We start from the raw sequence: 48,512 nt of genomic DNA, 5'->3' as shown, positions 1-48,512 counted from the left end.
AACTACCCCGCATCAGCCCAGCCATCGGATGATCGCCCAGCGCCTTGACCACGCCTGCGCGGTCGGCCTCGCTCTTGTCCTGCGACAGCTTGAAGGTCCCCTCCAACCGCTCGACGCTCAGCCGGCAACCGATGATCCCCCGCATCATTGCCTCGAAGCGGCCGGGGCTCATCTTGGCGCGGGTCCAGGGTTTCTTGGGTGAAAGCCGCGCCTCTTCCTGGGCGGAGAGGTCGTCGAGCAGGGCCACGAACTCGGCGTCGCTGAGCGGCGCGACCAGGCCCTCGGCCTCGGCCGAGACATAGTTCCAGGTCGGCACCTGGTCGGCGCTCCCGTACCAGTCGGGGCTGACATAGGCGTCCGGGCCGGTCGCCAGGGCGACGGCGCGGAAGCCCTGGACCACGTACGGCGCCAGGGCGTTGCCGCGCGACAGGTGGAAGTCCAGCGCCACCTCGCCGAAGTCGAGCTCGCGGACCACCACCGGCGCCTGGGCGACGAACGGCCGGCCGCCAACCGCCGCGGCGATGGTCACGAACGGATGGGCGCGGACGAAGGCCAGCAAGGTCTGGCGATCCTCGATCCGGAACGACTTGGCCGGATGCATCAGCCCGCCGCCCGCAGCAGGGCCACCAGCCGCGCCCGGGTCTCGCCGTCGGCGACGCCGTCGAAGCGGGCCTGCCGCCAGTGGCGCTGGAAGGCGGCGACCACCGTCTCGGTCCACTCGTCGTACCGGCCCGAGGGCGCGCAGTTGTAGCCCAGGCGGGTCAGGCCGGCCTGCAGGGCGAAGACGCCGGTCCCCTCCTCGCCCCGGCCCAGCGGCGCGCCGGGCGAGGGCGGCGGCTCGACCCACAGGCCGTGGCCGGCCTCGGCCAGCCGCTTCCAGGGGAACAGCTCGCCGGGGTCGATCTTGCGGCCAGGGGCGATGTCGGAATGGCCGATGATCCGGTCGTCGTCGATGGTCCAGCGCGAGCGGATGTCGGCCAGCAGATTGATCACCGCGGCGACCTGGGCGTCGGGGAATGGGCGGTAGCCGAACTCGTGGCCGGGATTGACGATCTCGATGCCGATCGAGGCCGAGTTGATGTCCTTGACGCCCTTCCAGAAGGCGGCCCCGGCGTGCCAGGCGCGGCGCTCCTCGGGCACCAGGCGGAAGACCCGGCCATCCTCCTCGACCATGTAGTGGGCCGAGACCTTGGCTTCCGGATCGCACAGCCGCGCCAGGGCGGCCTCGCCTGTCTCCATGCCGGTATAGTGCAGGACCACGCAGTCGGGCACGGCCTTGCGGGCGTCGAAGTTCGGCGATGGAGCGTCAATGAACGTCATTGAGAACGGTTCCTCGTCAGCATCAGCAGCGGCATCACCTGGTTCCCACGCAAGGCGATGATCAGCACCCCCACTAGCGCGAGCAGCGTGCCGAGTCCCATCCGGACGTCGAAATGATCGTGCGTGACCAGCACGCCCAGGCCAATGGTCATCAGCGGGGTCATCAGGGTGAGCGGCGCCACCAGGTTGGCGTCGTGTCGCTGGATCAGGCCGTAATAGGCGGTGTGGGCCAGGACCGAGACGATCAGGGCCGAGAACAGCAGCGCCGCCAGGAACGGCCAGCCGGCCTTCAGCGCCAGGCCCGGGCCGCCGGGCTCGGTGGCCAGGCTCAGCAGGCCCAGGGGCAGGATCGAGGTGGCGCCGACCCAGGCCTGGAACTGCAGCGGCTTGACCCCCTCGATCTGCTTCATCATCACCGCCCCCAGCGAGCCGGTGAAGGCCGAGGCGACGATGAACCACAGGCCCGGCGACAGGCTCAGGCCGTGCGGGTTCCACATCACCACGACCGCGCCGGTCAGGGTCAGGGCGATGCCCAGGCCGCGTTTCCAGCGCACCTTCTCGCCCAGCATCAGCATCGACAGGATCGTGGTGAACGGCACGCCCAGTTGGATCACCACCGCCGAGGCCGAGGGCGAGGCGGTCTTGAAGCCCATGAACAGCAGGGCGAAATTGCCCGCCCCCATCAGCAGGCCGACCACGACGATCCGCCAGGCCGGGCGGGGCGCGGGCAGCAGCCACGGCAGGGTCACGGCCGCGACGATGGCGAAGCGCACCGCCGCATAGAACAGCGGCGGCACGCCCCAGTGGGCGACCACGATCTTGGAGATGATGTTGTTGCAGGCCCAGACCAGGCAGACCAGGACCAGCACGCCGAAGTCGCGCAGGGACATGGGAGGACCGATACGCGCGGCCGGTGAAGGTTTGCAATCAAAACTGAGGAACCCCGTGCCGGGGACATGCACTTGTGCGTGTCCCCAGAAGCGGTCCCCAGAGGCGGCGTCGACGTCCGCCGGTCATGATCGCCGTGCGACGGCTGGGGACACGCACAAGTGCATGTCCCCGACGCCGCGGTTGACGTCCGGCCTAAACGGTCGTTTGCTGGTGAACAATGTTCACATACGCGAGCATCCGGACCACCGGACCGGGTGAACCTCAGGGCGGAAGCACGATGGCTATCGAGCACTTCGACGTACTGATCGTGGGCGCGGGCCTGTCGGGTGTCGGCGCGGCCTACCACCTGCAGCACGACTGCCCGAAGAAGACCTATGCCATCTTCGAGGCCCGGGACGCGATCGGCGGCACCTGGGACCTGTTCCGCTATCCCGGCATCCGCTCGGACAGCGACATGTACACCCTGGGCTACGCGTTCAAGCCGTGGCGCGAGGCGAAAGCCATCGCCGACGGCCCGTCGATCCTGCGCTATGTCCGCGAGACCGCCGACGAGAACGGCATCACCCCGCACATCCGCTTCGGCTGCAAGGTCAGGCGGGCCAGCTGGTCGTCGGAAACCGCCGCCTGGACGGTCGAGGTCGAGCACGACGGCGCGGTCCTGAAGGTCAGCTGCGGCTTCCTGTCGATGTGCAGCGGCTACTACAACTACGACGCCGGCTACACGCCCGACTTCCCGGGGACCGAGCGGTTCCAGGGCCGGATCGTCCATCCCCAGCACTGGCCGCAGGACCTGGACTACGCCGGCAAGCAGGTCGTGGTGATCGGCAGCGGCGCCACGGCCGTGACCCTGGTGCCGGAAATGGCCAAGGCCGCCGGCCACGTGATCATGCTGCAGCGCTCGCCGACCTATGTGGTCTCGCGGCCGGCCGAGGACGGGCTGGCCAACTGGCTGCGGGCCAGGCTGCCGGCCATGACCGCCTACGGGATCACCCGCTGGAAGAACGTGCTGATGCAGATGCTGTTCTTCCGGATCGCCCGCCGCAAGCCGGAGAAGACCAAGCAGCAGCTGCTGGGCCTGGTGCGTCAGCACCTGGGGCCCGACTACGACATCCAGACCCACTTCACGCCGCGCTACAACCCGTGGGACCAGCGGCTGTGCCTGGTGCCGGACGCCGACCTGTTCGACTCGATCAAGGCCGGGACCTCGTCGGTGGTCACCGACCAGATCGAGACCTTCACCGAAACTGGCCTGCTGCTGAAGTCGGGCAAGACCCTGGACGCCGACGTCATCGTCACCGCCACCGGCCTGCGCATGCAGTTGCTGGGCGAGATGGAGGTGGTGGTGGACGGCCGGAAGGTCGCCCCGCACGAGACCACCAGCTACAAGGGCATGATGTTCAGCGACGTGCCGAACCTGGCCTCGACCTTCGGCTACACCAACGCCAGCTGGACCCTGAAGGCCGACCTGACGGCGGAATATGTCTGCCGGCTGCTCAATCACATGGACCGCACGGGAACCCGGATCTGCACCCCGCGCCTGCCGCAGGGCGAGATGGAGATCGAGCCGTGGCTGGACTTCTCGTCGGGCTACGTCCAGCGCGCCCTGGCCGTCCTGCCCCGGCAGGGGGCCAAGGTCCCGTGGAAGGTGCACCAGAACTACGCCCTGGACCTGGTGGCTCTGCGCTACGGCAAGGTCGACGACGGGACGATGGAGTTCGCGAAGGCCCGGGCGCCGGCCAAGACGAAGGCCGCGGCCTAGGCTCCGCCCCCTATGGGGGCGGACAGACCGCGAAGCGGTCAGGTGGGGGCAAGTGTTCGCGGGCACAGTCTCTCGTCCTCACGCGGACAGCCGCTGAGCTGAAGGAAAGGGACACGGAGCGCCGGACATCGTCCGGAGTGTTCAAGCCGGGGACGTGCTCTCACGGCAAGGCGTCGCGGATCGATCCACGGGCTCAGGGTGAGTGCATGTCCCCAACCGCATCCACGGCGTCATGGGGCTTCGACACCGGACTCAGCGGGTCCGTTGGGGACACGCACTCACAGCCGGCGCCCTGCAACCTAGCCGGCGCCCTGCCGTGAGAGCGCGTCCCCGGCCGCGACCGCCAACCGCCGCCCCATCCGGGGGCGAATGCGAGCTCGAGCCAAGCGGACGTTCAGACGTCCGAGTTAGCGACCTGCGACCAGCCAGAAGATGCAGCTCATAATCGTCGCCGTCACCAAGGCACCCGCTGCCAAGGAGAGACTTAGCGTCGGCGAAATTGCCGCCGCCGCGGCGACTCCCCCGCTGAGCACAACAGTGGCCAATCGTTTCGCCTCAGGCCATTTCCTCGACCTTGTTATCAAAAGCGCGGGCAGAGCGCCGATGAACACCCCCGCAAACGCAGCCGATGACCAGATCAGCGCTGCAATGATCGCCCATCCAGGTGATTCAAAGGAGTCGGCCACAGCTCTGCCGAAGGCGGGCGAGGTCATCGCCAGGTCGACGAAATAGCCGGTCAGAACCACCACAAGCGCGCCGCAGAGCGCGCTGGCAACCATGCCAAGGACGACCCGTGCTGCCGGCATCATTGATAAGCCCCTAGTGCCGTCATTCGCTCGCATCCTCGCAAGGTGGCACGTCTGCGAAGCTTCAGCATCCGGTCGAAAGCCCGCCTGCCAAACACTTCCGACGCCTACGCCTCGTCCTCGAACCCCTCGTCGTCCTCCACCGGCGCGGCCTTGACCGGTGGCCCGCCCTTGCGCGCCACGAACCGCAGGGCGGTATGAGTCTTGGAGAACGCGCAGACCTTGGTGTCGACCAGACCCCGTTCGCGGGCGGCGGCCAGGATCTCGGCGTCCTTCAGCGGCGCGCCCTTGCCCTTCTGGGCGACGATCCAGATCGCGCCCTTGGCCGCGAGCCCGCCGGCCAGGTCTTCGAGCTGATCGAAGTCGGCGAGATCCTCGACGCCCAGGAACAGCAGGTCGATGTCCTCGTAGGCCTCGACGGGTTCGACCCGCGTCGACAGCTCGTCCAGAAATTCGGCGTCGTCGATCGCCTCGACCACCACCGTCTGGCCGGGCTTGACGCCCAGCTTGTCCAGCCGGCCGGGCGGGTTCTGGATGGCGTGCAGCCACTTGTCGGCCTGGCCCGGCTCCAGGGTGAAGCGGGTGCCGTCGCTGAGCACCAGGTCGTCGCCCTCGACCCGCAGGTCGCGCAGGGCGTGACCCTGGAAGATGCCGCGCACCGCGCCGCGGAAGATCAGCTTGGGCGGCTCCCACAGCAGCTTGCCGTCGCTCTCGCCGTCCGCCAGCTGGCCCCAGACGCCCTTGGCCTCCTTGCCCATCACGACCCCCGGAAGTTGGGTTGGCGCTTCTCGAGGATGGCGTCGACGCCCTCCATGTGGTCGTCGGTGTGGTGGGCGATGGCCTGGGCCGTGGCGCTCATCTCCATCAGGGTGTCGTAGCTGGCGGTCTGGCCGTGCTTGAGCAGGCTCTTGGCCATCCGCAGGGCGTGGGGCGGCTGCTGGGCGATCCGCGTGGCCAGGGCCAGGGCCTCGTCCATCAGGGTTTCGGCGGGCACGGCCTTGCTGACCAGCCCCCACTCGGCCGCCTTGGCCGCGTCGATGACGTCGCCGGTGAACAAGAGCTCGGCGGCGCGGCTCATGCCGATCGTGCGCGGCATCAGCCAGGCCCCGCCGTCGCCGGGGATCAGGCCCAGCTTCAGGAAGGTCACCCCGAACTTCGCCGTATCGGCGGCGATGCGGATGTCGGTCATGCAGGCCACGTCGCAGCCCAGGCCGATGGCCGCGCCGTTCACCGCCGCGATCGACGGGACCTCCAGGCCGTAGATGGCCCGCACGATGCGGTGGATGTTCTTGCGGTAGCCGTCGCGGACCTTGACGCCATTGCCGCCGAACGCCCCTTCCCGCGCCTTCATCGCCTTGACGTCGCCGCCGGCCGAAAAGGCCCGGCCCGCGCCAGTCAGGATCACGCAGCGGATGTCCTGGTCGTCGTTGATCGCCTCGCACGCGGCCGTCACCTGGTCGCCGTCGCCGGGCGCGCCCAGGGCGTTCATCGCGTCCGGCCGGTTGAGGGTGAGGATCGCGACGTGGCCGCGCTTCTCGGTCAGGATCAGGGGGTCTTGCGACATGCGGGCGGCTCCTGTGTTTGGCTCTGCATAGCGCAAATCCCGCAGGGAGAGGCAAGAGACCAACGCTCGTCGGACGATGTTCTGCAAATCAAGGTTAATCCCTGACTTCGTTCAGAACCGACAAGACTCGGCGCTTCTTTTCGTGATCACACACAACACCTGGAAGATCTTGCGGGGTGAGAACAAGACGCAACAGCAGGCCTGCGACATTTTAGACAAGCTGAGCCGTAAAAACCGTTAGCGTGGAAGAGAATCATAGGTTTCTACTAAGCCCAGGGACGATTTTGAAAAGCGGTGGCGTGCAGTGCTCATGTCCCACAGACATGCTTTGATCATCGAGGACGAAATCCTCATCGCGATGGAGGTCGAGGCCTTGCTTGGCGAGCAGGGATTCGACAGCTTCGATATCGCGGAAAGCCCGCAGGAGGCGCTGGATTGCGCCTTGCGGCGTCCGCCTGACCTGATCACGGCCGACTATCGCATCGTCGGGGGCACGGGCGTGGAGGCGGTCACCGCGATCCTGGCCCGGCTGGGGCCGATCCCCGTCGTCTATGTGACCGGCAACGCCGACCAGCTGGGCGCGCGCACCCGAGCCGTCGTCGACAAGCCGATCTCGCCCCACCGCCTGGCCGAGGCCTGCGCCATGGTCCAGAGCGCGGCCTAGGCGTCCTCGCGACAGACGCTATGCTGGCGGCCCGCAGGGAGCCGCCCATGATCGTCGACACGCTCGAAGCGCTCGAAGCGCTGTACACGCCGGCCCCCGCCCCGGCCTCGACCGTCAAGGTCGCCGACCGCATCACCCCGCACTATCGGGCCCTGATCGAGGCCTCGCCGTTCCTGGCCCTAGCCACCGCCGGCCCCGAGGGCCTGGACTGCAGCCCGCGCGGCGACCGGCCGGGCTTCGTCCGCATCGCCGACGACCGCACGCTGATCCTGCCCGACCGGCGCGGCAACAACCGCATCGACAGCCTGCGCAACGTGGTGCGCGACCCGCGGGTGGCGCTGATGTTCCTGATCCCCGGCTCGGGCACGACGTTCCGGGTCAACGGCCGGGCGGCGGTCAGCGCCGATCCCGACCTGCTGGCCAGCTTCGCGGTCGATGGCAAGGCGCCGCGCACCTGCCTGGTGGTCACCGTGGTCGAGGCCTATTTCCAGTGCGCCCGGGCCATCGTCCGCTCGGGCCTGTGGGCGGCCGAGCGGCAGGTCGATCCTGACGCCCTGCCCTCGCCCGGCTCGATGTTGGCGGCGATCAGCGAGGACACGGTCGGCGGCGCGGAGTACGACCGGGCCTGGCCCGAGCGCGCGGCGGCCAGCCTGTGGTGACACGGGCCGCAGGAGGCCGCGCCGGATTGCACACAGCCATCGACCGACGATCCCAGGAGTTCAAGCATGACCGTTTCGCGCCGCGCCGGGCTCCTGTCGGCCTTCCTTCTGCCGAGCGTCTTGACGGCCACGACGGCGACTGGCGCGGCCTTGGCCCAGGAGGGAAAGCCGCGCGAGGTCGTCAGCACCATCAGCAGCGGGTATTTCGACGACTATCTGATGCTGGCGGTCGATGGGAAGGCAAAGACCCTGTCGGGCTACTACAACGACGGAAAATGCCGGTTCATCTTCCGCGACGCGCTGTCTCCCACGGAATTGTACCAGCGCAGCGAACTGGGCGAGGCCTATGTCGTGGACTCATGGGACCCGGACCATCCGGACCGTCACTTCACCACCACGCTCTATTCAAAGACGCCGAACGGCTATCGCAACCAGCTTACGCTGGAGCCCGGGTCGAGGGACGAGAACCGCCCGAAGGCTTGCCGCAACCGGATCTCGCTCGACCGTTCAAGCTGGGTAAGCGAGTCCTTCTACGACGTGGCCGTGGTGCGAAAGCGCGGCGCCCGGGTTTTCACGATCGCGCGCGCGGGTGAGAAGCCGACGCCGGCGCCGCGCAAGGACCGACTTCCGCCTCCGGGCACAGGCGTCTGGATAGACAGGACCTATTCCGCGGCGTTTTCGCCCAAGGGCTTTGTCCGCCTCAACTGGTACGATCCGCCCGGAACGCCCCATGGCGGCTATGTCCGCCAGGAGGATCTCTACCCTTCGCAGCCCCTTCCCCAACGCGACGGCGGGGACGAGGCCGTCCAATAACGAAAGCGGCCTCGCCCGGGTGGGGCGAGGCCGCTTGAAACACATCGAGTCGGGTCGGGTCGAAAGACCCTCAGTCGTCGCGGTGAACCCGTTCCCGGCGTTCGTGGCGTTCCTGGGCTTCCAGGCTGAGCGTCGCGGTGGGCCGCGCGTCCAGTCTCGCCAAACCGATCGGCTCGCCGGTCTCTTCGCAATAGCCGTAGGAACCGTCCTCGACCCGCCGCAACGCCTGGTCGATCTTGGAGATGAGTTTTCTCTGACGATCCCGGGTCCGAAGTTCCAGCGCCCGGTCAGTTTCCGACGACGCGCGATCGGCGAGGTCGGCATGGTTTTCAGTTTCAGCTTGCAGATGGGAGACCGTCTCGCGAGATTCGCGGAGGATCTCTTCTTTCCATGCCAGGAGCTTCTGCTTGAAATACTCAAGCTGACGCTCGTTCATGAAAGGCTCGTCGTCCGAAGGACGATACGAGTCTGGTACCTTAAGAACAGTGGCCGTTTGCATTAACGCCTCACGCCCCGATGAACTCCGCCCTGGTCAGGCCGGGTGCTTATACCAAAACGATAGCCCGGTTCAATGAACGTCGCATGAGCGCGACATTCAGCGCCGTGCATGGATGACACGATTCTGGGGATACTCGGTGAACCACGTTCTTCAACATGCGGTTTCATAAGCCTTCTCAACCCAGCCGCGCCTGCTCGAGCTTGGCCGCCTCGACCGCCGCGCGGGTCTCGATCTCGTTGAGGATCGCCTCCAGCGTGGGATCGTCGGTGGCCTCGCGATGCTCGCGCACGGCGCTCTTCAGTCGCGACAGCGTGCCGGTCGAGACCTCGCCGTCCAGGGTGGCCAGCTTCAGGGCGTCCAGCAGGTCCAGCAGGCCGCCGGCCCGCTTGACCGCCCGGCGCTTGCGCTCCGTCGGATCCAGGTCGGCCTGCAGGGCCAACAAAGCGTCCAGCGAGCCGATCCCGGCCACGCCGCCCGCCTGGGCCACGCCGCTGGCGGCGCTGGCGCCCCCGACCGAAGGCAGGGAAAAGCCCGATCCGCCGCCCGCCGGTTTGGCCCGCGATGCGCCAATCGCGCCTGCGCCTCCCGTGCTGGAAACCTTCATGACGAAACGCTGCTCCGAGGACGAAACGAGGGAGTCACCCCTCTCCGTTAACCACATCTTGCGGAGCGGCGCTTGCGGTATGGTTAATGCCGGGCAGAATCTGCCGAAGCGGAATGTCGCAGGCGGGAAATCACCGCCCGCCGACTGATTTCATTGAGCTTTTTCGAGGTCCGGAGCTGGCCCGGTTCTGGCATGGGACGGCGCGGGGATGCCACCCCGCCGCAGGATCGCCATGTCTCGTTCATTCTTTGCTTCCCTCGTGGGCCTCGCCCTCGCCGCCGTCGCCCTGGTCGCCCCCCTGGCCGTCGCCTCCTCGGCCGACGCCAAGTCGCGGATCAAGGACATCGTCTCCTTCGAGGGCGTGCGCGACAACCAGCTGGTCGGCTACGGCATCGTCGTGGGCCTGAACGGCTCGGGCGACAGCCTGCGCAACGCGCCGATGACCAAGCAGAGCCTGGAGGCCATGCTCGAGCGCCAGGGCGTCAACGTCCGCGACGGCAACCTCAACACCAAGAACACCGCCGCCGTCATGGTCACCGCCAACCTGCCGCCGTTCTCGGCGGCCGGCGCGCGCATGGACGTGACGGTCTCGACCCTCGGCGACGCCAAGAGCCTACTGGGCGGCACCCTGCTGGTCACCTCGCTGCAGGGCGCCGACGGTCAGACCTATGCGGTGGCGCAGGGCTCGGTGCAGACCGGCTCGGTCTCGGCCGGCGGGGCTTCGGGCAGCTCGGTCACCAAGGGCGTCCCGACCGCGGGCCGGATCGCCGCCGGCGGCATCATCGAAAAGGAGACCGGCTTCCAGATGGTGAACATGGACGTGCTGCGCATGACCCTGCGCAACCCGGACTTCACCACCTCGCGCCGCATCGCCGACGCCATCAACCAGCGCTTCGCCAACTGCGCCCAGGCCCAGAACCCGACCATCGTCGCGGTCCGTCCGCCGGCCGGCATGGACATGATCAGCTTCGTCACCGCCATCGAGAACCTGGAGGTCGAGCCCGACGCCCCGGCCAAGGTGATCATCGACGAGGTGGCCGGCGTGATCGTCATGGGCGACGACGTCCGCATCAGCCAGGTGGCGATCGCCCAGGGCAACCTGACCATCTCGGTCCAGGAGACCCCGGCCGTCAGCCAGCCAGCCCCGTTCAGCCAGGGCCGCACCGCCGTGGTTCCGCAATCGACCGTCAGCGTCAACGAGGAGACCGGCAAGAAGCTGCTGACCCTGGGCGGCGGCGCTTCGCTCAAGAGCCTGGTGGGCGGCCTCAACGCCCTGGGCGTCACGCCGCGCGACATGATCTCGATCCTGCAGGCCATCAAGGCCTCGGGCGCCCTGCAAGCCGACATCGAGGTGATGTGATGAGCTTCTCCGCGATCGCCACGCCCGCCCTCGACACGGTCGGCCCCACCGCCGCCTCGACCGCCGAACTGCTCAAGCGCGGCAAGATCCGCGAGACGGCCCAGAAGTTCGAGGCCTCTTTCCTGTCGGTGATGATGCAGTCGATGACCGCCGGCATGAAGACGCCGGAGGTCGGCGGCGGCGGGACCGGCGAGGACATGTTCAAGTCCCTTCTGGCCGAGGAGATGGCCAAGCAGGTCTCCAGGGCCGGCGGCGTCGGCGTGGCCGCCGCCGTCCAGAAGGAAATGCTGAAGATGCAAGGTCTGAAGGAGTAGCCCGCATGGCCCTCACCGCCACCGATTGCGACGACCGCGTCGAACAGCTGATCATCCTGACCGAGCGTCTGACCGACCTGATCGCCAGGCAGTCGTCCGCCTTCGAGGCCCGCCGGCCGCACGAGGCGGCGCAGCATGTCGACGAGGTGGCCAAGCTGGCCAATCTCTACCGCCACGAGTCGACCCGGGTGCGGGGCAATGTCGCCCTGGTGGCCGGCGCCAGTCTCCAGCGTCGCCAGCGCCTGGTGCGCGCCACCGAGGCTTTCGACGCCGTCCTGGCCCGCCAGGGCCGCGCGGTCACCGCCGCCAAGACCGTCACCGAGGGCCTGGTCCGCGCCATCGCCGCGGAAGTCGCCGAACAGCGGCCCACTGCGTCCGGGTACGGCCCCGGGGCGCAGGGCGCGGCCTATCGGCAGAACGGCACCGCGATCACGCTGAACCAGCGGGCCTAGCGACCTCCCCGACAATGGACGCCAGTGAATAGCTGGTGCTGCGTCCGCCACCCCCGTCCTTCACGAGCGCGCCGCGCTCTACGAGATCGCGAAGATCACGCAGCGCGGTGTCCGGCGAGGACTTGGTCAGCGCGACCCATTTGGCGTTGGTCAGCTTGCCTTCGAAGCCATCCAGAAGCCGGTTCAGGACCTTGCGCTGGCGTTCGTTGAACGCCTGGCCTTCCATCGCCTTCCAGAAGCGCGCCTTGCGGAGCACGTCGGCCAGAATGCGCTCCGCGCCTTCGAATGCACGGTCGAGACAGGCTAGAAACCAGAGCAGCCAAGACGTGATATCCTGGCCTCCCTTCTGCGTGTCTTCCAAGATGTCGTAATAGGCGGTTCGCTCGGCGCGGATCTGGGCGGACATGCTGTAGAAGCGCTGAGCGCCGCCCTCCGACCGGGTGAGCGCCATGTCGGCGATCGCGCGCGCGATCCGTCCGTTGCCGTCATCGAAGGGGTGAAGGGTGACGAACCAGAGATGGGCGAGTGCGGCTTTCAGAACCGGGTCGATCGGGGCGGCGCCGTTAAACCAGTCCAGGAATGTCGCCATCTCGTCGTCCAGGCGATCAGCGGCTGGAGCTTCGTAGTGGACGCGCTCGCGACCATAAGGTCCGGAGACGACTTGCATCGGTCCCGACGCATCGTCTCGCCAGGCGCCGACGATGATCCGAGCCATTCCGCTGCGCCCTGTGGGGAAGAGAGCGGCGTGCCAGGCAAACAATCGCTCGGCGGTTAACGGGGCTTGGAAATTCCGCGTGGCGTCGAGCATCATCTCGACGACGCCTTCGACATCGCGATCGGCTGGCGTCAAGGCGCCAACCTCGATCCCCAGGCGTCGCGCGATGGACGATCGCACCTGCTCTCGATCCAGGATCTCGCCCTCGATCTCGCTGGATTTCAGAACGTCCTGGGTCAGGGTTTCAAGCGTGGCTTCGGCCTGCAGTTTGAAGCCCAGGCCTTCCATGCGAGCGGCGAACCGTCCCTGGCGACGGCTTACCGCGGCCAAACGGTCCGCGACGCGCTTGCCGTCCCATTCGAGCAGGGGCCAGTCGTCCAGTTCGTGAATATATCCGGGCATTCACCGCACCTCGTGCGGTGAATGTGCGCCTTGCGGGCTGCGTAAGCAAGTTCAATCGCCGCACGATATGCGGCGATTGAGAATCTATTCGCCGCATCGCGACTTGGCGACGAAGGCCTCAGGCCTCGACCGCGATCGGCGCAACCCTCGCCGCCCGCTTCCGCCGCTTCAGGCTCCCCGTCGGGTTGCCCCAGAAGGTCACCACCGCCAGCGTGCCCAGCAGGGTCAGGGTCAGGCCCGACACCGTCATCACCAGCCGGTAGGGCAGGCCGCCCACCTTGGCCGCGTGCAGCGGGTAGTCGAGGTTGGCGATCCGCGAGCCCCGCGGCAGGCCCTGGGCGTCGCGGTCGGCGACCATCCGGCCGGTCGCCGGGTCGAACCAGGCCATGGTGCGGCCGTTGGGCAGCCATTCGGCCTGCTGGCGCAGGCGCACGCTGATCAGCCCGCCCGGCTTGACCGGCAGGCCGAGGGTGCGGACCTCGGCGCCGGGATAGCGGGCCTGGGCCTGGGCGATCACCGCGGTCCAGTCCAGGTCCCTGGCCAGCTTGCCGCCCTTGATCTTCGGCGGGGCCGAGGCGGCCTTCATCGTCGCCGCCGACGAGAACGGCGCCCGGATCGCGTCGGAGAACCATTTCAGGTTCATCGCCGCCCCGGTGGTCAGGGACAGGACCAGCAGCGGCGCCACCAGCGCGCCCAGGTCGCGATGGTGATGGACGATGGCCGCCCGCTTCATCATCCGCGGCCAGGGCCGAACGTGGAACATCCGCCGGGTCGGCCACCACAGCCACAGGCCCGTGCCCACGAAGCCCAGTCCGGCCAGGCCGGCGATCCCGCCGACGATCTCGCCCGCGTCGCCGTTGAACAGGTGGTGGTGGAAGTCGAACAGCCAGATCTCCGGCCGGGCCCAGTTGGAGGTCCAGCTCTGGACGATCGCGCCGTCCTGGTCGGCATAGGCCCCCCTCTCGTTCTTGTTGGGTTCGCCTTTGTAGGCCAGCTTGTGCAGGCCCAGGCGCTGGCTGGCCAGCACGATCGAGCGCGGGCGGTCCTTGGCCGCGAAGATCCGCGTCACGGCCGCGCCCAGGGCAGCGGCGTCCTGGCGCTGGATGTCGGCGGCGTGCGGCACGGTGGCGCGCAGGAAGGCGTCCTCGTGCACCAGCAGCGCGCCGGACAGGCCCAGCAGGGCCAGCAGCAGGCCGATCAGCCCGCCGGTCCACCGATGGATGAGGCGGACGATCTTCATCAGAAGCGCGCTTCCCAGCCCAGCGTCGCCGTCCGGCCGCGCCCGGCGAAATAGCGGTCCACCGCCGGCGCCGTGGTGTCGGAATTGTACGAGATGTACTGGCTGTCGAAGAGGTTCTGGACGCCCAGCGACAGCGCGCCCATCGGCAGCTTGTAGCGGACGAAGGCGTCGGCCAGGGTGTAGCCGGCGAAGTTATCCTTCACCAAGGCGTCCTGCATGTCGCGCCTGATGTAGGACTGGATCTGGACGCGCAGGCCCCATTTGTCGCCCTGGTAGTCGGCGGCCAGGTTCAGGCGGTCGGGCGAGATGTTGGCGCCGTCCAGGTCGGTGTCGACCTTGTTGTCCTTGTCGGTGTCGGTCCGGCCCTTCAGGTGGGCGTAGCCGGCCGAGACGACCAGACCGGGCACCGGCGTGCGGGCCTTGACGTTGGCCTCGAGGCCCTCGATCTCGATCCGCTGGCGCTGGACGTCGTAGACGGCCCCAGCGTTCCTGACCAGCAGTTGGCCCAGCTTCGAAGTCGACCAGAAATAGCTGAGGCTGGCGTCGAACGGACCGCGCTTCAGTTCGGCGCCGACCTCGCGGTTGTTCGACACGATCGGCGCGATATTCACATAGGTGTCGACGTCCTTGCCCGCCTCGGTGATGCCGCGCAGAATCCGACCGACATCCGGCACGGTGTAGCCCTCGGCATAGCTGCCGTAGAAACGCAGGCCCTTCTGAGGCTCGACCACGATCCCCCCATTGACCAGGGTCGCCTTGAAGTCGGGATTGCCGCCGGCGACCTTGCGCGAACCGTAGAAGGCCAGGGTGGTGAAGTCGTCGACCTTCAGCTCGACGTTCTCGAAGCGCACGCCGCCGGCGAAGTGCACCTTGTCGTCCAGCAGCGAGAGGTTGCCCTGCACGAACGGCGCGACGCTCTGGAACTTGGTCGGCGGCACCCAGGCGCGACCGGTCTCGATCAGCAGCTGTTCGGTGCGGTCGTTGATGGCGTCCACGCCCACCGTTCCGGTCAGGCCCTCGATCCCCGGAACCGCCCGCTCGTAGCTGACCCGCGCGCCCAGCTTGCGCGAGCGGTTCGACGACTGGTCGAACAACGTGCCCTTGGGCGCGATGGCCACGTCCTGGAAGGCGTCGTTGACGTCGCCGCCGAAGGTGTCGCGCGAGCGGTTGAAGAACAGCTGGGCGATCAGGTTGCCGCCCGCCAGGTCGGTGTTGGTCAGCGAGGCCGACACCGTCTCGACCCGGTTGGCCGCCGGCTCGCCCGGCTGGACGCCGCGGAAGCTGGTGGTCGGCAGGTGCGCGACGCGGTTGCCGTTGGTCGGCGGATTGGGCCGCGTGTCCTTGATGATCGTGGTGGTGACGAAGTCGCCGTCGCCCTTCAGCTCGAAGCGGTTGGCCACCACGTCCAGGCGGGTATTGTCGCCCAGCTGCCAGCCCAGGCGGGTGAAGAACGACAGGGCCTTGGAATCTTGGACGTCGCCCTGGGTGTTGTCCATGCCCAGGCGCCGGCCCTCGGCGTCGTAATAGGCGCCGCGCGCGTCGTAGGCGACGCCGGCCGTGGCGTCGAACGCGCCGCCGCGCCAGGCCACTAGGCCCGCCACCTTGCCGCCGACGCTGTCGCCCAGGTCGTGGCCGGCCGTGACCTGGGCCAGGACCTTGCCGCTGACGCCGTCCGCGCGGGGCGGGCCGACCGTAACCTGGTTGACCACGCCGCCGGTGGCGCCGATGCCCTGCAGGGCGTTCGAGCCGTAGATCACCTCGACGCGGTCGATGAAGAACGAATCGATCGTATAGCCGTCGCGCGAGCCGTCGCGGATCGGGGTCGATTGCGGGATGCCGTTGATGGCGTACAGCGGCGAGCGGCCGCGCAGGGTCTCGCCGGCCCCCGACAGCTTCTGGCGGGTGGGCGAGAACGACGGCGACAGGGTCGAGACGGCGTCGACGATCGAGCCGCCGATGCCGACCTGCTGCGACAGGGCCTCGGAATCGATGACGTCGACGGTCAGCGGCAGGGCGCTGGCCGGCAGGATGGTGCGGGCGGCGGTGACCACCAGTTGATCCACGTCCGTCGCCTCGGCCTTGTCCTCGGCATGGACGGCGGTGGCGGCGGCCAGGGCCAGCAGGCTGAGGCCCGCCAGGGCGGCGGCGCGAGAGCCCTTGGTTGAGATGGTCCGCATGATGATCGACGCCCGACAGTTCAAACTGAGGCGCCGTATAGCTGCTGTTGAGAGTGATTAGCAATAACTCAGGACGCGTACGTCATCCGGGCCGCAGCGTGATCCGCCGTTCCACGCCCACCGCGTCGAGGAAGTCCTCGTCATGGCTGGCGATCAGCAGGGCGCCGTCATAGCCGGCCAGGGCGTTTTCCACCGCCTCGACGGAGTCGAGGTCCAGGTGGTTGGTCGGCTCGTCCAGGATCAGCAGCTGCGGCGGGTCGGCCGCCATCAGCACGCAGGCCAGGGCCGCGCGCAGGCGCTCGCCGCCGCTGAGGGTGGCCACCGCCTGATGGGCCGCGACGTTGCGGAACAGGAACCGGGCCAGGGCGGCGTGGGCCTCGTTGGCGCCGGCGGCCGGGTTCAGGCGGCGGAAGTTCTCCAGGATGGTCTGGGTCTCGTCCAGCACCGCGACCCGCTGGTCCAGCAAGGCCGCCCGCACGCCGCGGGTCACCGTCCCCGCCGTCGGCTCCAGGCCGCCGGCCGCCAGCCGGATCAGGGTCGACTTGCCCGCCCCGTTGCCGCCGACCAGGGCCACCCGCTCGGGTCCCGCCAGGCGGAAGCTCAGGTCCGTCAGCACCGGCGGTCCGTCCGGGTAAGCGAAGCCGACGGCGTCGAAGTCCAGCACGATCCGCCCGGCGGGCAGGCCGCAGGACGGCAGGTCGAAGGCCAGGCGGCGCAGGCGCTCGACCCGGGCGTCGGCGGCCTCGCGGGCCTGGGCGGCGTCCTGGGCGGCGCGGTCGGCCAGCCTTCCATCGCACGCGCCGGTGTTCTCGGCCCGCTCGGCCTGGGCCCCCAGCAGGATCTTCGGCTCGCTGCCCTTGGCCGCGAACCGGCGGCCGGCGGCGTCGCGGCGCGCCTTGCGCTCGCGGGCGACCTGGGCCTCGCGGGCCGCCTGGCGCACCTGGCGCTCGGCCGCCTCCAGGTCGTGCTCGGCGGCGGCCACGGCCTGGGCCTTGCGCTCGGCATAGAGGTCGTAGCCGCCGCCGTAGCTGGTGGAGCCCAGGCTGGACAGCTCGACGATCCGGTCCATGCCGCGCAGCAGGGCGCGATCGTGGCTGACCACCACCGCCCCGCCCTTCCAGCGCCGCAGCACGTCGGCCAGCAGGCTGCGGGCGGCGGCGTCGAGGTTGTTGGTCGGCTCGTCCAGCAGGATGACGTCCGGCGCGGCGACCAGCAGGCCGGCCAGGGCCGCGCGGGTCATCTGGCCGCCGCTGAGGGTGGCGGCGGGCGCGGACGCGTCCCGGCGCGACAGCCCGACCTCGCCCAGGGCGGCGGCGACCCGGCCCGGCAGGGTCCAGTCGGCCTCGATGAGATCCTCCTCAAGGGTCTCCGGGCTCCCCTCCTCCGCCTCGATGCGGCACAGCCGGTCCCAGGCGGGTCCGACGCCCAGCAGGTCGGCCAGGCGCGCGCCCGGCGGCGGGGCGTGCAGCTGGGGCAGGACCCCGACCACGCCGGCGCGGCTGACCGTTCCCGAAGCGGGCGCGGCGATCCCGGCGATCAGCGACAGCAGCGTGGACTTGCCCACGCCGTTGCGGCCGACCAGGCCGATGCGCTCGGCCCCGATCGTCAGGTTCAGATTGTCGAAGAGAACGCGGCCGTCAGGCGTGTCGGCGCGAACGGAATCCAGGGTGATGAAGGCGGGCATGGGAAACCATGGTCAGGGCAGCGGAAAGGGCGAAACGGTCGTCCATCGCAATGTCCATGGCAGCCTCCATCGGTCGGCCCGGGCTTTCGGGCACGGACCTTCTAGGCGATCGACCGGCGTTCGGCAAGTTTCGATGCAACCGAGGATCGGGCGCAAGGATCGGGTGTCGGCCTCCCGGAGAAGGGGTCACAACAGGCTCCTGAACAGGAGAGTCCCATGTCCTTCACCGTTTCCAGCCTGCCGATCGAACCCTTCGCGCCGCTGTTCGCCCTCGACGACGCGGCCCTGGCCAAGCGCGGCATGCTTCGCGTGGTCGCCGACGCGCCGTTCGCCTTCCCCTGCCGCGTCACCCTGGACGACGCCGCGACGGGCGAGACCCTGATCCTGCTGAACCACGAGCACCAGACGGCCGACACCCCGTTCCGCTCGCGCTACGCCATCTATGTGCGCGAGGCCGCGCAGGCGCCGACCTCGACCACCGACGTCCTGCCTCCGGCCCTGCGCCGCCGGCTGCTGTCGCTGCGGGCGTTCGACGCGGCCGGCATGTTGCGCGACGCCGACGTCGTCGAGGGCGCGGCGGCCGAGCCGGTGATCGAACGGATGCTGGCCGATCCTGGCGTGGCCTATCTGCACGCCCACTACGCCAAGCCCGGCTGCTATGCCGCGCGGATCGACCGCGCCGCCTAAAAGCTGAGCACGCCCAGGTCGACGATGATCTTGAAGGCCCAGATGGTGCAGGCGACGCAGACCGCCAGGGTGATGACGTCGTCGATCTCGGAACGCTGGCGCGCGACCTTGCCGGCGCCCTTGCCGGCCTTGCCCTTGGCGGGCGTCTTCGCCTCGTTTTTCGCCGCCGCCTTGGCCACGTCCGTCGTCCCCCGTCCGGCGCGCCCGACGCGCGATCCCGTCCGGCCATAGACATCGCGGGTGCTGAAGGCCGCGCTTCCAAAGGCGGTTTATTGTTGGTGAACGGCGTAACCTTCGCCCGTTTCGCCGCGAACTGATCCTCGACCACCAACGAGGACGCCGCCATGACCGGAACGACGATGCGCAAGACAGCCTGGGCCAGCCTGACGGCCGGCGCGGCTCTGGCGGTCGCCGTGGGGGCCTGGACCAGCGCGGGCGCGGGGGGCACGGCCCAGCGTCCGGTGGTGCTGGAGCTGTTCCAGAGCCAGGGCTGCTCGTCCTGCCCGCCGGCCAACGCCAACCTCAACGCCATCGCCGACCGGCCGGACGTGCTGGCCCTGAGCTTCGGCGTCACCTACTGGGACCAGCTCGGTTGGAAGGATACCTTCGCCAAGCCGGCCTACACTGACCGCCAGAGGGCCTATGCCCGCGGCCTGGGCGCCCAGCTGGGCACGCCGCAGATGGTGGTCGAGGGCCGCGAGGACCTGATCGGCGTCGACGCCCGCGAGGTGGACCTGGCCCTGCGCCGCGCCCGTCCGGCCATGGACGCGACGGTGACCCTGTCGCCCGGCCGGGTCGAGATCGGGGCCGGCCGCGCGCCCAGGGCCGGGGCCGACGTCTGGCTGGTGCGCTACGATCCGCGCGTCCGGCAGGTGGCGATCCAGCGCGGCGAAAACAACGGCAAGACCCTGCCCCACCGCGACGTGGTGGTGGAGCTGACCCGCCTGGGCGGTTGGAGCGGCGCCCCGGTCGGCTTCGCCGCCAAGCCGCCGGCCGACCCGGCCCTGCGTACGGCGGTGCTGGTCCAGGCCAGGAACGGCGGCCCGATCCTGGCCGCGGCGCGGCTCTGAAGCGTTGCTGAGCTCCTACTGACACCTGATGTCAGCAGTCTGCCGCCACCTGGCGCCATCGCGGCATTTGTTCGCACCTTGTTCTTGTGTTAATCGGCGTTCCGAGCCCTACATATAGCCGTCTCGCCGTGACTCCCCTCACGGCCTCACGCGTTCCGGAAAACATGGCTGAACAACTGAACTTCATCCGCGTGCGCGGCGCGCGGGAGCACAATCTCAAGGACGTCAGCGTCGACATCCCGCGGGGCGAGCTCGTCGTGCTGACCGGCCTGTCGGGCTCGGGCAAGAGCTCGCTGGCGTTCGACACCATCTACGCCGAGGGCCAGCGCCGCTACGTCGAGAGCCTGTCGGCCTACGCCCGCCAGTTCCTGGAACTGATGAGCAAGCCGGACGTCGACCTGATCGAGGGCCTGTCCCCGGCCATTTCGATCGAGCAGAAGACCACCTCGCGCAACCCGCGCTCGACGGTGGGCACGGTCACCGAGATCCACGACTACATGCGCCTGCTGTGGGCCCGGGTCGGGGTGCCCTACAGCCCCGCCACCGGCCTGCCAATCGAGAGCCAGACCATCAGCCAGATGGTCGACAAGATCACCGCCCTGCCCGAAGGCACGCGCCTCTACCTGCTGGCTCCCGTGGTCCGCGACCGCAAGGGCGAGTACCGCAAGGAGATCGCCGAGTGGCAGAAGGCCGGCTTCCAGCGGCTGAAGATCGACGGCGAGTTCTATCCGATCGAGGACGCCCCGGTCCTGGACAAGAAGTTCAAGCACGACATCGACGTGGTCGTGGACCGCATCGTCACCAAGGCCGGCATGGAACAGCGCCTGGCCGACTCGATCGAGCAGGCGCTGCGTCTGGCCGATGGCCTCGCGGTCGCCGAATGGGCGAATGTCGAGGAAGGCGAGAAGGAGCCGCGCCGGCTGCTGTTCTCCGAACGCTTCGCCTGCCCGGTCAGCGGCTTCACGATCGCCGAGATCGAGCCGCGACTGTTCTCGTTCAACAATCCGGCGGGCGCCTGTCCGGCCTGCGACGGCCTGGGCGCCAAGCTGGCCTTCGACGCCGACCTAGTCATTCCGGACAAGGACAAGAGCCTGCACAAGGGGGCGGTGGCCCCGTGGTCGCGCGGCCCTTCGCCGCTCTACACCCAGACCCTGCAGGCCCTGGCCCGCCACTACGGCTTCTCGATGGACGAGCCCTGGCACAAGCTGCCGGAGAGCGCCCGCCAGGTGGTGCTGCAAGGCTCCAAGGGCGAGAAGATCAAGTTCACCTACGACGACAACGCCCGCAAGTACGAGGTGGCCAAGCCCTTCGAGGGCGTGCTGCCGAACCTTGAGCGCCGCTGGCGCGAGACGGACTCCTCGTGGGTCCGCGAGGAGCTGGGCCGCTACCAGTCCAACACCCCCTGCGAGGTCTGCCACGGCAAGCGCCTGAAGCCCGAGGCCCTGGCGGTCAAGATCCACGGCCAGGACATCGCCGCCGTCTCGAACCTGGCCATCCGCCCGGCCCGCGACTGGTTCACGGCGCTGGAAGGCCACCTCTCCGACAAGCAGATGGAGATCGCCCGGCGGATCCTGAAGGAGATCAACGACCGCCTGCGGTTCCTGGTCGACGTCGGGCTCGATTACCTGAACCTGTCGCGCGGTTCGGGCACCCTGTCGGGCGGCGAGAGCCAGCGCATCCGCCTGGCCAGCCAGATCGGCTCGGGCCTGACCGGCGTGCTCTACGTGCTGGACGAGCCGTCGATCGGCCTGCACCAGCGCGACAACACCCGGCTGCTGCAGTCGCTGCAGGGCCTGCGCGACCTGGGCAATTCGGTGCTGGTGGTCGAGCACGACGAGGAGGCCATCCTCACCGCCGACTATGTGATCGACATGGGTCCGGCGGCGGGCGTGCACGGCGGCGAGATCGTGGCCGAGGGCAAGCCGGCCGACATCATGGCCAATCCCAGGAGCATCACCGGCCAGTACCTGACCGGCGTCCGCGAGATCGAGGTGCCCGAACAGCGCCGCCCGATCAGCAAGAAGAAGATGCTCCGCGTCGTCGGCGCCTCCGGCAACAACCTGAAGGGCGTGACCGGCGAGATCCCGGTCGGCACCTTCACCTGCATCACCGGCGTGTCGGGCGGCGGCAAGTCGACCTTCACGATCGAGACCCTGTACAAGGCCGCCGCGCGCCGCCTGAACAACGCCAGCGACGCCCCGGCTTCGCACGAGCGGATCGAGGGGCTGGAGAACTTCGACAAGGTCATCGACATCGACCAGAGCCCGATCGGCCGCACCCCGCGCTCGAACCCGGCCACCTATACCGGCGCCTTCGGGCCGATCCGCGACTGGTTCGCCCAACTGCCGGAGAGCAAGGCGCGCGGCTACGGCCCCGGCCGCTTCAGCTTCAACGTCAAGGGCGGCCGCTGCGAGGCCTGCCAGGGCGACGGCCTGATCAAGATCGAGATGCACTTCCTGCCCGACGTCTACGTCACCTGCGACGTCTGCAAGGGCCAACGCTACAACCGCGAGACCCTGGACATCCTGTTCAAGGGCAAGACCATCGCCGACGTGCTGGACATGACGGTCGAGGAGGCCGCCGACTTCTTCAAGGCGGTGCCGCCGATCCGCGACAAGATGGAGACCCTCAAGCGCGTGGGCCTCAGCTACATCAAGGTCGGCCAGCAGGCCACGACCCTGTCCGGTGGCGAAGCGCAACGGGTAAAGCTGTCCAAGGAGCTCAGCAAGCGCGCCACCGGCCGCACGCTGTACATCCTCGACGAGCCGACCACCGGCCTGCACTTCGAGGACACCAAGAAGCTGCTGGAAGTGCTGCACGAGCTGGTCGACCAGGGCAACACCGTGGTGGTCATCGAGCACAATCTCGACGTGGTGAAGACCGCCGACTGGCTGCTGGACTTCGGCCCCGAGGGCGGCGACGGCGGCGGCGAGATCGTCGCCGTGGGCTCGCCCCAGGACGTGGCCCAGGTCGAGGCCAGCTGGACCGGCCGCTACCTCAAGGACGTCCTGGCCCGCCACGAGGACCGGCGGCTGGAGCGGGTGGCGGCGCTGAAGGCGGCCAAGCGGGCCTGAGCCCGGCGGGGCGAGGCGGCGAACCGCTTCGCCCCGGCTTTGGCTAGCTGAACACCTCGGCCTGGTTTTCGGGCCGGGTGTCGACGATCTGGCGGTAGACGGCGGCGGCGGGCGCGTACATCACCGCGTTCAGCACCCCGCCCATCGCGCCGGCCAGCACCAGATAGACGATGCGCGCCGGGCTGAGATAGGCCGCCAGCGACGTCATCTCGGGCTGGGCGATCTCGCTCATCGCCCGGCCGACATCGCCGCCGGAGAAGGCGAAGGTGATGGCGAAGTACAGCGTCATCATCACCATGTAGATCGGCAGCATCAGCACCACGGTCAGGCCGTAGCAGCCCAGCAGCCGCCAGAAGCGCCCCTTGGTCAGCCGCCAGGACTCGAACACCCGCAGGCGGCGCTCGGCGAAGGTCATGACGCCGGCCAGCGACAGCCGGACGGCGAAGAACACCAGACCGGCGATGACCAGCAGATAGCCGAGCAGCACCACCAGGACGATGCCGGCCATGGCTCCGGCGTTGGGCTCGGCCCCGGCTTGCCCCAGGTTGGCGCCGACGCCGATCGCCACGCCCAATAGGCCCACGGGGATCATCAAGGCGACTGTCAGGACCGTGAACACCACCCCCATGATCACCGACAACAGGACCAGCCTCAACTCGTCGCCGCCCAGCCGCAGCCGGGTCAACGGCGACTCGGCCGGCCGCAGGATCGCGCGGTAGACGGCCGCGCCCATGATCGAGGCGATCAGGATCGCGCCGCCGATCGCAATGAGTTCGCCGACGAGGAAGCCCGTCAGCGCCTCGGGCGTCATGGTGGCGCCCTTGGCCGCCCCGCCCATGAAACGGCCGAACCCGGAGGCGATCATCGCCGCCACCAGCGCCACGCTGGCGACCAGGCTGAAGACCGCCCAGATCGCGATCGTCCTGGGCTCGCGGCGAACCAGGCGAAAGCCCTCGAACGCGGCTTCCGTCACCTTGAATTGCATTGCAGCCCCCTTGAAACCAGACCGCATCCTCGCGTTGCGGTCACGGGATGGCAAGGGGCCGGGGCGCGACCGCCTAGTCGAACACGGCGGCCTGGTCGGCGACGGGATCGCCGACCAATTGTCGGTGGATATAGGCCGACGGCGCGATCTGGAGCACCAGGGCCAACCCCGTCAGCAGGCCCTGGAAGAGGACGTTCACCAGCACGGCGGGCTTGACCACCGCCTTCAGCGCGACGGCCAGGGAAGGATCGTACATCATGGAGATGTCCAGCTTCAGCGCGTTGATGGTCATGGTCAGCAGATAGCCGCCCACGCCTGCGACCACCGCGGCCATCAGCAGCGCGACGAGGAAGACGCCGAAGATCTTCCACGACCGTTCCCGGGTCAGCCGCCATGAGGCCATGAACCGCATCCGCCCGTCCCGAACCGTCATCGGCCCAGCCAAGGAGAGGCGGCTCGTCAAGGCGAGACCCAGGATCACGCCCGGAATCACGACGGTGAATAGGACGCCGTTCTTCCAGCCTCCCTCCAGGCGAGCGGTCGAGGTGATCACCCCCGCGACGCCGGCCGCCAGGATGGCGACGAGCAACGGCACGAAGACGACCAGGGACAGGACGAACAGCCGCAGTTCGTCGCCGCCGATCCTGATCCGGCCGCCGCGCGAGACGGCGGCCGCTATGATCGAAATCACCAACAAGGACACCAGCAGATTGACCATGGTGGTCGTCGTGTTGATCACCGACACCGAGCCCGACTGCGTGAAGGCCGGGACCATGAAGTGGCTGCCCACCACTGTGGTCACCCGGCCCGCGAAGGCGGCCACCGCGCCGAGCAGCGCCACGGCCAGCGTCGCCAACGGACGATGTCGCAGCAGGTCCACGCCCGCCACGACGGCCCGGCCGAACGCGAAGTCCCTCATGGAACAGCCCCTAGACGAACGCGTCCGAAACGTCGCGGCCCTTCAGCTGGGCGTAGATGGTGGGGGCCGGGGCGAAGACGATCAGCGAGACCAGCACCGACATCAGGCCTGACAGCAGCGCGCGGATGACGCCCGACACCGAGAACAGCTCCTGCAGGGTGGTGGCCTCGCCGCGCAGGGTGTCGCCGGCCGCGGCCAGGCCGCCGCCCATGGCCATGCTGCCGATGGTGGTGACGGCGTAAATCATTACGAGCAGCAGCAGATAGACGACCACCGCCAGGACCGTGGCGATCAGATAGGTCCCGAACAGCTGCCAGAACCGGCCCTTGGTCATGTCCCAGGAGGCTCGCAGGTCGATCCGCCTGGTGTCGAACGCCAGGGTGCTGACGAACGACAGGCGCACCGACAGCAGCACCAGGCCGGCCAGCAGGGCCAGGCCGGCCAGCAGGCCCAGCAGCACGCCCAGGCCCGCGCCGCCGATCGCCCCGCCGATCGTTCCCAGCAACGCCACGATCACCACCCCGACGAAATAGGCGCCGAACAGCACCAGATAGAGCAGCACCTGCACCGCGGCCTGGCGCAGTTCGTCGGCGCCGAGCCGCAGATAGGCCCCCGCCCCGTCGCCCGGCCGCAGGATCACGCGGTTGACCGCGGCCAGCAGCACCGAATTGGTGATCAGCACATAGACCATCGAGCCCAGGAACAACGGCCACAGGCCGCTCATCGCCGCCAGGGTGGTCTTCGGGTCGGGATCGCCTTCGACGGCCGCGGTCAAGGCGGTCAGCTTGTCGCCGAAGGTCGAGACCGCGACGATGGCGACGGCGAACGACAGGACGGCCATGATCGCGGCCCAGACCGCCACCGCCCCGGGCTTCTCGCGCGCCGCCCGAAAGCCGGCCAGCGCCGCGTCCGTGGCCGAAAACTGATCCATCGCCCTGCCCCGTTCCATCTGGCCCCGTTCTATCCGGCCCACGCCTAACAAGGTTCGCGGCCGCGCGACAGCCCCGCCAGACGTTTCCGCCTATCCAAACGCCCCGGCCAATTCTAACGTTCGTTTGAAGCGGTCGGAACAGGCCGTGCCGGGAGAACGTCGTGAAGCTGTACGGTGAAGCCAATCCCGCGCCCAACCCGCGCCGAGTGCGCATCTTCGCGGCGGAGAAGGGGCTGGACCTGCCCGAGATCCGCATCGGCATGCGCCAGGGCGGTCACAAATCGCCCGAGCACAGGGCGCGCAACAGCCTGGGCCAGGTTCCGGTTCTGGAGCTGGACGACGGCCAGATGATCAGCGAGAGCGTCGCCATCTGCCGCTACCTGGAGGCCCTGCACCCGGCGCCGCCGCTGTTCGGGACCTGCGCCCTGAGCCAGGCGCGCACCGACATGTGGGTCCGCCGCGTCGAGTTCCAGCTGATGATCCCGGTCGCCATGTACTGGCGCCACGCCCATCCGCTGACCGCTTCGCTGCTGGTCCAGAACCGGGAGTTTGGCGAATCCAACCGGCCGCTGGCGGCCAAGGCCATGGGCTGGCTGGACCGCGAACTGGCCGACGACCGCGACTGGATCGCCGGCGACGTCTACGGCATGGCCGACATCGTCGCCCTGACCACGATCGACTTCGCCGCCTTCATCGGCCTGGACGTCCCGGAAGGGGCCGAGCGGCTGAGGGCCTGGCGGGAAAGGGCGTCGGCGAGACCCAGCGCCGGCGCCTAGACGGCGGCGGGCGCCAGCTCGCTTTCGTGCAGGTCGTAATAGGCCCGGGCCGGGGCGGCGGTCAGGATCACCATCTGGACGGTGAAGAAGAACGGCGCCAGCAGCATGGTGGCCAGGCCGGACAAGGCCAGCATGATCGGGTTGGTGACGCCGCCGGAGAAGGTCAGGATCAGCCCCGAAACCACGGTCTGGGCCACGCTGACCAGGATCGTCAGCACCACCGCCAGGAAATACATGACCAGCAGGCGCCAGAAGTGGTGGTCGGTCAGGGCCCAGGTCCGCCGCAGCGACAGCTTGCCCTCGGCGAAGGTGGTGATCGACAGCAGCGACAGCCGGATGCCGAACCAGATCGACAGGCCGGCCACGGCGATGGCCCCCAGCACCTCGACCCAGCGGTTGGTCTCGACCGCGCCCAGGCTGATCAGGCCCGCGCCGATCAGCACCAGCACCGCGCTGGGCAGGGCGGTGACGACCAGGGCCACGACCCAGCCGACCAGGGCGACGACGAATTGCCGCGCCTCCTCGGGCCCCACCCGCAGATAGGCCAGGCGTCGCTCCTGGGGCCGCACCACCGCCCGCATGATCGCCACGCTGATCACCGACTGCAGGGCCACGGCGAAGGCGATCAGCGGCAGCAGCGTGCCCTTGCGGCGGGCGACGATGTCGATCAGCTCGCGCAGGTCGTTGGTCCGGGCCAGCAGCGCCAGGTCGGTCCGCACCGTGCCGCCGAACGCGAAGGCCACCACCAGCCCCAGCACGACCAGCATGGCGAAGTAGCAGGCGGCCCAGGCCAGCACGACCAGCGGCTTGCGCCGGGTCATGCGGACGCCCTCGAGCGCGGCTTGGACGGGCGAGAAGGTGGTCATGTCCGGAGGGTTCCAGGTGTCGGGGCGGGTTGAAGGCGATAGACGTCGACCAGGGCCGCGGTCCAGACCGGGATGAGATAGAAGAACACCAGGGCGACGCTGACCAGCTCGGGAACCAGCGTGCCCTCGGCGAAGCCGGCAATCGCCCGCAGATAGCCGATCAGCACCACCAGGATGATGGCCGGCGCGGCCAACACGGCCCCGGCCGCGGCCAGGACCAGCACCACGCCGCGCGTGCGCCCGAAAGCGCTGAGCACCTGGATGCGTCCCAGGTCGACCGTGGCGGCGGGGGCCAGGGACAAGCGCAGGAACAGCCAGAGCATGATCGCCATCGACAGCAGCGGCGGCAGGCTGGCGGCCAGGGCGCCGGGGCCGCCGAGCGCGGCGCGCCAGGCGTCGACCGAGGTGATGTCCAGGCCCGGCGCGTTGCTCTTGGCAACACCCACGACCACCGCGCCGACCAGCACCGCCAGCACGGCCATGACGACGGTCAGGATCACGGTGACCAGGACCTGGACCGCCAGCAGCCGCCATTCCTGCACGCCCCAGCGCAGGCCCCTGAAGCCGGCGGGCCCGCCGAACGCTACGCGGTACAGGCCGCCATAGGCCAGGGTGGTGGCGGCCAGCTCCAGCGGCAGGCCCAGGAAGCCCAGCGCCGGCGGCAGGGCGCGGGGCAGCAGGCCCAGAACCGCGCCGGCGACCAGCGCCGCCCAGCAGGTCCGCAGACCCGGCGCCCATCCCGCCATGCCGGCGCGAACGGTCCGCCCGATCGCCGCCGATCCCTCAGCCATGAAGCCCTCTCCCGTCCGCGACCGCGAACCCCTATCCCAGGAGTCATAAGCGGTTCGCCCCCGGCTTGGCGACGAGTCGCGGCGGGTGTCACGCTGAATTTCGCCGGCCGTGGCCTTGGCGCCGCGTGGACAGGCGCCGCGCCGTGTCAGGCCTTGCCCGCGCCGGAAGCGGCCAGTTCCTGATAGGCCTTGGCCCACGGCGCGTAGACCAGGGTCATGGCGAAGGCGCCCAGGAACGACAGCACGACGGTCCCGATCGCCGCGATCTTCCAGAACGCATGCAGCCAGGCGCGCGGCGGCTGGCCCTGCAAGGCCTCGACCATGGCCTTGATTCCCGCCCACGATCCGAAGGCCGCCAGGCCGAGCACCGCGTAGAGCACCAGCTCCAGGCCGATCAGGATCAGCACCAGCAGCGCCGCCATGCCCAGCAGCCGGCCGCTCTGGCCGCGGGTGAAGCTCCAGGATTCGAACAGCAGGAACTTGCTCTCGGCGAAGCTCATCGGCCCGGCCATCGACAGGCGCAGCACGCCCCAGATCAGGGCCCCTATCGCCGCCAGGACCACCAGAGCGATCAGCAGCCCGGCCACCAGCTTGCCGGCCTCGCCCGCCGCCGAGCCGACCAGGAAGACGATCAGGCCCACGATGAGGCCGACGAACAGCACGGCGAGATAGGCCATCATGAACAGCACGGTCTGGACCAGGGTCACCAGCCCCAGCCACAGCTCCGGCATGCCCAGGCGCAGATAGGCCCAGCGCTTCTGGTCCGGCTGGAGCACGGCCCGGAACACCGCCCCGGCCACCACCGCCTTGACCAGCGCGCCGCCGACCCAGCTGATCACGTTCACGCCCATCATGCTGCCCTGCAGCTGCATCATCCGCGCCATCATCGCGGAGTCGGCGGCGGGCGAAGACGCCGACGACGGATCCGGCATGGTCTTGATCATCTCGATGAACTGCGGCGCCAGGGTCCACATCAGGGCGACCATCGGCCCGACCAGCGTCACCAGGATCACCAGTCCCCAGGCCAGCACCGCCAGGGGCGCCCGCCCGATCACCCCGAACCCGGCCGTCGCCGCGCCTGTCGCCGAAAATCTCGCCATGCCCCGCCCCCGCAACCTTGAGTCTTCACCCAACCTATACGCAGGTTTCGCCGGCTGGCCAGCGGAGGTATGAGGGCGGCCATGAGCACCTCCCCGTCTTCTTCTCCGTCTTCTTCCCCGTCTTCCGGCGCCCCCATCCATGTCGTCGGCGGCGGCCTGGCCGGGTCCGAGGCCGCCTGGCAGATCGCCCAGGCCGGCGTGCCCGTGGTCCTGCATGAAATGCGGCGCGACCTGCCCGACCCGTCCTCAAGCAGCGAAGCGGTAGGACAAGTAAAAATCCGCACCGACGCCCACCAGACCGACGGCCTGGCCGAGATGGTGTGCTCCAACTCGTTCCGCTCCGACGACTGGCAGTTCAACGCCGTGGGCCTGCTGCACGCCGAGATGCGCCGGCTGGACTCGCTGATCCTGTCGGCCGCCGACCAGCACCAGGTGCCGGCCGGCGGGGCCCTGGCCGTCGACCGCGACGGCTTCTCGGCCGAGGTCACCCGCCGCATCGAGACCCACCCGCTGATCACCATCGTCCGCGAAGAGGTCGCCGGCCTGCCGCCGGAGGACTGGGACAGCGTCGTGGTGGCCACCGGCCCCCTCACCTCGCCCGCCCTGGCCGACGCCATCCTGCAGCTCAGCGGCGAAGGCCAGCTGAGCTTCTTCGACGCCATCGCGCCGATCATCCACGTCGAGTCGATCGACATGGACATCGCCTGGCGCCAGTCGCGCTACGACAAGGAAGGCCCCGGCGGCGACGCGGCCGCCTATATCAACTGCCCGATGGACAAGGCTCAGTATGAGGCCTTCATCGACGCCCTGCTCGAAGGCCCCAAGGCCGAGTTCAAGGACTGGGAGCACGTGCCCTATTTCGACGGCTGCCTGCCGATCGAGGTGATGGCCGAACGCGGCCGCGAGACGCTGCGCCACGGGCCGATGAAGCCGGTCGGCCTGACCAACCCGCGCGACCCGACCGTCAAGGCCTACGCCATCGTCCAGCTGCGCCAGGACAACGCCCTGGGCACGCTGTGGAACATGGTCGGCTTCCAGACCAAGCTGAAGCACGGAGCCCAGGCCGAGGTGTTCCGGATGATCCCAGGCCTTGCCAACGCCCAGTTCGCGAGGCTCGGCGGCCTGCACCGCAACACCTTCATCAACAGCCCGCGCCTGCTGGACCGCAGCCTGCGGATGAAGGTCGCCCCGCGCCTGCGGTTCGCTGGCCAGATGACCGGGGTCGAGGGCTATGTCGAAAGCGCCGCCACCGGCCTGCTGGCCGGCCGCTTCGCCGCCGCCGAGCGCCTGGGCCGGACCCTGGACGCCCCGCCGCCAACCACCGCCCTTGGGGCCCTGGTCGACCACGTGACCGGCGGCCACCTGGAAGGCGGCCCCGAGGGCAAGAGCACCTTCCAGCCGATGAACATCAACTACGGCCTGCTGCCGCCGATGGAGACCCCCAAGGTCGGCGACAACGGCGTCAAGATCCCGCTGAAGGAACGCGGCCGCGCCAAGAAGCGGCTGATGAGCGTGCGGGCGCTGGCGGATCTGGAAGCGTGGCTGGGCTAAACGGGAGGCTCTAAACGGGTAAACGGGGACACGCACTCGCCCAACGACCTGGGTCGTTCCGGCGCGGCCTCGCCGCGAGTGTGTGTCCCCGTTTAGAGCAGGACCCGCCGGCCGCTTCACGCGTTCAAAGCCCCATGTCCGCCCCACCCTGGCTCACCGACCTCGTGCTGCGCGTGGCCTGGGCGCCGCCGTGGGCGGTCAGCCTGGTGCTGATCCTGGTCGCGGTGCTGGTCGCCCTGGCCGTCCACTGGGCGATCGTGCGGGTGGTGCGGCGATCCCTGGCCCAGGACGCCTTCTGGTCAGCCCTGGCGGTGCGCACCCGGCGGCCGACGCGGCTGGCCTTCATCACCGCCGCCCTCAGCCTGGCCGTCGCCGCCGCGCCCCTGACCCCCGGCCAGGCGGCCACGGCCAAGACCGGCCTGCTGGTGCTGTTCATCCTGCTGGTCGGCTGGATCGTGATGACCGCCCTCGACATCGCCGCGGCCCTGCACCTGCGGCGCTTCAAGGTCGACGTCGAGGACAACCTGCTGGCCCGCAAGCACCTGACTCAGGTCAAGATCCTGCGTCGGGCCCTGTCGGTGGTGGTCGGGGTGGTGACGGCGGGCTTCGCCCTAATGGCCATTCCCGGTGTCAAGCAGTGGGGCGTCAGCCTGCTGGCGGCCGGCGGCGCGGCCAGCCTGATCGTCGGCCTGGCCCTGCAGCCGCTGCTGACCAACCTGATCGCCGGCATCCAGATCGCCGTCACTCAGCCGATCCGCCTCGACGACGCCGTGATCGTCGAGAAGGAGTGGGGCAATATCGAGGAGATCAACGCCACCTATGTGGTGGTGCGGCTGTGGGACTGGCGGCGGATGGTGCTGCCGCTCAGCTACTTCATCCAGACGCCGTTCCAGAACTGGACCCGCGAGAGCGCCGCCCTGATCGGCACGGCCATGCTCTATGTCGACCACGCCGCGCCGATCGACCGCCTGCGCGCCAAGCTGCAGGAGATCGCCAGGGACTCCAAGCTGTGGGACGGCAAGGTGGTCGCCCTGCAGGTTACGGACGTCACCGCCCAGGTGCTGGAGGTGCGCTGCCTGGTCAGCGCCCGCAGCGCCCCGACGGTCTTCGACCTGCGCTGCGACGTCCGCGAGCAGATGATGGCCTTCCTGCGCGACGAGGTCCCCGAGGCCCTGCCCCGGCGGCGGCTTTCGCTGGCCGACGAGGCGTCCGCGACGGCGGAAGCCTAGGCGGCTGGGGCGTTGTTGCGCGTCTTGTCACGGCCAAGATGTCCACTATAGTGGACGAATGGACACCGCAGTTGATATCGACGCCGCCCTCGCCAAACGCCTGCGCCTGGAGCGTGAGGCGCGCGGCTGGTCGCTGGCCGATGTCGCCCAGCGCTCGGGCGTGTCCAAGGCGATGCTCAGCAAGATCGAGCGCGGCGAGACCAGTCCCACCGCGGCCTTGCTGGTGCGGCTGTCCACCGCCTTCGGCCTCACCCTGGCCGGCCTGCTGGTCCGCGCCGAGCAGCCGGCGGGCCGGGTGTCGCGCGCCGCCAGCCAGCCGCGATGGACCGATCCCGAGACGGGCTACGTCCGCCGCCAGGTGCTGGCCATGCCGGACCATCCGGTGGAGCTGGCGGAAATTGATCTGCCGGCCGGCAAGCGCGTGGGCTTTCCGGCCTCGGCCTACGCGATGATCCGCCAGGCGATCTGGGTGCGCGACGGCGTCCTGACCGTCATCGAAGGCGACGAGCGGCACGTCCTCGAGGCCGGTGACTGCCTGGCGTTCGGAGCGCCCGCCGACGTGGTCCTGGCCAACGAGACGGACCGATCCTGCCGGTACGTGGTCGTCATCGACCGACGCTGAAATCCCCTTCGGAGACCCGACGATGCAAAGCGCGCCAAGCGTCCAGCGCCTGGATGTTCGACAAGACGATCTTTCCAGCCCGCAGACCCGGGCCCTGCTGCGGCTGCATCTGGAGGGCATGCACGAAACCTCGCCGCCCGGCCACGTCTTCGCCCTGGACCTGTCGGGCCTGAAGGCGCCCGGCGTCACCGTCTGGAGCGCCTGGTCGGGCCCGGACCTCTGCGGGATCGGGGCCTTGAAGCAGCTCGACGGCCGGACGGGCGAGGTCAAGTCCATGCGCACCCACCCCGACCACCTGCGGCGCGGCGTGGCCGCCCTGCTCCTCGACACCGTCATCGCCCAGGCCCGCGCGCTGGGCCTGACGCGGCTGAGCCTGGAAACCGGACGCGGCCCGGCGTTCGAACCGGCCTTGGCGCTCTATCGCCGACGCGGCTTCGTCGACGGCGGGCCGTTCTCGGACTACGAGCACAGCGGTTTCAGCCAGTTCCTGCACCTCGACCTGTCCGCCTAAGCGTCGTCTGCGCAGGATCGCCCTTCACATCGCCCTTCACTAAGTAAGTGATTTATGACTTAGCTTCAGGCGCCGGCCACGGGGTCTGGCGCTTGTCGAGGCATCCGCGCCGATCGGCCGGAGCGAGCCGCGATCGTCGTGGGCTTTGCCGCCCGCGATGCTAGGCAGGATGTCACGAATGGCGTGGAACGGCAAAGGGGAGCCCGGCAGGGTGGCGGAGGCCTTCGAGATCGGCGAGTTCGAGCCTGGAGCGCGGGCCAAGACCCGTTGCGACCTGATGGGCGTGGAGCCCTTCAGCGAGGCCGAGGGCATGCTGGTGCGGCGCTTCCTGACGCCGGCCCACGACGAAGCGCTCAAGACCCTGGCCTTCTGGATGGAGCAGGCCGGCATGACCGCCCGTCGCGACCCGGCCGGCAACCTGGTCGGCCGCTACGAGGGCGAGACGCCGGAGGCTCCGGCCCTGCTGATCGGCTCGCACATCGACAGCGTCCGCAACGGCGGCCGCTATGACGGCGCGCTGGGCGTGATGCTGGGGATCGACATGGTCGAGGTCCTGGCCCGCGCCGGCCGTCGCCTGCCGTTCGCGGTCGAGGTGATCGCGTTCGGCGACGAGGAGGGCTCGCGCTTCCCCGCCTCGATGACCTGCAGCCGCGCGGTGGCGGGGACCGTCAGTCCCAGCGTGATGGAGATGACCGACGCCGACGGCGTCAGCCTGGCCGAGGCCTTCGCGGCCTTCGGGCTGGACCCCACCCGCCTGGAGGAGGCGGCGCGCAAGCCCGGCGAGATCTTCGCCTTCCTGGAAGCTCACATCGAACAAGGCCCGGTGCTGGAGGCCGAGGGCCTGGCCCTGGGCGTGGTCACCGCCATCGCCGCCCAGAAGCGGCTGATGGTGCGGTTCACCGGCATGGCCGGCCACGCCGGCACCACGCCGATGAATTTGCGCAAGGACCCCGGCCCCGCCGCCGCCGAGGCGATCCTGGCGCTGGAGCGGATCTGTTCCGGTGGTCGAGACGGCCTGGTCGGCACCGTCGGCCGGATCGCCGCCCTGCCCGGCGCCTTCAATGTCATCCCCGGCGCGGTCGAATATTCGATGGACGTCCGGGCCGAGGTCGCCGCCACCCGCGACGCCGCGGTCGAGGCGGTCACCGCCGAGATCCAGGCCATCGCCGCCCGGCGGGGGTTGGAGGCGTCGGTCACCCTGATGCAGGACCTGGCCGCCAGCCCCTGCGATCCCGGACTGACCGCCCTGCTCGAAGACGCCGTCGCCGCCACCGGCCAGGCGCCGCGCCGCCTGCCCAGCGGGGCCGGCCACGACGCCATGGTCATCGCCGACCTCTGCCCCACCGCCATGCTGTTCATCCGCTGCGAGGGCGGCATCAGCCACAACCCGCGCGAGGCCGTGACCGAGGCCGACTGCGCCCTGGCGGCGCGGGCCATGCTGGAGTTCGTGGAGCGGCTGGCCGACGATTTCGACGCAATGCGTCCTTCGAGGCCGCTCCGCGGCGCCTCAGGATGAGGAGCATTGTTGCTGATTTCCTCTTCCTGAGGTGCGAGCCGCAGGCGAGCCTCGAAGGACGCACCGCGTCCCCGAACAACGAATTGAAGCGCTTCAGATGACCACCACCTTCGGCGAACTCGACCACCCCGCCCGCCTGCTGATGGGGCCTGGCCCGATCAACGTGCATCCGCGCGTGCTGCGGGCCATGTCGGTGCAGCTTCTCGGCCAGTTCGACCCGGAATTCACCGGCTACATGAACGAGACCATGGCGCTGTACCGCCAGGTGTTCCAGACGCAGAACCGCTGGACCTTCCTGATCGACGGCACCTCGCGCGCGGCGATCGAGGCGGCCCTGGTCTCGGTGCTGGCGTCGGGCGACGACGTGGTGGTGGTCAACGCCGGGCGCTTTGGCCTGCTGCTGTCGGAGATCGCCCAGCGCTGCGACGCCAAGGTCACCCTGGTCGAGGGCGAATGGGGCAAGGTCGTCGACCCGCAGGCGGTCGAGGACGCGGTCAAGCGCGTGCGGCCGCGGCTGGTGGCCTGCGTGCACGGCGACACCTCCACCACCATGGCCCAGCCGATCGCGGCCATCGGCGAGATCTGCCAACGCTACGACACCCTGCTCTATGTCGACGCCACCGCCACGATCGGCGGCATGGGCACGCCCGTCGACGCCTGGCGGGCCGACGTCGTCACCGGCGGCCTGCAGAAATGTCTGGGCGGTCCGTCCGGCTCGGGGCCGATCACGATCTCCGACCGCGCCGCCGAGCACATCAACGGCCGCAAGCACGTCGAGGCCGGCATCGCCACGGCGGGGAGCGTCGCCGGCAACGGCCGCCGCATCGCCTCCAACTATTTCGACCTGGCGATGATCATGGACTACTGGTCCGACAAGCGCCTGAACCACCACACCGAGGCCGCCTCGATGCTATACGCGGCCCGCGAATGCGCCCGGGTGGTGCTGGAGGAAGGGCTGGAGGCCCGCTTCGCCCGCCATGCCCAGGCCGGGGCGGCGGTGGTCGCCGGAGTCGAGGCCATGGGCCTGACCGTCTACGGCGACAAGGCTCACAAGATGACCAATGTCACCGCCGTGGTCATCCCGCCCGGGGTCGACGGCGACCGGGTGCGGACGCGCATGCGCACCGACTTCGAGATCGAGATCGGCACGGCCTTCGGGCCGCTGGCGGGCAAGGTCTGGCGGATCGGGGCGATGGGGGTGAACGCACGCAAGCACGCGGTTCTGACGACCTTGGCCGCCCTTGAGGCGGTGCTGCGCGGCGAGGGTTATGGGTTCACGGCCGGGGCTGGGGTGGACGCGGCGTTGGGGGTGTTCTCGTGACACTCCCCCCTCAGTCGCTCCGCGACAGCTCCCCCACAGGGGGAGCATCTAGAAAGGTCCTCCCCCTGTGGGGGAGGCGGCCCGAAGGGCCGGTGGGGGGAGTGGCATGACCTATCCAAGAGACCTCGTCGGCTACGGCGAAACCCCGCCCCACGCCCAATGGCCGAACGGCGCCCGGATCGCCGTGCAGTTCGTCCTCAACTATGAGGAAGGCGCCGAGCGCTCGATCCTGCATGGCGACCCGCAGGCCGAGCACTTCCTGTCGGAGATGGTTGGCGCCCAGCCGGTCCCCGACGCCCGGCACATGGCGATGGAAAGCCTGTACGAATTCGGCGCGCGGGCCGGTTTCTGGCGCATCCGGCGGCTGTTCGAGGACTTCGGCCTGCCGCTGACCGTCTTCGGCGTGGCCCAGGCCATGGCGCGCAACCCTGACGCCGTCGAGGCCATGCTGAAGTCCGGCTGGGAGGTCGCCAGTCACGGCTATCGCTGGATCGACTACCAGCATTTTCCCGAAGCTCTGGAACGCGAGCACATCGCCCAGGCCATCGAGATCCACGAGGCCCTGACCGGCGAGCGGCCGCTGGGCTGGTACCAGGGCCGCACCAGCCCCAACACCGCCCGGCTGGTCGCCCAGGAAGGCGGCTTCGTCTACGACGCCGACAGCTACGCCGACGACCTGCCCTATTGGGACGACCAGCATGGCCGGCCGCAGCTGATCACGCCCTACACCCTGGACGCCAACGACATGCGCTTCGCCGCGCCCCAGGGCTTCAACAGCGGCGACCAGTTCTTCGCCTATCTGCGCGACACGTTCGACGCGCTGTACCTGGAAGGCGAGACCGCGCCGAAGATGATGAGCGTGGGCCTGCACTGCCGGATCGTCGGCAAGCCCGGCCGGATCATGGCCCTGCGCCGCTTCCTCGAGCATGTGACCGCCCACGACAAGGTCTGGGTCGCACGGCGCATCGACATCGCGAGGCACTGGATCGCGACCCACCCCTACAAGGCATTCGCCAAATGAGCGCCCCGCCCCTGACCCTGGCCGATCTGAACCGGATGAACCGCACCGGCTTCGCCACCACGCTCGGCTTCGCCTTCGAGCTGTCGCCGTGGGTCGTCAAGCGCGCCTATGACGCCGCGCCGTTCGACAGCGTCGAGGCCCTGCACGCCGCCACCATGGCGGTGCTGGAAGCCGCGCCCGAGGACGAGCGCCTGGCCCTGATCCGCGCCCACCCGGAACTGGCCGGCAAGACGGCGATCGCCAAGACCCTGACCGCCGAGAGCAACGCCGAACAGGCCAGCGCCGGCCTGGACCGGCTGACCCCGGAAGAGTTCGAGCGTTTCCACGCCCTGAACGCCGCCTATCGCCAGCGCTTCGGGTTTCCGTTCATCATCGCCGTGCGGCTGAACGACAAGACCGCGATCCTGGCCGCCATGCAGGCGCGCCTGGACAACGACAGGGCCGCCGAGATCGCCGAGGCGATCGCGCAGATCGGCCTGATCTCCAAGCTTCGGCTGCAAGACGCGGTGACGGCCTAGGATGGATTACGACGTCACGACCTGGCTGAACCTGTCCCTGCGCTGGCTGCACGTGATCGCCGGCGTCGCCTGGATCGGCGCCTCGTTCTACTTCGTCTGGCTGGACAACAACCTGCGCGCCCCCGAGCCGCCGAAGGACGGGGTGAAAGGGGAGCTGTGGGCCGTGCACGGCGGCGGCTTCTACCATTCGCAGAAGTACATGACGGCCCCGGCCCACATGCCCGACCACCTGCACTGGTTCAAATGGGAGGCCTACACCACCTGGCTGTCGGGCTTCGCCCTGCTGATCGTGCTCTATTACGTCGGCGCGCCCGTCTATCTGATCGACGCCAGCAAGCACGCTTTCAGCCAGGCTGGCGCCATCGCCACGGGCCTGGCCTTCATCTTCGGCGGGCTGCTGGTCTACGAGGGCCTGTGCCGCTCGCCGCTGGGCGGGAAGCCGCGCCTGTTCGGCGTGGTCTGGTTCCTGTGCCTGACCGGAGCGACCTACGTCCTGACCAAGTTGTTCACCGATCGCGGAGCCTTCATCCACGTCGGCGCGATCATCGGCACGTGCATGGTCGGCAACGTGTTCCTGATCATCATCCCCAACCAGCGCAGGATCGTCGCCGACATGCTGGCCGGCCGCCCGGTCGACCCTCGCCTGGGCGCCATGGGCAAGCAGCGCTCGGTGCACAACACCCACATGACCCTGCCGGTCATCTTCATCATGATCAGCAACCACTATCCGGCGGTCACGGGCCATCACCTGGCCTGGCTGCTGCTGGCCCTGATCAGCGCCGGCGGCGTGTCGATCCGCTACTTCTTCATCCTGCGCCACCACGGCGTCATCAAGCCCGACTACCTGATCCTGGGCGCGTTCCTGATCTTCAGCGTCAGCATGATCGCCAGCCTCAAGCCCAAGGCCGCCGAAACGATGGCCGACGTGCCCTTCCCGGTGGCCCAGGCCATCGTCCAGAAGCACTGCGTGGCGTGCCACTCGGCCGTCCCGACCCACAAGGGCTTCACCGCCCCGCCCAACGGCGCGGCCTTCGACACGCCAGCCGGCATGGCGCGCTATGCGGGCAAGATCCGCGAGCGCGCGGTCGAGACGACCAGCATGCCGCTCGGAAACGAGACTCACATTACCGATCAGGAACGCGCCCAGCTGGGCGCCTGGATCGAGGCGGGAGCAAAGACGCAGTGACCACCGTGCCAACGACTCCCGCTCCCGGGACGCCTTCGGCCGAACCGACCGACGACGCCGCCCCGGCGCCGCGCAAGCGCAACGCCGAGCGGACGCGCAAGGCGATCCTGACCGCGGCGCTGCGCGAATTCTCCCAGGCGGGCTACGCCGGCGCGAGGATCGAGAAGATCGTCAAGGCCGCCAAGTGCAACATCCGCATGCTCTATCACTACTTCGGCGACAAGAAGGGCCTGTACCTGGCGGTGCTGGAGGCCGCCTACGAGGACTTGCGCGGCCGCGAAGCCGAGCTGGAGATCGACTTCGACCGGCCGCTGGAAGGCTTCCTGGCCCTGCAGCGCTTCACGTCGGACTATTTCGAAAAGAACCCGCGCATCGACGGCCTGCTGCGCAACGAGAACCTGTTGCAGGGCAAGTTCGTCTCGCAATCGCGCAAGGTCACCGAGACGGCGTTTCCGCTGCGCCGGACCATCGAGCGGCTGATCGAAAGCGGCCAGAAGCAGGGGATCTTCCGCGACAACCTCGACTGGGCCCAGATCTACGTGACCATCGCGGCCATGAGCCGGTTCCACCTGGCCAACGGCTACTCGCTGTCGGTGACCCTGGACACCGACATGAGCAAGCCGGAATGGCGCCGGGCCCGGTTGGCGCATGCGCTAGAACTGCTGGAGGGGTATCTGCGGAAGTAGGGGCGTGGAAAACCCCCTCAGTCGCTCCGCGACAGCTCCCCCAGAGGGGGAGCATCTGTTTAGATCCTCCCCCTCTGGGGGAGGTGGCCCGAAGGGCCGGAGGGGGTCTGCCCTCCCTTAGAACAACACCCCCTTCTCCAGCATCCCATGCACGCCCTTCTCGCCGTTGACCGTCTGGGTCACGCGGAAGTCCACGGCCAGCGAGCAGAACTGATAGGCCTGCACGCGCGTCAGCGAAGACCGCGCGACGATCAGCTCGATCATGCCCCGCAGCGCCTGCTTCATGGCCAGGTCCAGGTCTTCGTTGAAGCCGAACGTCAGATGGTGGGTCGGGCTCTGGGCGCTGGGCCAGGTCCGGACGCCGACGTCGGCGGCCTTGTGCAGGACGAAGGTGAAGGTCCCTGTCAGGCCCATCTCCAGCGCATTGACGCAGACCTCGCCGTCGCCCTGGCGGCCGTGGCCGTCCCCGGCCGAGAAGTTGGCGCCCGGAACCCAGACCGGCAGGAACAGGGTCGAGCCGGCGACCAGCTCCTTGCAGTCCATGTTGCCGCCGTGCTCGCGCGGCTCGCGGCTGGACAGGCGTCCGTAGCGGGGTGGCGGGGCGACCCCCGTGGTGCCGAAGAACGGGCGCAGCGGCAGGGTCGGGCCCCAGCTGGGCTTGCAGGTCCCCGCCGCCGCGTCGACCGCGATGTGGCTGACATAGCGCTCGGGAAACTCGTCCGGCAGGGTCCCGGCCAGCGGCCGGACGGCACAGTAGCCCCAGACGTTGTTCGGCTCGATGGCTTCGATCCGCACCTCCAGCGTATCGCCCGGCTCGGCCCCCGTGATCGCCACTGGCCCTGTCAGGATGTGCGGCCCGATGCGCTCCAGCCTGGCGTCGTGGATCGCCTGCAGGGCGGGCGGGATCGCCAGGCCGGAGTCCGGCGCCGGCATCACCTCGGGTCCTCCGGACACGCAGTCGATCACCACCGTGTCGCCCGGCGCGACCGTCAGCACCGGAGCGAAGGCGGCGTCGAATATCCCGAAGCGCACGGTTTCCGGGGTCGAGGCCAAGTGATGGCGCATGAAGTAAGTCCTCTATTACCAGGACTCAGTTGGCGCGCGCCCGGTCCGCCGCCCTAGTCTCGACCACCGCGCAGCCAGGCGAAGCGCGCCGGCGCCCATCTGGCGGGCAGAGCGGCCGCCGGCATGGCGCGGACATGGGCGTCGGCGCGTTCCAGGGCCCATGCCGCTGGCGGCGACCGCTCATCCCCGCTATGAAGATTTTTCTTACTTGTGGAGCTCGTCCCGCATGGCGACCGATCCGGCGCTCGCAGCGTTCCTGGCCCTCGACGACGAGGCGGTCGCCGCCTATGCGGACGCCCAGGCCGAGGCGCTTGGCCTGGCCCTGCCGCCGGAGACCCGCGCCGGCGCGGTCGACAACCTGGCCCTGCTGCGCCGCCAGGCCGCGACGTTCATCGTCGACGCCTACTCGGACGACACCGCCCCTCCCGAGCCGTTCGAGCCATGAGCGCCGCCGACTTCCGCCCCGCCCAGGCCGTCGCCGCCGACGTCCGCGAGGGCCGGACCACCGCCCGCGCCGAGATCGAGGCCGCCCTGGCCCGCGCGCGGGATGACCGGTTCAACGCCTACACCGCCGTCTTCGCCGAGCGCGCCCTGGCCCAGGCCGAGGCCATCGACGCCGACCTCGCCGCCGGCCGCCCGGTCGGCCCGCTGGCCGGCGCGCCGTTCGCGGTCAAGAACCTGTTCGACGTCGAAGGCGCGACCACGATCGCCGGCTCGAAGATCCGCCGGGATGCGCCGCCCGCCGCCCGGGACGCCACCGCCGTCCAGCGCCTGACCGCCGCCGGGGCGGTGCTGGTCGGCGCGCTGAACATGGACGAGTTCGCCTACGGCTTCGTCACCGAGAACGCCCACGACGGCCCGACCCGCAACCCGCACGACCTGGCCCGCATCGCCGGCGGCTCGTCCGGCGGTTCGGCCGCGGCGGTCGGCGGCGGCCTCGTGCCCCTGACCCTGGGCTCGGACACCAACGGCTCGATCCGCATCCCCGCCAGCCTCTGCGGAGTGTTCGGCCTCAAGCCCACCCTGGGCCGGCTGTCCCGGCAGGGCGCCTTTCCCTTTGTCGAGAGCCTGGACCATGTCGGGCCGTTCGCCCGCTCGGTCGCCGACCTGGCCCTCGCCTACGACCTGATGCAGGGCCCCGATCCGCTGGATCCGCTCTGCCGTCGGCCCGCCGAACCGGTCGCCCTCCGCCTGCAAGCCATAGCCGACGCGCCCCTTCGCGTCGGCGTGCTGGGCGGCTGGTTCGCGCAGGGCGCCTTTCCGCAGGTGCTGGAGGCGCTGGAGATCGTCGCCGACGCTCTTCAAGCCAAGCGCGGCGTCGCACTTCCGGACGCCGAACTGGCCCGCGCCGCCGCCTTCTGCCTGACGCCGATCGAGGCCGCGCACCTGCATCTGCCTGATCTGAAAACTCGGCCGCTCGACTACGACCCCGCCGTCCGCGACCGCCTGCTGGCCGGGGCCCTGGCCCCCGAGGCTGTCGCCGAGGCCGCGCGCCGCTATCGCCCGGTGTTCCGCGACGCGGTGCGCCGCGTGTTCGAGGATTTCGACGTCCTGCTGGCCCCCGCCTCGGTCTGCCCCGCGCCCGGCATCGGCCAGGCGACCATGGAGATGGACGGCCAACAGGTCTCGGTCCGCAAGAACCTGGGCGCCTACACCCAGCCGATCAGCTATGTCGGCCTGCCGGTGGTGGCCGCCCCCGTGAACCGCCCCGGCAAGCTGCCGATCGGGGTGCAGATCATCGCCCCGGCCTGGCGCGAGGACCTGGCCCTGGCCGCCGCCCTGCGCCTGGAGCAGGCCGGCGTCGTGGCCGCCCATCGCCCCCCTTCTCCCCTGGCGGAGCCTTCCCGATGACCGTCAACGAGCCCGACGTCCTGGCCGAGGTGACGGTCGCCGTCGACGCCTACGAGACGGCGCTGATGACCAACGACGTCGAAGCGCTGGACGGTTTCTTCCGTGATGCGCCCGAGACGGTGCGCTACGGCGTGGCCGAGAACCTCTACGGCTTCGAGGCCATCGCGGCCTTTCGAATCGGCCGCTCAGGCGGCTCGCCGCAAAGGTCGCGCCTGAGGACGGAAATCGCCACGTTTGGGCGAGACTTCGCCATCGCCAACGTCGAATTCCTGCGCGAGGGGGCAAAACGTACCGGACGCCAGAGCCAGGCCTGGATCCGTACCGAAACTGGCTGGAAAATCGTCTCGGCCCACGTTTCGCTTCTCCAGGACGGCATCGATCAACGCCTTGCTCCGTAAGCGGTCGAGCGCCGAACCCCATGGCCATAAGTAATAAGTCTATGACTTGTGATCTGCTTTTGGGCAGTCCTGTCGCGGCGTGGTCAAATAGTAACATCCAGGACAAAAACTTCACCGAACCACATCCAGGACGTCATCAAAGCTTTGGATTCGCCTCCGGCATTGTGCATTGCACCCTCAAGCGTCGGGCCGCCGACGCATGAAGGGGATACTTCAATGACCACCGCCAACACGCTGCGCAGCCGCCTCCACCGCGGCGCCGCCCTCACCGCCCTGGTCCTGGCCGTCGGCGCCGCCGCGCCGGCCTTCGCCCAGGACACCGGCTCCGTCACCCTGGACGACGTGATCGTCACCGCCCAGAAGCGCTCGGAAAACATCCAGGAAGTGCCGGTCTCGGTGGCCACCATGGGCGGCGAGAAGCTGGACGCCCTGTTCGCCGGCGGCGAGGACGTGCTGGCCCTGTCCAGCCGCGTGCCCGGCCTGTTCGTCGAAAGCTCCAACGGCCGCGCCGCCCCGCGCTTCTACATCCGCGGCCTGGGCAACACCGACTTCGACTTGGCCGCCTCGCAGCCGGTCTCGGTGATCATGGACGACGTGGTCATGGAGAACGTCGTGCTGAAGAGCACGCCGATCTTCGACGTCGAGCAGGTTGAAGTGCTGCGCGGCCCGCAAGGCACGCTGTTCGGCCGCAACACCACCGCCGGCATCGTCAAGTTCGACAGCGTCAAGCCGAGCCAGGTCTTCAAGGCCAACGGCACGGTGACCTACGGCTCGCACGGCTCGTGGACGGCCGAAGGCGGCGTCGGCGGCCCGCTGGTCGAAGGCAAGCTGGCCGGCCGCATCGCCGTCCTGGGCCAGCACCGCGACGACTATATCGACAACACCTTCACCCACGTGAAAGATGCGCTGGGCGGCTATGACGAATACGCCATCCGCGGCCAGTTGCTGTGGACCCCGACCGAGAACCTCAGCGTCCTGCTGAACGCCCACAACCGCACCCTGGACGGCACCGCCGCGATCTTCCGCGCCAACATCCTCACCAAGGGCAGCAACAAGATCAACGGCAACTTCGACCGCGATTCGGTCTTCTACAACGGCGGCGCCAACAACCCGCAGAAGTACGACGGCAACGGCGAGTCGATTAAGGTCGACTACGACTTCGGCGGCGCGACCCTGACCTCGATCAGCGCCTACGAGACCACCAACGGCTACAGCCGCGGCGACATCGACGGCGGCGTGGCCGGCACGGGCCCAGGCTTCATCCCGTTCGACTCCGACACCCGGGACGGCATCGACGACCTGGACCAGTACACCCAGGAACTGCGCCTGGCCTCGGACACCGAAGGCCCGCTCAGCTGGCAGGTCGGCGGCTACTACTTCAAGTCCGACTTCCTGGTCACCACCGACGCCGGCTTCAACAAGGCGACGCTGAACCACAAGAACACCGCCTGGGCCGGCTTCGGCCAGGTCGCCTACCAGGTCAACGACAAGCTGAAGCTGACCGGCGGCGCCCGTTACACCGACGACAAGAAGACCATGACCGTCGTCGGTTCGACCGCGCCGGAAGTGTCGGTGTCGGACAGCAAGGTCTCGTGGGACCTGTCGGCCTTCTACGACGTGACCGACGACGTCAGCCTGTACGCCCGAGCCGCCCACGGCTTCCGCGGCCCGACCATCCAGGGCCGCGACATCGTCTTCTTCAGCCCCGCCTCGGTGGCCAAGTCGGAAACGATCCAGTCGTACGAAGTCGGCTTCAAGAGCGAACTGCTGGACCGCCGCATCCGCTTCAACGGCGCGGCCTTCACCTACGAGGAAAAGAACCCGCAGTTCAGCGCCATCGGCGGCGCCACCAACGGCACCCTGCTGATCAACGCCGACAAGGGCCAAGCCTACGGCGTCGAGTTCGACGGCGAGTTCAAGGTCACCGAGAACCTGCTGCTGACCGCCGGCTACAGCTACAACCACACCAAGATCAAGGACAAGGACCTGGCCGTGGCGGTCTGCGCCCAGTGCACGGTCACCGACCCGCTGAACGCCTCGGGCCAGGCCCTGGTCGACGGCAACCCGTTCCCGAACGCGCCGAAGTACGTGCTGAACTTCACGGCCCGCTACAGCTATCCGGTCGGCGACGGCGAACTGTTCGCCTACACCGACTGGTTCCGCCAGGGCTACACGAACATCTTCCTCTACCAGAGCAAGGAGTTCTACTCGAAGGGCGACTTCGAGGGCGGCCTGAAGCTCGGCTACGCCAAGCGCGACGGCGCCTACGAGATCGCCGCGTTCGCCCGCAACATCACCAACGAGGTGAACCTGCGCGGCGGCATCGACTTCAACAACCTGACCGGTTTCGTCAACGAGCCTCGGATCGTCGGCATCTCGATCAGCGCCAAGCGGTAGTCCTGGAGGACCCGACCGGCGCTCGCGCCGGGCGGAAAGCCCGAAGGATTGCCATCGTCCCGCCATGCTCTCGGTTCGCGCCGGGAGCATGGTTCGTTTCGGAGGGTCTCCCCCTCCATTCCGCGATGAGATAAGTCCTTCGGATGACGACCCAGAACTCTGTCCAGAAGATCATCTTCGACACCGATCCCGGCATCGACGACGCCATGGCGCTGCTGTTCATCGAGGCCAGCCCAGCGCTCGACCTGGTGGCGGTGACCACGGTGTTCGGCAACGCCGACATCGACACCACCACCCGCAACGCCCTCTATCTGAAGGACCGCTTCGGCCTTAAGGCCCCGGTCTTCCAGGGGACCGACAAGCCGCTGGTCCGGCCGCGCAGTCCCTCGCCCACCTTCGTGCACGGCGAGAACGGCCTGGGCGACGTGGAACTGACCGGCCTGAAGCCCGCCCGGCCGGAGCCCAAGCCCGCCTACCAGGCGATCATCGACCTGGCCCGCGAGAACCCCGGCGAGATCACCCTGGTCGCGGTGGGTCCGCTGACCAACCTGGCCCTGGCGCTCGACGCCGATCCGCAGGTCGCCACCTTGCTGAAGGCCGTGGTGATCATGGGCGGCGCGTTCGGCGTGGCCGGCAAGCCCGGCAACGTCACGCCCGTGGCCGAGGCCAATATCTGGAACGACCCGGAGGCCGCCGACCAGGTGTTCACCGCGCCCTGGCCCGTGACCGCCATCAGCCTGGACGTGACCAGCCAGGTGGTGATGACCCCCGCCTACATGGACGCGCTGGAAGCCGGCGCCGGCCCAGCCGGCGCGTTCCTCAACGCCATCTCCAAGCCCTATGCGGCGTTCTACGGCGGCCGCGACGGCATCGTCGGCTGCTGCGTGCACGACGCCGCGGCCGTGGCGTTCGTGATCGACCCGTCGCTGTTCGAGGTGCGCCGCGGTTCGATCCGGGTGATCACCGACGGCATCGCCCTGGGCCAGACCTGCCAGAAGGTCGAGGGCGAACTGTTCGGGCCGTCGGCCTGGGACGACCAGCCGATCCAGGCGATCACGGTGGGGGTGAAGGCGGAGGGGCTGCTGAAGCTCTATGCGGAGACGATGGGGGTCTGAGCCCCCTCAGTCGCTTCGCGACAGCTCCCCCAGAGGGGGAGCATCTAGGCCGATCAGATCCTCCCCCTCTGGGGGAGGTGGCCCGGAGGGCCGGAGGGGGTTCACCCCCGCCGATGCCGCTCCACCCCGGCCACATAGGTCCGCTCCACCACCCGATCATCCCCCAGCACCGTCAGCGCGAACAGCCGGTCTTCCAGACTCCGCGCTGCCGGCATCCGTCGGGCCAGCAGCGGCGTCGCGGCCAGGTCCAGCACCAGGAAGTCGGCGATCTTGCCGCGTTCCAGGCTGCCGATCTCGTCCTCAAGCCCCAGGGCCCGCGCCCCGCCCAGGGTGGCCAGGTACAGCGCGTGGAACGGGTCCAGCGCCTCGCCGCGCAGTTGGCCCACCTTGTAGGCCTCGCCCAGCGTGTGGAGGATCGAGAAGGTCGTCCCCGCCCCGACGTCCGTGCCGATCCCGACCTTCACCCCGTGGGCGCAGGCGGTCTCCAGCGGGAACAGGCCCGAGCCCAGGAACAGGTTCGAGGTCGGGCAGAAGGCAACTGACGCCCCTGCCTGCGCGAGACGCTGGAAAGCGTCTCCCTGAAGATGGACGCAGTGGGCGAACACCGAGCGCTTGCCGACCAGGCCGAAGCGGTCATAGACGTCCAGATAGTCCGTGGCCTCCGGGAACAGCTTGGCCGTGTCGACGATCTCGCGGATGTTCTCCGACAGGTGGGTCTGCATCCACACGGTCGGGTGCTCGGCCAGCACCTCGCCGGCCATGGCCAGCTGTTCGTCGCTGCAGCTGATCGCGAAGCGCGGGGTCACGGCGTAGCCCAGCCGGCCCTTGCCGTGCCAGTCGGCGATCAGGCTTTCCATGTCGGCCCGGCTGCCCTCGACCGTGTCGGTCAGGCCGGGCGGGGCGTTGCGGTCCATCAGCGACTTGCCGGCGATCAGCCGCATGTCGCGCTTCAGGGCGGCGACGAACAGCGCCTCGACCGAGGCCCTGTGCACCGAGCCGAACACCAGGGCGCTGGTGGTGCCGTTGCGCAGCAGCTCCTCGACGAAGAACTCGGCGGCCTCCTCGGCGTGGCCCTGGTCGGCGAAGGCGGCCTCGGCCGGAAAGGTGTGGCGCTCCAGCCAGTCCAGAAGTTGCTCGCCATGGGCGGCGATAATGTCGACCTGCGGGAAGTGGATGTGGGTGTCGACCAAACCGGGGACGATCAGTTTGCCGCGCAGATCCTCCACGGGCGTATCGCCCAGCTCGTCGGCCAGCTTGGCGTAGTCGCCGCAGGCCACGACGCGGCCGTCCGCGACCAGCAGCAGGCCGTCCTCGTGGAAGGCGTGCGCCTCGCCATCGGTGGTGTTCGGGTCGGCCTCCAGGTGGAGGATCGACGCCCTATAGGCTTGCAAGCTGGAGATCCTTCAAACGTTCGCGGCGGGCGGCCTCGAGCCGCATCAAGAGATCGGCGGCCACCGAGACGGCGATCACCTCGGGGGCCTTGTTCTTCAGGTGCGGCAGGCCGATCGGGCAGGTGACGCGCGCCACCGTCCCGTCGCCGAAGCCGTCCTTGCGCAGCCGGCTCAGGAACCGCGCCTTCTTGGTGTCCGACCCGATCAGGCCCAGATAGCCGAACGCCCCGCCGGCCAGGGCCGCCGAGGTCAGGGCGTAGTCCAGATTATGGTCGTGGGTCATGACCAGGATATAGGCGTCCGGCCCCGCGCCCATGGCGGCGGCGGCCAGCTCGGCCGGCGCCCCCACCGTGACACCGGGGATCCGGGATGTCTCGGGGCGGGTGTCGTACCAGGCCAGGCGGAACGGCAGCGGTTCCAGGGCCCGGGCCACGGCCTGGCCCACATGGCCTGCCCCGAACAGCAGCACTGGCGGGCGCGGCAGGTCCTGCGGCTCGACCAGCACGTCGCCCAGCGTCGGCCGGGCGCCGCGCGCCGTCGCCGGTTCGCCCCCCAGGGTGATCGTCGCCCCCTCGGGGCTGGACGCCGCGACCGGCGCGATGGTCTTGGCCAGGGCGCCGGGGTTGAAGCGGGTGCGGACCTCGAACGGCTGGTCGGCGTCCAGCCGCCGCGCGGCGTCGGTCAGCCAGTCGACGGCGGTCCTGTCCAGGCGCTCGATCAGCAGCCGCACGCGGCCGCCGCAGCACTGGGCCAGCAGCGGGCCCAACGGATAGTCCTGGAGCGCGAAGTGCACCGAGGTCAGCAGCATCTTGCGCGCCTGCTCGGCGACCTGGTGTTCCAGATTGCCGCCGCCGATCGTGCCGGCCTGGCCGTCGGCCCAGACCACCATCTTGGTCCCGGCGTCGCGCGGCGCCGAGCCTTCGGTGGCCAGGATGGTGACCAGGGCGAGGGACTGCCCCTCGGCCAGTCGCGCCAAAGATTGCCGAGCCCAATTGCTCATGGACCCTCTCCC

The 48,512-nt window shown here is 69.2% G+C and carries 47 protein-coding genes and 1 pseudogene; 26 read left to right on the top strand and 22 right to left on the bottom strand.

What is annotated here, in order from left to right; translation table 11 throughout:
• The 3 genes from ACSQ2G_RS23125 to ACSQ2G_RS23115 all read right to left on the bottom strand — a co-directional run.
• Positions 1–601, bottom strand: a 601-nt coding sequence (locus tag ACSQ2G_RS23125; RefSeq protein ID WP_436034715.1) for an FMN-binding negative transcriptional regulator, incomplete at its 3' end; no start/stop codon positions are given.
• The gene (locus ACSQ2G_RS23120) at positions 601–1,320 is read right to left on the bottom strand and encodes an N-acetylmuramoyl-L-alanine amidase (RefSeq protein ID WP_436034714.1); all 720 of its coding nucleotides are present in this window, start codon (positions 1,318–1,320) and stop codon (positions 601–603) included. The genes ACSQ2G_RS23125 and ACSQ2G_RS23120, both read right to left, overlap by 1 nt.
• Entirely contained in the window at positions 1,317–2,210 is an 894-nt protein-coding gene (locus ACSQ2G_RS23115; protein WP_436034713.1) for a DMT family transporter, read from the bottom strand. Before ACSQ2G_RS23115 ends, ACSQ2G_RS23120 begins: the two co-directional genes overlap by 4 nt.
• Before the next feature lie 278 nt (positions 2,211–2,488).
• Between ACSQ2G_RS23115 and ACSQ2G_RS23110 the strand changes: the two are divergent.
• Positions 2,489–3,983 (top strand): annotated as a pseudogene (locus ACSQ2G_RS23110) (flavin-containing monooxygenase); the annotation flags it as partial.
• Positions 3,984–4,377: 394 nt separating this feature from the next.
• Here the strand turns inward: ACSQ2G_RS23110 and ACSQ2G_RS23105 are convergent.
• The 3 genes from ACSQ2G_RS23105 to ACSQ2G_RS23095 form a co-directional block, all read right to left on the bottom strand.
• The gene (locus ACSQ2G_RS23105) at positions 4,378–4,779 is read right to left on the bottom strand and encodes a hypothetical protein (protein ID WP_436034712.1); all 402 of its coding nucleotides are present in this window, start codon (positions 4,777–4,779) and stop codon (positions 4,378–4,380) included.
• A gap of 104 nt (positions 4,780–4,883) precedes the next feature.
• The gene (locus ACSQ2G_RS23100) at positions 4,884–5,534 is read right to left on the bottom strand and encodes a DUF3052 domain-containing protein (protein ID WP_436034711.1); all 651 of its coding nucleotides are present in this window, start codon (positions 5,532–5,534) and stop codon (positions 4,884–4,886) included.
• Positions 5,534–6,340 (bottom strand): crotonase/enoyl-CoA hydratase family protein, encoded by an 807-nt coding sequence (locus ACSQ2G_RS23095; RefSeq protein ID WP_436034710.1) that lies wholly within the window; start codon positions 6,338–6,340, stop codon positions 5,534–5,536. Before ACSQ2G_RS23095 ends, ACSQ2G_RS23100 begins: the two co-directional genes overlap by 1 nt.
• 310 nt (positions 6,341–6,650) lie before the next feature.
• On the opposite strand from ACSQ2G_RS23095, the gene ACSQ2G_RS23090 reads away from it, so the two are divergent.
• From ACSQ2G_RS23090 to ACSQ2G_RS23080, 3 genes are all read left to right on the top strand, one after another.
• Positions 6,651–7,004, top strand: a complete 354-nt coding sequence (locus tag ACSQ2G_RS23090; protein ID WP_035078630.1) for a response regulator — start codon at positions 6,651–6,653, stop codon at positions 7,002–7,004.
• A gap of 47 nt (positions 7,005–7,051) precedes the next feature.
• Positions 7,052–7,663, top strand: a complete 612-nt coding sequence (locus tag ACSQ2G_RS23085; protein WP_436034709.1) for a pyridoxamine 5'-phosphate oxidase family protein — start codon at positions 7,052–7,054, stop codon at positions 7,661–7,663.
• A 66-nt stretch (positions 7,664–7,729) separates the two neighbouring features.
• Positions 7,730–8,476 (top strand): hypothetical protein, encoded by a 747-nt coding sequence (locus ACSQ2G_RS23080; RefSeq protein WP_436034708.1) that lies wholly within the window; start codon positions 7,730–7,732, stop codon positions 8,474–8,476.
• A gap of 70 nt (positions 8,477–8,546) precedes the next feature.
• On the opposite strand, the gene dksA is transcribed toward ACSQ2G_RS23080, so the two are convergent.
• Together dksA and fliX are read right to left on the bottom strand one after the other, a co-directional pair.
• On the bottom strand, positions 8,547–8,975 hold the full coding sequence (gene dksA, locus ACSQ2G_RS23075) for an RNA polymerase-binding protein DksA (RefSeq protein WP_012287706.1): 429 nt from the start codon (positions 8,973–8,975) through the stop codon (positions 8,547–8,549).
• Between the two features lie 175 nt (positions 8,976–9,150).
• Entirely contained in the window at positions 9,151–9,579 is a 429-nt protein-coding gene (fliX, locus tag ACSQ2G_RS23070) for a flagellar assembly regulator FliX (RefSeq protein ID WP_436034707.1), read from the bottom strand.
• Positions 9,580–9,811: 232 nt separating this feature from the next.
• On the opposite strand from fliX, the gene ACSQ2G_RS23065 reads away from it, so the two are divergent.
• From ACSQ2G_RS23065 to ACSQ2G_RS23055, 3 genes are read left to right on the top strand one after another with little or no spacing between them, the layout of a single operon-like run.
• Positions 9,812–10,939: a flagellar basal body P-ring protein FlgI gene (locus tag ACSQ2G_RS23065; RefSeq protein WP_436034706.1), complete on the top strand. Its 1,128-nt coding sequence runs from the start codon at positions 9,812–9,814 to the stop codon at positions 10,937–10,939.
• Positions 10,939–11,253: a rod-binding protein gene (locus tag ACSQ2G_RS23060; protein WP_436034705.1), complete on the top strand. Its 315-nt coding sequence runs from the start codon at positions 10,939–10,941 to the stop codon at positions 11,251–11,253. The genes ACSQ2G_RS23065 and ACSQ2G_RS23060 overlap by 1 nt, the downstream gene beginning before the upstream one ends.
• Before the next feature lie 5 nt (positions 11,254–11,258).
• On the top strand, positions 11,259–11,705 hold the full coding sequence (locus ACSQ2G_RS23055; RefSeq protein WP_436034704.1) for a flagellar basal body protein: 447 nt from the start codon (positions 11,259–11,261) through the stop codon (positions 11,703–11,705).
• Here the strand turns inward: ACSQ2G_RS23055 and ACSQ2G_RS23050 are convergent.
• The 4 genes from ACSQ2G_RS23050 to ACSQ2G_RS23035 form a co-directional block, all read right to left on the bottom strand.
• A complete protein-coding gene (locus ACSQ2G_RS23050; protein ID WP_436034703.1) occupies positions 11,683–12,822 on the bottom strand; it encodes a Fic family protein in 1,140 nt (379 codons plus the stop codon). The genes ACSQ2G_RS23055 and ACSQ2G_RS23050 overlap by 23 nt on opposite strands.
• Positions 12,823–12,940: 118 nt before the next feature.
• Entirely contained in the window at positions 12,941–14,062 is a 1,122-nt protein-coding gene (locus ACSQ2G_RS23045) for a PepSY-associated TM helix domain-containing protein (protein WP_436034702.1), read from the bottom strand.
• Positions 14,062–16,239, bottom strand: a complete 2,178-nt coding sequence (locus ACSQ2G_RS23040; RefSeq protein WP_436034701.1) for a TonB-dependent receptor — start codon at positions 16,237–16,239, stop codon at positions 14,062–14,064. Before ACSQ2G_RS23040 ends, ACSQ2G_RS23045 begins: the two co-directional genes overlap by 1 nt.
• An 82-nt stretch (positions 16,240–16,321) precedes the next feature.
• Positions 16,322–17,923 carry an ABC-F family ATP-binding cassette domain-containing protein gene (locus ACSQ2G_RS23035; RefSeq protein ID WP_436034700.1) on the bottom strand — a complete coding sequence of 534 codons (1,602 nt, stop codon included), beginning with the start codon at positions 17,921–17,923 and terminating at the stop codon, positions 16,322–16,324.
• 216 nt (positions 17,924–18,139) lie between these two features.
• Between ACSQ2G_RS23035 and ACSQ2G_RS23030 the strand changes: the two genes are divergently transcribed.
• Positions 18,140–18,610 (top strand): DUF1203 domain-containing protein, encoded by a 471-nt coding sequence (locus tag ACSQ2G_RS23030; protein WP_436034699.1) that lies wholly within the window; start codon positions 18,140–18,142, stop codon positions 18,608–18,610.
• On the opposite strand, the gene ACSQ2G_RS23025 is transcribed toward ACSQ2G_RS23030, so the two are convergent.
• Complete coding sequence (locus ACSQ2G_RS23025) at positions 18,607–18,789, bottom strand: hypothetical protein (RefSeq protein WP_436034698.1); 183 nt, start codon at positions 18,787–18,789, stop codon at positions 18,607–18,609. The genes ACSQ2G_RS23030 and ACSQ2G_RS23025 overlap by 4 nt on opposite strands.
• 165 nt (positions 18,790–18,954) lie before the next feature.
• Here ACSQ2G_RS23025 and ACSQ2G_RS23020 point away from each other — a divergent pair, with 165 nt between their 5' ends.
• Together ACSQ2G_RS23020 and uvrA are read left to right on the top strand one after the other, a co-directional pair.
• Entirely contained in the window at positions 18,955–19,680 is a 726-nt protein-coding gene (locus ACSQ2G_RS23020) for a DUF1223 domain-containing protein (RefSeq protein WP_436034697.1), read from the top strand.
• 164 nt (positions 19,681–19,844) lie between these two features.
• A complete protein-coding gene (uvrA, locus tag ACSQ2G_RS23015) occupies positions 19,845–22,754 on the top strand; it encodes an excinuclease ABC subunit UvrA (protein ID WP_436034696.1) in 2,910 nt (969 codons plus the stop codon).
• 43 nt (positions 22,755–22,797) lie between these two features.
• Here the strand turns inward: uvrA and ACSQ2G_RS23010 are convergent, their stop codons facing one another.
• The 3 genes from ACSQ2G_RS23010 to ACSQ2G_RS23000 all read right to left on the bottom strand — a co-directional run bounded on the left by ACSQ2G_RS23010 (position 22,798) and on the right by ACSQ2G_RS23000 (position 25,589).
• Positions 22,798–23,739: a hypothetical protein gene (locus ACSQ2G_RS23010; protein ID WP_436034695.1), complete on the bottom strand. Its 942-nt coding sequence runs from the start codon at positions 23,737–23,739 to the stop codon at positions 22,798–22,800.
• Positions 23,740–23,812: 73 nt separating this feature from the next.
• Positions 23,813–24,658, bottom strand: a complete 846-nt coding sequence (locus ACSQ2G_RS23005) for a hypothetical protein (RefSeq protein WP_436034694.1) — start codon at positions 24,656–24,658, stop codon at positions 23,813–23,815.
• Positions 24,659–24,668: 10 nt separating this feature from the next.
• A complete protein-coding gene (locus tag ACSQ2G_RS23000; protein ID WP_436034693.1) occupies positions 24,669–25,589 on the bottom strand; it encodes a hypothetical protein in 921 nt (306 codons plus the stop codon).
• A gap of 161 nt (positions 25,590–25,750) precedes the next feature.
• Between ACSQ2G_RS23000 and ACSQ2G_RS22995 the strand changes: the two genes are divergently transcribed.
• Positions 25,751–26,365, top strand: a complete 615-nt coding sequence (locus ACSQ2G_RS22995; RefSeq protein ID WP_436034692.1) for a glutathione S-transferase family protein — start codon at positions 25,751–25,753, stop codon at positions 26,363–26,365.
• Here ACSQ2G_RS22995 and ACSQ2G_RS22990 read toward each other — a convergent pair.
• From ACSQ2G_RS22990 to ACSQ2G_RS22980, 3 genes are all read right to left on the bottom strand, one after another.
• On the bottom strand, positions 26,362–27,231 hold the full coding sequence (locus ACSQ2G_RS22990) for a hypothetical protein (protein WP_310083896.1): 870 nt from the start codon (positions 27,229–27,231) through the stop codon (positions 26,362–26,364). The genes ACSQ2G_RS22995 and ACSQ2G_RS22990 overlap by 4 nt on opposite strands.
• Complete coding sequence (locus tag ACSQ2G_RS22985; RefSeq protein ID WP_436034691.1) at positions 27,228–28,022, bottom strand: hypothetical protein; 795 nt, start codon at positions 28,020–28,022, stop codon at positions 27,228–27,230. Before ACSQ2G_RS22985 ends, ACSQ2G_RS22990 begins: the two co-directional genes overlap by 4 nt.
• A 146-nt stretch (positions 28,023–28,168) precedes the next feature.
• The gene (locus tag ACSQ2G_RS22980; protein ID WP_436034690.1) at positions 28,169–29,122 is read right to left on the bottom strand and encodes a hypothetical protein; all 954 of its coding nucleotides are present in this window, start codon (positions 29,120–29,122) and stop codon (positions 28,169–28,171) included.
• 81 nt (positions 29,123–29,203) lie between these two features.
• Here ACSQ2G_RS22980 and trmFO point away from each other — a divergent pair, with 81 nt between their 5' ends.
• From trmFO to ACSQ2G_RS22930, 10 genes are all read left to right on the top strand, one after another.
• A complete protein-coding gene (trmFO, locus tag ACSQ2G_RS22975; protein WP_436034689.1) occupies positions 29,204–30,673 on the top strand; it encodes a methylenetetrahydrofolate--tRNA-(uracil(54)-C(5))-methyltransferase (FADH(2)-oxidizing) TrmFO in 1,470 nt (489 codons plus the stop codon).
• Between the two features lie 134 nt (positions 30,674–30,807).
• On the top strand, positions 30,808–31,902 hold the full coding sequence (locus tag ACSQ2G_RS22970; RefSeq protein ID WP_436034688.1) for a mechanosensitive ion channel family protein: 1,095 nt from the start codon (positions 30,808–30,810) through the stop codon (positions 31,900–31,902).
• Positions 31,903–31,960: 58 nt separating this feature from the next.
• The gene (locus ACSQ2G_RS22965) at positions 31,961–32,524 is read left to right on the top strand and encodes a helix-turn-helix domain-containing protein (RefSeq protein WP_436034687.1); all 564 of its coding nucleotides are present in this window, start codon (positions 31,961–31,963) and stop codon (positions 32,522–32,524) included.
• 22 nt (positions 32,525–32,546) lie between these two features.
• Positions 32,547–33,035 (top strand): GNAT family N-acetyltransferase, encoded by a 489-nt coding sequence (locus tag ACSQ2G_RS22960; RefSeq protein WP_436034686.1) that lies wholly within the window; start codon positions 32,547–32,549, stop codon positions 33,033–33,035.
• A gap of 229 nt (positions 33,036–33,264) precedes the next feature.
• A complete protein-coding gene (locus ACSQ2G_RS22955; RefSeq protein WP_436034717.1) occupies positions 33,265–34,551 on the top strand; it encodes an allantoate amidohydrolase in 1,287 nt (428 codons plus the stop codon).
• Between the two features lie 31 nt (positions 34,552–34,582).
• Entirely contained in the window at positions 34,583–35,872 is a 1,290-nt protein-coding gene (locus ACSQ2G_RS22950) for a pyridoxal-phosphate-dependent aminotransferase family protein (RefSeq protein ID WP_436034685.1), read from the top strand.
• Positions 35,873–35,978: 106 nt separating this feature from the next.
• Positions 35,979–36,893 carry an allantoinase PuuE gene (gene puuE / locus ACSQ2G_RS22945; protein WP_436034684.1) on the top strand — a complete coding sequence of 305 codons (915 nt, stop codon included), beginning with the start codon at positions 35,979–35,981 and terminating at the stop codon, positions 36,891–36,893.
• A complete protein-coding gene (gene uraD, locus ACSQ2G_RS22940; protein WP_436034683.1) occupies positions 36,890–37,411 on the top strand; it encodes a 2-oxo-4-hydroxy-4-carboxy-5-ureidoimidazoline decarboxylase in 522 nt (173 codons plus the stop codon). Before puuE ends, uraD begins: the two co-directional genes overlap by 4 nt.
• 1 nt (position 37,412) lies before the next feature.
• Positions 37,413–38,597, top strand: a complete 1,185-nt coding sequence (locus ACSQ2G_RS22935) for a urate hydroxylase PuuD (RefSeq protein WP_436034682.1) — start codon at positions 37,413–37,415, stop codon at positions 38,595–38,597.
• Positions 38,598–38,602: 5 nt separating this feature from the next.
• Positions 38,603–39,283, top strand: coding sequence for a TetR family transcriptional regulator (locus ACSQ2G_RS22930; RefSeq protein ID WP_436034716.1), 681 nt, complete (start codon positions 38,603–38,605; stop codon positions 39,281–39,283).
• 117 nt (positions 39,284–39,400) lie between these two features.
• On the opposite strand, the gene ACSQ2G_RS22925 is transcribed toward ACSQ2G_RS22930, so the two are convergent.
• Complete coding sequence (locus tag ACSQ2G_RS22925) at positions 39,401–40,348, bottom strand: acetamidase/formamidase family protein (protein WP_436034681.1); 948 nt, start codon at positions 40,346–40,348, stop codon at positions 39,401–39,403.
• Between the two features lie 226 nt (positions 40,349–40,574).
• On the opposite strand from ACSQ2G_RS22925, the gene ACSQ2G_RS22920 reads away from it, so the two are divergent.
• From ACSQ2G_RS22920 to ACSQ2G_RS22900, 5 genes are all read left to right on the top strand, one after another.
• The gene (locus ACSQ2G_RS22920) at positions 40,575–40,793 is read left to right on the top strand and encodes an AtzG-like protein (RefSeq protein WP_436034680.1); all 219 of its coding nucleotides are present in this window, start codon (positions 40,575–40,577) and stop codon (positions 40,791–40,793) included.
• Positions 40,790–42,199 carry an AtzE family amidohydrolase gene (locus tag ACSQ2G_RS22915; protein WP_436034679.1) on the top strand — a complete coding sequence of 470 codons (1,410 nt, stop codon included), beginning with the start codon at positions 40,790–40,792 and terminating at the stop codon, positions 42,197–42,199. Before ACSQ2G_RS22920 ends, ACSQ2G_RS22915 begins: the two co-directional genes overlap by 4 nt.
• Positions 42,196–42,597, top strand: coding sequence for an oxalurate catabolism protein HpxZ (gene hpxZ / locus ACSQ2G_RS22910; RefSeq protein WP_436034678.1), 402 nt, complete (start codon positions 42,196–42,198; stop codon positions 42,595–42,597). Before ACSQ2G_RS22915 ends, hpxZ begins: the two co-directional genes overlap by 4 nt.
• A gap of 216 nt (positions 42,598–42,813) precedes the next feature.
• A complete protein-coding gene (locus ACSQ2G_RS22905) occupies positions 42,814–44,994 on the top strand; it encodes a TonB-dependent receptor (RefSeq protein WP_436034677.1) in 2,181 nt (726 codons plus the stop codon).
• Positions 44,995–45,137: 143 nt separating this feature from the next.
• The gene (locus ACSQ2G_RS22900) at positions 45,138–46,109 is read left to right on the top strand and encodes a nucleoside hydrolase (protein WP_436034676.1); all 972 of its coding nucleotides are present in this window, start codon (positions 45,138–45,140) and stop codon (positions 46,107–46,109) included.
• 101 nt (positions 46,110–46,210) lie between these two features.
• On the opposite strand, the gene guaD is transcribed toward ACSQ2G_RS22900, so the two are convergent.
• Both guaD and xdhC read right to left on the bottom strand, forming a co-directional pair.
• Complete coding sequence (gene guaD / locus ACSQ2G_RS22895; RefSeq protein WP_436034675.1) at positions 46,211–47,500, bottom strand: guanine deaminase; 1,290 nt, start codon at positions 47,498–47,500, stop codon at positions 46,211–46,213.
• Positions 47,487–48,500, bottom strand: a complete 1,014-nt coding sequence (gene xdhC / locus ACSQ2G_RS22890; protein ID WP_436034674.1) for a xanthine dehydrogenase accessory protein XdhC — start codon at positions 48,498–48,500, stop codon at positions 47,487–47,489. Before xdhC ends, guaD begins: the two co-directional genes overlap by 14 nt.
• Between the last annotated feature and the right edge of the window lie 12 nt (positions 48,501–48,512).

The organism is Caulobacter sp. LjRoot300 (assembly GCF_964253875.1).
In the GTDB taxonomy this organism is placed as follows: domain Bacteria; phylum Pseudomonadota; class Alphaproteobacteria; order Caulobacterales; family Caulobacteraceae; genus Caulobacter.
The sequence above is the reverse complement of the archived record's forward strand: the minus strand, read 5'-3'. Positions and strand labels throughout refer to the sequence as shown.

Bases quoted from the DNA above. Each gene is read 5' to 3' on its own strand.
- ACSQ2G_RS23120 (WP_436034714.1), bottom strand. From the start codon at position 1,320: ATGACGTTCATTGACGCTCCATCGCCGAACTTCGACGCCCGCAAGGCC.
- ACSQ2G_RS23115 (WP_436034713.1), bottom strand. From the start codon at position 2,210: ATGTCCCTGCGCGACTTCGGCGTGCTGGTCCTGGTCTGCCTGGTCTGG.
- ACSQ2G_RS23105 (WP_436034712.1), bottom strand. From the start codon at position 4,779: ATGATGCCGGCAGCACGGGTCGTCCTTGGCATGGTTGCCAGCGCGCTC.
- ACSQ2G_RS23100 (WP_436034711.1), bottom strand. From the start codon at position 5,534: ATGGGCAAGGAGGCCAAGGGCGTCTGGGGCCAGCTGGCGGACGGCGAG.
- ACSQ2G_RS23095 (WP_436034710.1), bottom strand. From the start codon at position 6,340: ATGTCGCAAGACCCCCTGATCCTGACCGAGAAGCGCGGCCACGTCGCG.
- ACSQ2G_RS23090 (WP_035078630.1), top strand. From the start codon at position 6,651: ATGTCCCACAGACATGCTTTGATCATCGAGGACGAAATCCTCATCGCG.
- ACSQ2G_RS23085 (WP_436034709.1), top strand. From the start codon at position 7,052: ATGATCGTCGACACGCTCGAAGCGCTCGAAGCGCTGTACACGCCGGCC.
- ACSQ2G_RS23080 (WP_436034708.1), top strand. From the start codon at position 7,730: ATGACCGTTTCGCGCCGCGCCGGGCTCCTGTCGGCCTTCCTTCTGCCG.
- dksA (WP_012287706.1), bottom strand. From the start codon at position 8,975: ATGCAAACGGCCACTGTTCTTAAGGTACCAGACTCGTATCGTCCTTCG.
- fliX (WP_436034707.1), bottom strand. From the start codon at position 9,579: ATGAAGGTTTCCAGCACGGGAGGCGCAGGCGCGATTGGCGCATCGCGG.
- ACSQ2G_RS23065 (WP_436034706.1), top strand. From the start codon at position 9,812: ATGTCTCGTTCATTCTTTGCTTCCCTCGTGGGCCTCGCCCTCGCCGCC.
- ACSQ2G_RS23060 (WP_436034705.1), top strand. From the start codon at position 10,939: ATGAGCTTCTCCGCGATCGCCACGCCCGCCCTCGACACGGTCGGCCCC.
- ACSQ2G_RS23055 (WP_436034704.1), top strand. From the start codon at position 11,259: ATGGCCCTCACCGCCACCGATTGCGACGACCGCGTCGAACAGCTGATC.
- ACSQ2G_RS23050 (WP_436034703.1), bottom strand. From the start codon at position 12,822: ATGCCCGGATATATTCACGAACTGGACGACTGGCCCCTGCTCGAATGG.
- ACSQ2G_RS23045 (WP_436034702.1), bottom strand. From the start codon at position 14,062: ATGAAGATCGTCCGCCTCATCCATCGGTGGACCGGCGGGCTGATCGGC.
- ACSQ2G_RS23040 (WP_436034701.1), bottom strand. From the start codon at position 16,239: ATGCGGACCATCTCAACCAAGGGCTCTCGCGCCGCCGCCCTGGCGGGC.
- ACSQ2G_RS23035 (WP_436034700.1), bottom strand. From the start codon at position 17,923: ATGCCCGCCTTCATCACCCTGGATTCCGTTCGCGCCGACACGCCTGAC.
- ACSQ2G_RS23030 (WP_436034699.1), top strand. From the start codon at position 18,140: ATGTCCTTCACCGTTTCCAGCCTGCCGATCGAACCCTTCGCGCCGCTG.
- ACSQ2G_RS23020 (WP_436034697.1), top strand. From the start codon at position 18,955: ATGACCGGAACGACGATGCGCAAGACAGCCTGGGCCAGCCTGACGGCC.
- uvrA (WP_436034696.1), top strand. From the start codon at position 19,845: ATGGCTGAACAACTGAACTTCATCCGCGTGCGCGGCGCGCGGGAGCAC.
- ACSQ2G_RS23010 (WP_436034695.1), bottom strand. From the start codon at position 23,739: ATGCAATTCAAGGTGACGGAAGCCGCGTTCGAGGGCTTTCGCCTGGTT.
- ACSQ2G_RS23005 (WP_436034694.1), bottom strand. From the start codon at position 24,658: ATGAGGGACTTCGCGTTCGGCCGGGCCGTCGTGGCGGGCGTGGACCTG.
- ACSQ2G_RS23000 (WP_436034693.1), bottom strand. From the start codon at position 25,589: ATGGATCAGTTTTCGGCCACGGACGCGGCGCTGGCCGGCTTTCGGGCG.
- ACSQ2G_RS22990 (WP_310083896.1), bottom strand. From the start codon at position 27,231: ATGACCACCTTCTCGCCCGTCCAAGCCGCGCTCGAGGGCGTCCGCATG.
- ACSQ2G_RS22985 (WP_436034691.1), bottom strand. From the start codon at position 28,022: ATGGCTGAGGGATCGGCGGCGATCGGGCGGACCGTTCGCGCCGGCATG.
- ACSQ2G_RS22980 (WP_436034690.1), bottom strand. From the start codon at position 29,122: ATGGCGAGATTTTCGGCGACAGGCGCGGCGACGGCCGGGTTCGGGGTG.
- trmFO (WP_436034689.1), top strand. From the start codon at position 29,204: ATGAGCACCTCCCCGTCTTCTTCTCCGTCTTCTTCCCCGTCTTCCGGC.
- ACSQ2G_RS22970 (WP_436034688.1), top strand. From the start codon at position 30,808: ATGTCCGCCCCACCCTGGCTCACCGACCTCGTGCTGCGCGTGGCCTGG.
- ACSQ2G_RS22965 (WP_436034687.1), top strand. From the start codon at position 31,961: ATGGACACCGCAGTTGATATCGACGCCGCCCTCGCCAAACGCCTGCGC.
- ACSQ2G_RS22960 (WP_436034686.1), top strand. From the start codon at position 32,547: ATGCAAAGCGCGCCAAGCGTCCAGCGCCTGGATGTTCGACAAGACGAT.
- puuE (WP_436034684.1), top strand. From the start codon at position 35,979: ATGACCTATCCAAGAGACCTCGTCGGCTACGGCGAAACCCCGCCCCAC.
- uraD (WP_436034683.1), top strand. From the start codon at position 36,890: ATGAGCGCCCCGCCCCTGACCCTGGCCGATCTGAACCGGATGAACCGC.
- ACSQ2G_RS22935 (WP_436034682.1), top strand. From the start codon at position 37,413: ATGGATTACGACGTCACGACCTGGCTGAACCTGTCCCTGCGCTGGCTG.
- ACSQ2G_RS22925 (WP_436034681.1), bottom strand. From the start codon at position 40,348: ATGCGCCATCACTTGGCCTCGACCCCGGAAACCGTGCGCTTCGGGATA.
- ACSQ2G_RS22920 (WP_436034680.1), top strand. From the start codon at position 40,575: ATGGCGACCGATCCGGCGCTCGCAGCGTTCCTGGCCCTCGACGACGAG.
- ACSQ2G_RS22915 (WP_436034679.1), top strand. From the start codon at position 40,790: ATGAGCGCCGCCGACTTCCGCCCCGCCCAGGCCGTCGCCGCCGACGTC.
- hpxZ (WP_436034678.1), top strand. From the start codon at position 42,196: ATGACCGTCAACGAGCCCGACGTCCTGGCCGAGGTGACGGTCGCCGTC.
- ACSQ2G_RS22905 (WP_436034677.1), top strand. From the start codon at position 42,814: ATGACCACCGCCAACACGCTGCGCAGCCGCCTCCACCGCGGCGCCGCC.
- ACSQ2G_RS22900 (WP_436034676.1), top strand. From the start codon at position 45,138: ATGACGACCCAGAACTCTGTCCAGAAGATCATCTTCGACACCGATCCC.
- xdhC (WP_436034674.1), bottom strand. From the start codon at position 48,500: ATGAGCAATTGGGCTCGGCAATCTTTGGCGCGACTGGCCGAGGGGCAG.